56 protein-coding genes and 2 tRNA genes (1 of these 58 running past the window's edge) are annotated in these 54,870 nt (G+C 63.9%); 25 read left to right on the plus strand and 33 right to left on the minus strand.

Annotation, left to right across the window (positions count from 1 at the left end; translation table 11 throughout):
- Window positions 1–220 precede the first annotated feature (220 nt).
- Entirely contained in the window at window positions 221–814 is a 594-nt protein-coding gene (locus AC4D2W_RS05010) for a recombinase family protein (RefSeq protein ID WP_490925788.1), read from the plus strand.
- On the opposite strand, the gene AC4D2W_RS05015 is transcribed toward AC4D2W_RS05010, so the two are convergent.
- Window positions 804–1,679 (minus strand): oxidoreductase, encoded by an 876-nt coding sequence (locus AC4D2W_RS05015; protein WP_490925789.1) that lies wholly within the window; start codon window positions 1,677–1,679, stop codon window positions 804–806. The two genes, AC4D2W_RS05010 and AC4D2W_RS05015, sit on opposite strands and share 11 nt — an antisense overlap.
- Before the next feature lie 109 nt (window positions 1,680–1,788).
- Here AC4D2W_RS05015 and AC4D2W_RS05020 point away from each other — a divergent pair, with 109 nt between their 5' ends.
- The 7 genes from AC4D2W_RS05020 (at window position 1,789) to AC4D2W_RS05050 (ending at window position 7,649) form a co-directional block, all read left to right on the plus strand.
- Complete coding sequence (locus AC4D2W_RS05020; protein WP_490925790.1) at window positions 1,789–2,211, plus strand: winged helix-turn-helix transcriptional regulator; 423 nt, start codon at window positions 1,789–1,791, stop codon at window positions 2,209–2,211.
- 40 nt (window positions 2,212–2,251) lie between these two features.
- A complete protein-coding gene (locus AC4D2W_RS05025) occupies window positions 2,252–2,917 on the plus strand; it encodes an SDR family NAD(P)-dependent oxidoreductase (RefSeq protein WP_490925791.1) in 666 nt (221 codons plus the stop codon).
- Window positions 2,918–2,993: 76 nt separating this feature from the next.
- On the plus strand, window positions 2,994–3,821 hold the full coding sequence (locus AC4D2W_RS05030) for an SDR family oxidoreductase (RefSeq protein WP_490925792.1): 828 nt from the start codon (window positions 2,994–2,996) through the stop codon (window positions 3,819–3,821).
- Window positions 3,821–4,423: a 6-phospho-3-hexuloisomerase gene (hxlB, locus tag AC4D2W_RS05035; RefSeq protein WP_490925793.1), complete on the plus strand. Its 603-nt coding sequence runs from the start codon at window positions 3,821–3,823 to the stop codon at window positions 4,421–4,423. The genes AC4D2W_RS05030 and hxlB overlap by 1 nt, the downstream gene beginning before the upstream one ends.
- A 47-nt stretch (window positions 4,424–4,470) precedes the next feature.
- Window positions 4,471–5,094: a 3-hexulose-6-phosphate synthase gene (hxlA, locus tag AC4D2W_RS05040; RefSeq protein ID WP_490925794.1), complete on the plus strand. Its 624-nt coding sequence runs from the start codon at window positions 4,471–4,473 to the stop codon at window positions 5,092–5,094.
- Between the two features lie 168 nt (window positions 5,095–5,262).
- Window positions 5,263–6,693, plus strand: a complete 1,431-nt coding sequence (locus AC4D2W_RS05045; protein ID WP_490925795.1) for a lipase maturation factor family protein — start codon at window positions 5,263–5,265, stop codon at window positions 6,691–6,693.
- An 89-nt stretch (window positions 6,694–6,782) separates the two neighbouring features.
- Complete coding sequence (locus AC4D2W_RS05050) at window positions 6,783–7,649, plus strand: alpha/beta hydrolase (RefSeq protein ID WP_490925796.1); 867 nt, start codon at window positions 6,783–6,785, stop codon at window positions 7,647–7,649.
- On the opposite strand, the gene AC4D2W_RS05055 is transcribed toward AC4D2W_RS05050, so the two are convergent.
- The 4 genes from AC4D2W_RS05055 to otsB form a co-directional block, all read right to left on the minus strand.
- A complete protein-coding gene (locus AC4D2W_RS05055) occupies window positions 7,646–8,440 on the minus strand; it encodes a pullulanase X25 domain-containing protein (protein ID WP_490925797.1) in 795 nt (264 codons plus the stop codon). The genes AC4D2W_RS05050 and AC4D2W_RS05055 overlap by 4 nt on opposite strands.
- Window positions 8,441–8,503: 63 nt before the next feature.
- Window positions 8,504–9,301, minus strand: coding sequence for a lipoate--protein ligase family protein (locus AC4D2W_RS05060; protein WP_490925798.1), 798 nt, complete (start codon window positions 9,299–9,301; stop codon window positions 8,504–8,506).
- A 9-nt stretch (window positions 9,302–9,310) separates the two neighbouring features.
- Window positions 9,311–10,099 (minus strand): thioesterase family protein, encoded by a 789-nt coding sequence (locus AC4D2W_RS05065; RefSeq protein ID WP_490925799.1) that lies wholly within the window; start codon window positions 10,097–10,099, stop codon window positions 9,311–9,313.
- A gap of 107 nt (window positions 10,100–10,206) precedes the next feature.
- Window positions 10,207–10,983 (minus strand): trehalose-phosphatase, encoded by a 777-nt coding sequence (gene otsB / locus AC4D2W_RS05070; protein WP_490925800.1) that lies wholly within the window; start codon window positions 10,981–10,983, stop codon window positions 10,207–10,209.
- Between the two features lie 710 nt (window positions 10,984–11,693).
- Here otsB and AC4D2W_RS05075 point away from each other — a divergent pair.
- A complete protein-coding gene (locus AC4D2W_RS05075; RefSeq protein ID WP_490925801.1) occupies window positions 11,694–13,298 on the plus strand; it encodes an S-layer homology domain-containing protein in 1,605 nt (534 codons plus the stop codon).
- Window positions 13,299–13,778: 480 nt separating this feature from the next.
- Here AC4D2W_RS05075 and AC4D2W_RS05080 read toward each other — a convergent pair whose 3' ends face one another.
- Together AC4D2W_RS05080 and AC4D2W_RS05085 are read right to left on the minus strand one after the other, a co-directional pair.
- Window positions 13,779–13,943 carry a hypothetical protein gene (locus tag AC4D2W_RS05080; RefSeq protein WP_181034562.1) on the minus strand — a complete coding sequence of 55 codons (165 nt, stop codon included), beginning with the start codon at window positions 13,941–13,943 and terminating at the stop codon, window positions 13,779–13,781.
- 212 nt (window positions 13,944–14,155) lie between these two features.
- Window positions 14,156–14,716 (minus strand): TetR/AcrR family transcriptional regulator, encoded by a 561-nt coding sequence (locus AC4D2W_RS05085; protein WP_490926028.1) that lies wholly within the window; start codon window positions 14,714–14,716, stop codon window positions 14,156–14,158.
- A gap of 112 nt (window positions 14,717–14,828) precedes the next feature.
- Between AC4D2W_RS05085 and AC4D2W_RS05090 the strand changes: the two genes are divergently transcribed.
- Together AC4D2W_RS05090 and AC4D2W_RS05095 are read left to right on the plus strand one after the other, a co-directional pair.
- Window positions 14,829–15,722, plus strand: coding sequence for an NmrA family NAD(P)-binding protein (locus AC4D2W_RS05090; protein WP_490925802.1), 894 nt, complete (start codon window positions 14,829–14,831; stop codon window positions 15,720–15,722).
- Between the two features lie 232 nt (window positions 15,723–15,954).
- Window positions 15,955–16,587, plus strand: a complete 633-nt coding sequence (locus AC4D2W_RS05095; protein WP_490925803.1) for a Type 1 glutamine amidotransferase-like domain-containing protein — start codon at window positions 15,955–15,957, stop codon at window positions 16,585–16,587.
- A gap of 53 nt (window positions 16,588–16,640) precedes the next feature.
- Here AC4D2W_RS05095 and AC4D2W_RS05100 read toward each other — a convergent pair whose 3' ends face one another.
- The 3 genes from AC4D2W_RS05100 to AC4D2W_RS05110 all read right to left on the minus strand — a co-directional run bounded on the left by AC4D2W_RS05100 (window position 16,641) and on the right by AC4D2W_RS05110 (window position 19,133).
- On the minus strand, window positions 16,641–17,348 hold the full coding sequence (locus AC4D2W_RS05100) for a GNAT family N-acetyltransferase (RefSeq protein ID WP_490925804.1): 708 nt from the start codon (window positions 17,346–17,348) through the stop codon (window positions 16,641–16,643).
- A gap of 241 nt (window positions 17,349–17,589) precedes the next feature.
- Window positions 17,590–18,006 (minus strand): hypothetical protein, encoded by a 417-nt coding sequence (locus AC4D2W_RS05105; RefSeq protein WP_490925805.1) that lies wholly within the window; start codon window positions 18,004–18,006, stop codon window positions 17,590–17,592.
- A gap of 290 nt (window positions 18,007–18,296) precedes the next feature.
- On the minus strand, window positions 18,297–19,133 hold the full coding sequence (locus AC4D2W_RS05110; protein ID WP_490925806.1) for an aldo/keto reductase: 837 nt from the start codon (window positions 19,131–19,133) through the stop codon (window positions 18,297–18,299).
- A 152-nt stretch (window positions 19,134–19,285) separates the two neighbouring features.
- Between AC4D2W_RS05110 and AC4D2W_RS05115 the strand changes: the two genes are divergently transcribed.
- Window positions 19,286–20,254 (plus strand): aldo/keto reductase, encoded by a 969-nt coding sequence (locus AC4D2W_RS05115; RefSeq protein ID WP_400929506.1) that lies wholly within the window; start codon window positions 19,286–19,288, stop codon window positions 20,252–20,254.
- A gap of 10 nt (window positions 20,255–20,264) precedes the next feature.
- Here the strand turns inward: AC4D2W_RS05115 and AC4D2W_RS05120 are convergent, their stop codons facing one another.
- Window positions 20,265–21,032 carry an SOS response-associated peptidase gene (locus AC4D2W_RS05120; RefSeq protein ID WP_490925807.1) on the minus strand — a complete coding sequence of 256 codons (768 nt, stop codon included), beginning with the start codon at window positions 21,030–21,032 and terminating at the stop codon, window positions 20,265–20,267.
- 73 nt (window positions 21,033–21,105) lie between these two features.
- Between AC4D2W_RS05120 and AC4D2W_RS05125 the strand changes: the two genes are divergently transcribed.
- Together AC4D2W_RS05125 and AC4D2W_RS05130 are read left to right on the plus strand one after the other, a co-directional pair.
- Window positions 21,106–21,444, plus strand: a complete 339-nt coding sequence (locus AC4D2W_RS05125; protein ID WP_490925808.1) for a hypothetical protein — start codon at window positions 21,106–21,108, stop codon at window positions 21,442–21,444.
- Between the two features lie 114 nt (window positions 21,445–21,558).
- A complete protein-coding gene (locus tag AC4D2W_RS05130; protein WP_490925809.1) occupies window positions 21,559–22,539 on the plus strand; it encodes an NAD-dependent epimerase/dehydratase family protein in 981 nt (326 codons plus the stop codon).
- 68 nt (window positions 22,540–22,607) lie between these two features.
- On the opposite strand, the gene AC4D2W_RS05135 is transcribed toward AC4D2W_RS05130, so the two are convergent.
- Both AC4D2W_RS05135 and AC4D2W_RS05140 read right to left on the minus strand, forming a co-directional pair.
- Entirely contained in the window at window positions 22,608–23,957 is a 1,350-nt protein-coding gene (locus AC4D2W_RS05135) for a CAP and S-layer homology domain-containing protein (protein WP_490925810.1), read from the minus strand.
- A gap of 164 nt (window positions 23,958–24,121) precedes the next feature.
- Window positions 24,122–25,690 carry a GH25 family lysozyme gene (locus tag AC4D2W_RS05140; RefSeq protein ID WP_490925811.1) on the minus strand — a complete coding sequence of 523 codons (1,569 nt, stop codon included), beginning with the start codon at window positions 25,688–25,690 and terminating at the stop codon, window positions 24,122–24,124.
- Window positions 25,691–26,315: 625 nt separating this feature from the next.
- Here AC4D2W_RS05140 and AC4D2W_RS05145 point away from each other — a divergent pair.
- On the plus strand, window positions 26,316–27,149 hold the full coding sequence (locus tag AC4D2W_RS05145; RefSeq protein ID WP_490925812.1) for an SDR family oxidoreductase: 834 nt from the start codon (window positions 26,316–26,318) through the stop codon (window positions 27,147–27,149).
- A gap of 32 nt (window positions 27,150–27,181) precedes the next feature.
- Here the strand turns inward: AC4D2W_RS05145 and AC4D2W_RS05150 are convergent, their stop codons facing one another.
- Together AC4D2W_RS05150 and AC4D2W_RS05155 are read right to left on the minus strand one after the other, a co-directional pair.
- Window positions 27,182–28,552 carry a CoA transferase gene (locus tag AC4D2W_RS05150; RefSeq protein WP_490925813.1) on the minus strand — a complete coding sequence of 457 codons (1,371 nt, stop codon included), beginning with the start codon at window positions 28,550–28,552 and terminating at the stop codon, window positions 27,182–27,184.
- Window positions 28,553–28,621: 69 nt separating this feature from the next.
- The gene (locus tag AC4D2W_RS05155) at window positions 28,622–29,605 is read right to left on the minus strand and encodes a hypothetical protein (protein ID WP_490925814.1); all 984 of its coding nucleotides are present in this window, start codon (window positions 29,603–29,605) and stop codon (window positions 28,622–28,624) included.
- 251 nt (window positions 29,606–29,856) lie between these two features.
- Between AC4D2W_RS05155 and AC4D2W_RS05160 the strand changes: the two genes are divergently transcribed.
- Complete coding sequence (locus AC4D2W_RS05160; protein WP_490925815.1) at window positions 29,857–30,303, plus strand: MarR family winged helix-turn-helix transcriptional regulator; 447 nt, start codon at window positions 29,857–29,859, stop codon at window positions 30,301–30,303.
- A gap of 60 nt (window positions 30,304–30,363) precedes the next feature.
- Here AC4D2W_RS05160 and AC4D2W_RS05165 read toward each other — a convergent pair whose 3' ends face one another.
- Window positions 30,364–31,110, minus strand: a complete 747-nt coding sequence (locus tag AC4D2W_RS05165) for a M15 family metallopeptidase (RefSeq protein WP_490925816.1) — start codon at window positions 31,108–31,110, stop codon at window positions 30,364–30,366.
- 63 nt (window positions 31,111–31,173) lie between these two features.
- On the opposite strand from AC4D2W_RS05165, the gene AC4D2W_RS05170 reads away from it, so the two are divergent.
- The 3 genes from AC4D2W_RS05170 to AC4D2W_RS05180 all read left to right on the plus strand — a co-directional run bounded on the left by AC4D2W_RS05170 (window position 31,174) and on the right by AC4D2W_RS05180 (window position 32,595).
- A complete protein-coding gene (locus AC4D2W_RS05170; RefSeq protein ID WP_490925817.1) occupies window positions 31,174–31,419 on the plus strand; it encodes a hypothetical protein in 246 nt (81 codons plus the stop codon).
- Between the two features lies 1 nt (window position 31,420).
- Window positions 31,421–31,966: a DUF1697 domain-containing protein gene (locus AC4D2W_RS05175; RefSeq protein WP_490925818.1), complete on the plus strand. Its 546-nt coding sequence runs from the start codon at window positions 31,421–31,423 to the stop codon at window positions 31,964–31,966.
- A gap of 62 nt (window positions 31,967–32,028) precedes the next feature.
- Window positions 32,029–32,595, plus strand: a complete 567-nt coding sequence (locus AC4D2W_RS05180; protein WP_490926029.1) for an MOSC domain-containing protein — start codon at window positions 32,029–32,031, stop codon at window positions 32,593–32,595.
- Window positions 32,596–33,472: 877 nt separating this feature from the next.
- Here the strand turns inward: AC4D2W_RS05180 and nrdF are convergent.
- From nrdF to nrdH, 5 genes are all read right to left on the minus strand, one after another.
- The gene (gene nrdF / locus AC4D2W_RS05185; RefSeq protein ID WP_490925819.1) at window positions 33,473–34,447 is read right to left on the minus strand and encodes a class 1b ribonucleoside-diphosphate reductase subunit beta; all 975 of its coding nucleotides are present in this window, start codon (window positions 34,445–34,447) and stop codon (window positions 33,473–33,475) included.
- Window positions 34,444–35,235, minus strand: a complete 792-nt coding sequence (locus AC4D2W_RS05190) for an NUMOD3 domain-containing DNA-binding protein (protein ID WP_490925820.1) — start codon at window positions 35,233–35,235, stop codon at window positions 34,444–34,446. The genes nrdF and AC4D2W_RS05190 overlap by 4 nt, the downstream gene beginning before the upstream one ends.
- Window positions 35,236–35,251: 16 nt before the next feature.
- The gene (gene nrdE / locus AC4D2W_RS05195; protein ID WP_490925821.1) at window positions 35,252–37,390 is read right to left on the minus strand and encodes a class 1b ribonucleoside-diphosphate reductase subunit alpha; all 2,139 of its coding nucleotides are present in this window, start codon (window positions 37,388–37,390) and stop codon (window positions 35,252–35,254) included.
- A complete protein-coding gene (nrdI, locus tag AC4D2W_RS05200; RefSeq protein ID WP_490925822.1) occupies window positions 37,387–37,896 on the minus strand; it encodes a class Ib ribonucleoside-diphosphate reductase assembly flavoprotein NrdI in 510 nt (169 codons plus the stop codon). The genes nrdE and nrdI overlap by 4 nt, the downstream gene beginning before the upstream one ends.
- A gap of 61 nt (window positions 37,897–37,957) precedes the next feature.
- Entirely contained in the window at window positions 37,958–38,203 is a 246-nt protein-coding gene (nrdH, locus tag AC4D2W_RS05205; RefSeq protein WP_490925823.1) for a glutaredoxin-like protein NrdH, read from the minus strand.
- Window positions 38,204–38,596: 393 nt separating this feature from the next.
- Between nrdH and AC4D2W_RS05210 the strand changes: the two genes are divergently transcribed.
- Together AC4D2W_RS05210 and AC4D2W_RS05215 are read left to right on the plus strand one after the other, a co-directional pair.
- On the plus strand, window positions 38,597–39,529 hold the full coding sequence (locus AC4D2W_RS05210; protein WP_400928209.1) for a LysR family transcriptional regulator: 933 nt from the start codon (window positions 38,597–38,599) through the stop codon (window positions 39,527–39,529).
- Between the two features lie 132 nt (window positions 39,530–39,661).
- The gene (locus AC4D2W_RS05215) at window positions 39,662–40,738 is read left to right on the plus strand and encodes an FUSC family protein (protein WP_490925825.1); all 1,077 of its coding nucleotides are present in this window, start codon (window positions 39,662–39,664) and stop codon (window positions 40,736–40,738) included.
- Window positions 40,739–40,768: 30 nt separating this feature from the next.
- Here AC4D2W_RS05215 and AC4D2W_RS05220 read toward each other — a convergent pair whose 3' ends face one another.
- Window positions 40,769–41,875, minus strand: a complete 1,107-nt coding sequence (locus tag AC4D2W_RS05220) for an App1 family protein phosphatidate phosphatase (RefSeq protein WP_490925826.1) — start codon at window positions 41,873–41,875, stop codon at window positions 40,769–40,771.
- Window positions 41,876–41,978: 103 nt separating this feature from the next.
- Window positions 41,979–43,061 (minus strand): fatty acid desaturase family protein, encoded by a 1,083-nt coding sequence (locus AC4D2W_RS05225; protein WP_490925827.1) that lies wholly within the window; start codon window positions 43,059–43,061, stop codon window positions 41,979–41,981.
- Window positions 43,062–43,285: 224 nt separating this feature from the next.
- Here AC4D2W_RS05225 and AC4D2W_RS05230 point away from each other — a divergent pair, with 224 nt between their 5' ends.
- The 3 genes from AC4D2W_RS05230 to AC4D2W_RS05240 all read left to right on the plus strand — a co-directional run bounded on the left by AC4D2W_RS05230 (window position 43,286) and on the right by AC4D2W_RS05240 (window position 46,689).
- Window positions 43,286–44,563: an alanine racemase gene (locus tag AC4D2W_RS05230; protein WP_490925828.1), complete on the plus strand. Its 1,278-nt coding sequence runs from the start codon at window positions 43,286–43,288 to the stop codon at window positions 44,561–44,563.
- The gene (locus AC4D2W_RS05235; protein WP_490925829.1) at window positions 44,560–45,867 is read left to right on the plus strand and encodes a D-arabinono-1,4-lactone oxidase; all 1,308 of its coding nucleotides are present in this window, start codon (window positions 44,560–44,562) and stop codon (window positions 45,865–45,867) included. Before AC4D2W_RS05230 ends, AC4D2W_RS05235 begins: the two co-directional genes overlap by 4 nt.
- An 87-nt stretch (window positions 45,868–45,954) precedes the next feature.
- On the plus strand, window positions 45,955–46,689 hold the full coding sequence (locus tag AC4D2W_RS05240; protein ID WP_490925830.1) for a lysoplasmalogenase: 735 nt from the start codon (window positions 45,955–45,957) through the stop codon (window positions 46,687–46,689).
- 71 nt (window positions 46,690–46,760) lie between these two features.
- Here AC4D2W_RS05240 and AC4D2W_RS05245 read toward each other — a convergent pair whose 3' ends face one another.
- Complete coding sequence (locus AC4D2W_RS05245) at window positions 46,761–47,489, minus strand: NUDIX domain-containing protein (RefSeq protein ID WP_490925831.1); 729 nt, start codon at window positions 47,487–47,489, stop codon at window positions 46,761–46,763.
- 388 nt (window positions 47,490–47,877) lie between these two features.
- On the opposite strand from AC4D2W_RS05245, the gene AC4D2W_RS05250 reads away from it, so the two are divergent.
- Entirely contained in the window at window positions 47,878–48,477 is a 600-nt protein-coding gene (locus AC4D2W_RS05250; RefSeq protein ID WP_490925832.1) for a DUF1349 domain-containing protein, read from the plus strand.
- A 37-nt stretch (window positions 48,478–48,514) separates the two neighbouring features.
- Here the strand turns inward: AC4D2W_RS05250 and nhaA are convergent, their stop codons facing one another.
- The 9 genes from nhaA to AC4D2W_RS05295 form a co-directional block, all read right to left on the minus strand.
- Window positions 48,515–50,281 (minus strand): Na+/H+ antiporter NhaA, encoded by a 1,767-nt coding sequence (gene nhaA, locus AC4D2W_RS05255; protein WP_490925833.1) that lies wholly within the window; start codon window positions 50,279–50,281, stop codon window positions 48,515–48,517.
- Window positions 50,282–50,469: 188 nt separating this feature from the next.
- Window positions 50,470–50,545: transfer RNA gene (locus tag AC4D2W_RS05260), tRNA-Ala, on the minus strand.
- Window positions 50,546–50,614: 69 nt separating this feature from the next.
- Window positions 50,615–50,690, minus strand: a tRNA-Ala gene (locus AC4D2W_RS05265).
- Window positions 50,691–50,855: 165 nt separating this feature from the next.
- Complete coding sequence (locus tag AC4D2W_RS05270) at window positions 50,856–51,539, minus strand: histidine phosphatase family protein (RefSeq protein ID WP_490925834.1); 684 nt, start codon at window positions 51,537–51,539, stop codon at window positions 50,856–50,858.
- Between the two features lie 13 nt (window positions 51,540–51,552).
- Complete coding sequence (gene rsfS / locus AC4D2W_RS05275) at window positions 51,553–51,951, minus strand: ribosome silencing factor (RefSeq protein ID WP_400928177.1); 399 nt, start codon at window positions 51,949–51,951, stop codon at window positions 51,553–51,555.
- Window positions 51,952–51,972: 21 nt separating this feature from the next.
- Complete coding sequence (locus AC4D2W_RS05280; RefSeq protein ID WP_490925835.1) at window positions 51,973–52,725, minus strand: hypothetical protein; 753 nt, start codon at window positions 52,723–52,725, stop codon at window positions 51,973–51,975.
- A gap of 23 nt (window positions 52,726–52,748) precedes the next feature.
- Window positions 52,749–53,468 (minus strand): nicotinate-nucleotide adenylyltransferase, encoded by a 720-nt coding sequence (gene nadD / locus AC4D2W_RS05285; protein ID WP_490925836.1) that lies wholly within the window; start codon window positions 53,466–53,468, stop codon window positions 52,749–52,751.
- Entirely contained in the window at window positions 53,440–53,679 is a 240-nt protein-coding gene (locus AC4D2W_RS05290; protein ID WP_490925837.1) for a hypothetical protein, read from the minus strand. Before AC4D2W_RS05290 ends, nadD begins: the two co-directional genes overlap by 29 nt.
- A gap of 144 nt (window positions 53,680–53,823) precedes the next feature.
- Window positions 53,824–54,870, minus strand: the 3' portion of a protein-coding gene (locus AC4D2W_RS05295; RefSeq protein WP_490925838.1) for a glutamate-5-semialdehyde dehydrogenase. Its footprint extends 327 nt past the window's final position; the window shows 1,047 of its 1,374 coding nt (coding positions 328–1,374); its start codon lies beyond the right edge, outside the window; the stop codon is at window positions 53,824–53,826.

Genomic DNA, 54,870 nt, shown 5'->3' on the forward strand with positions numbered 1-54,870 from the left:
GCTGGCCTTCAGCGTTGCAGCCCCCAGCAGTAAATGCCATGGTTTTTGCAGCGTGTTGTGGCTGACCTCCTAGTCCCGCACGCCGGTCCCCCACCATGACGCGTCCAACCGAACTTTACCTACCCTGGAATGTCCATATACCTGCGTGACATGGTGGTTCGCGTATACCCCGCCCGGGCATATGCCCGGTGAAGGTGGCCCAACCGCTACATTCAGAACCATGAGTGCCCACATCGTCGGTTACGCCCGCGTCTCCACCAACGAGCAGGACCTCACGGTTCAGCAGAACCAACTCGCGGCTCTCGGTGTCCCCGGGGACCTGATTTATACCGACCACGGGCTGACCGGCACCAACCGTGACCGGCCAGGCCTGCGTCAGGCCATGGCAGCAGTCCGTGACGGGGACACCTTCGTCATCACCAAACTCGACCGCCTCGCCCGCTCCCTGCCCGACGCCCGCGACATCCTCGAAGAACTCACGAAGAAAAACGTGAAGCTGAGTATCGGCGGATCCATCCACGATCCGTCGGACCCCGTTGGTCGGCTGCTGTTCAATGTCCTCGCCATGGTTGCCGAGTTTGAATCCGACCTTATACGGGCCCGCACCCGGGAAGGCATGCAGCTCGCCAAGGCCAAGGGCCGGCTTCGGGGCAAGCAACCCAAGCTCTCCAAAGCGCAGGAAGCACACGTGGTCTCCCTGTATCAAGCCGGAGAACACACCACCACAGAGATCGCCGAACTCTTCAAGGTCGCCCGCAGCACGGTCTACCGCATCGTCCAACGAACGCCCCCCCCGCGCCAAGCTAAACGGTGATCCGTTCAAGTTCCCTGAGGTCGGCATCGGAAAGGGTAAGGGCAGCCCCGGCGATGTTTTCGCGCAGATGCGACACGGAGGACGTGCCCGGAATCAACAGGATGTTCGGGGAACGCTGCAGCAGCCAGGCCAGGGCAACCGACATTGGGCTCGCGTAGAGACGCTCAGCAACGGCGGAAAGAGCGTCTGATTGCAGCGGAGTGAAGCCACCCAGCGGAAAGAAGGGAATGTAGGCGATCCCTTCCGCGGCCAGGCGGTCTACGAGGTTGTCGTCCCACCGGTTGGCAAGGTTGTACATGTTCTGCACTGACACGATCGGTGCGATTGACTGAGCCTCCTCAACCTGTTCGGCGGTGGCGTTGCTGACGCCGAGGTGCCTGATGATGCCCTGCTGCTGCAGGTCAACGAGTGTCTCAAACGCTTCACCTATGTCTTCCGGGGCCGGCCCGTTGGCGTCGCCGAGACGAAGGTGCACGAGGTCCAGGACGTCGGCCCCAAGGGTTTCAAGGTTGTCATCGATCTGTGCCCGCAGTTCATCGGGCCTGCGGGCGGGCGGCCAGCCGCCGTCGGCGTCGCGGCGTCCCCCAACCTTCGTCGCGATGAACAGATCCTTGGCGTACGGGTGCAGTGCCTCCCGGATCAGTTCGTTGACAACACGGGGGCCGTAGGTTTCCGCGGTGTCTATGTGGGTGATCCCGCTGTCCACTGCGGAACGGACGACGGCGAGTGCCTCCTCGCGATTCCTCGGCGGCCCGAACGCCCCCGGACCCGAGAGCTGCATGGCCCCGTATCCGAAGCGGGACACGGTGGTGTCGCCGAGGGTCCAGGTGCCGCCCGGCAGGGCAGGAATGGTGCTGTTCATCATGGAGCCTTTCAGTGCTTGTGGAACTGCGTGATGTCCACCATCCTGAAGGAGCTGCTACCCATCGGGAAGTAGTTACTTTAAAGTGCGTTGCTACCCAAGGTGAGGTCCCATGGCGACGATGACGGCGGCACAGAAGAAAGCGGAAGCGAAAACGCGGTACAACGCGTTCCTCGCCGCGTGCCCCAGCCAGCAGTTGCTGGCTCAGGTTTCCGGCAAATGGGTGACCCTGGTGCTTTCTGCGCTGGGCAGCGGGCCGGACTGTGACGGGGAGCCGCGGCCGATGCGCTACTCCGAGCTGGCGCGGGTCCTCGCGGGCGTGAGTCCCAAGATGCTGACGCAGACGCTGAGAACCCTCGAACGTGACGGGCTGATCTCCCGGACGGCAACCGCAACTGTTCCCGTCACAGTGACCTACGACCTCACCGCCCTCGGATTATCACTGCATCAAACGGTCCGGCAGCTCAAGCTCTGGTCCGAGACTCACCGGGATGAGGTCTCAGCGCATCAGGCGCAGTTCGACGACGCGCGCTGACATCCGGAATTATTTGGCGGCCGCACCAGTTCCATCCACCATGACAACAATCGCGATCATTGGAGCAGGACGGGGCCTCGGAGCCGCCGTCGCACGACGATTCGGTGCGGAGGGGTTCTCCGTGGCCTTGATCTCCCGGAACCAGGCCAAGGTGGACGCACTCGCCGAAGACCTCGGCAAGGCCGGCATCCAGGCCCGCGGCTTCGCTGCGGACGTCCGCAAGCCGGAATCGATTGCCGCAGCCCTGGAGGCCGCCGCCGAGAGCCTCGGTCCGGTCGAGGTCCTGCAATACAGCCCGCTGCCGCAGAAGGACTTCATGCGGCCCGTCCTCGAGACCACTCCGGCGGACCTGGTGGGACCTGTCGAATTCTCCATTTACGGCCCGGTTGCCGCAGTCCACCAGGTACTTCCCGGCATGCGCTTCCTCGGCGAAAACCGAGGCACCATCCTTTTCGTCAACGGAGGCTCTGCCGTCAAGCCCGGGCGCAACGTCACCGGAACCTCAGTGGCGTTCGCCGGCCAGGCCGCCTATGCCCAGCTGCTTAACGAGGTCCTCGGCGAGGAAGGCATCCACGTGTCGCAGCTGATCATCGGCGGCCGCATCATCGAGGGCGATCCCGAAAAGGATCCCGACGTCCTCGCCGGCGTGCTGTGGGATCTGCATCGCGGCCGCGACACGTTCCGCCGCCAGATCAGCGCGGACTGACCCCAACCGGCAGACGCGGACACCACCGATTTCGATCCGCCACGGATTCGATCCAACACTTAGCAGGGAGCACAGCATGAGCAAGGTCTGGTTCATTACCGGAACATCGCGCGGTTTCGGCCGCGAATGGGCGGAAGCCGCCCTGGAACGCGGCGACTCCGTTGCCGCCACCGCCCGCAGCACGGACAGCCTGACGGCACTGGTGGACACCTACGGTGACCGGGTGCTGCCGCTGTCCCTCGATGTCACAGACCGCGACGCGGTCTTCGCCGCCGTCCGGCAGGCGCATGAGCACTTCGGACGCCTCGACGTCGTTATCAACAACGCCGGTTACGGTCAGTTCGGCATGGTCGAGGAGCTTTCGGAAGCCGAGGCGCGCGACCAGATCGAGACGAACCTTTTCGGGGCCCTCTGGGTCACCCAGGCGGCCCTGCCGTTCCTGCGCGCGCAGGGCAGCGGCCACATCATCCAGGTTTCCTCCATCGGCGGCATCTCCGCTTTCCCGTCCGTGGGCATTTATCACGCCTCCAAGTGGGCGCTTGAAGGACTCAGCCAGTCGCTGGCGCAGGAGGTTGCCGGCTTCGGCATCCACGTCACCCTGATCGAACCCGGCGGATTCTCCACCGACTGGAGCGGCAGCTCCGCCAAGCACGCCACGGCTATTCCCGCGTACGACGGCGTCCGGGAGCAGGCGGCGAACCGGCCGAGCCGCAGGGGCACGCCCGGGGACCCGCATGCCACCCGCGGACCGATCCTGCAGATCGTCGACTCCGAGAACCCGCCGCTGCGGGCATTCTTCGGCGAAGCCCCGCTCGCCATTGCCAAAGCGGACTACGAGTCCCGGCTGGCGTCCTGGGAGCAGTGGCAGCCGGTGGCCGTCGAAGCCCACGGCGGCAGCAACTGATGCCTCCGGAAAGCACCGCCCGAACGGCCGCTGAGACCTCAGCGGAGCCCGCCGTCCGGGACAGCCTGCGGCTCATCCTGGACGAACTTTCCGCTGCGGCGGACGGCCTCCAGGAGGACCAGCTGGCAGCCCTGGCCGCCGAAATCCGGCAGGCTGATCGCGTCTTTGTTGCCGGCGGCGGCCGCAGCGGGCTCGCTCTGCGGATGCACGCCATGCGCCTGATGCACCTCGGACTGACCGTGTATGTGGTGGGCGAAACGACGACGCCGGCCATCGGGTCCGGTGACCTGCTGGTTGTCGCCTCCGGGTCCGGGACCACGGCCGGTGCCGTTGCTGCCGCGCAGACCGCCGTCTCGGCCGGCGCCCGGGTGGTTGCGCTGACCACCGACGGCGGTTCCACGCTGGCGGAAACCGCGCACCGCGTGGTGGTTATCCCCGCCGCGCAGAAGACCGACCACAGCGGCACTGCCTCCCGGCAGTACTCCGGCAGCCTCTTCGAGCAGGCCCTGCTCCTGGTGCTGGACGGCGTCTTCGCCGCCCTCTGGAAGTCCGACGGCACCCCCGCCGAGGACCTCTGGCCCCGGCACGCGAACCTCGAATAACGCGTGCCCCCAAAAAAACTTCACTTCCCAGCTATCAAAGGAACACCATGAAACTGCAACTCGCCATGGACGTACTGACCGTCGAAGATGCCCTCGAGCTCTCCGGGAAGGTCGCCGAGTACGTCGACATCATTGAACTGGGCACCCCGCTGGTCAAGAACGCCGGGCTCTCCGCCGTGACGGCCATCAAGGAAGCCCACCCGGACAAGATCGTCTTTGCCGACCTCAAGACCATGGACGCCGGAGAACTCGAAGCCGACATCGCCTTCAAGGCCGGCGCCGACCTCGTGACGGTGCTCGGCGTCGCGGACGATTCCACCATCGCCGGAGCCATCAAGGCCGGCAAGGCCCACGGCAAGGGCGTTGTCGTGGACCTCATCGGCGTCGAGGACAAGGCAGCCCGCGCCAAGGAGGTCACGGACCTTGGCGCCGAATTCGTGGAGTTCCACGCCGGACTCGATGAGCAGGCCCAGGACGGTTACGACCTCAACACCCTGCTGACCGCAGGCAAGGCAGCCGGCGTGGCCTTCTCCGTCGCCGGCGGCGTGAAGCTGGACACCCTCGCCGATGTGCAGGCCTCGGGTGCGGAGGTCGCCGTCGTCGGCGGCGGCATCTACAGCGCCGAGGACCCCGCCCAGGCTGCGAAGGAACTGCGCGCCGCCATCAAGTAAACATGTGAATTTCCGGCCGCTGCCCGGCTGGAGGAACCACGGAAGGCCGGCCCTTTGGGGCCGGCCTTCCGCCGTTTCCGGGGCTCTTGTGCCGGCCCGGTCAACATGCTGTTCCGGTTCTGACGCACTCCGGCCAAACTCCTGTCCCCGGCATTACCGTTGGTAAGCATGGAGCTCTTCAGCGCCGAGGGATATGAGTTTGCGCGGCAGGTGCTGCAGCGCGGAATAGCCGCCGTGTACCTGATCGCCTTCATCTCCGCCGTCAACCAGTTCCCGGCACTGCTGGGTGAAAACGGCCTGCTGCCGGCACCGCGGTATCTGGCCCGGACCGCCGGACGCGGGATTCCCACCCTGTTCCGCTGGCACTACTCGGACCGGTTCCTGCTCGCCGTGGCCTGGACCGGAGCCGCCGTGGCCGCCCTGCTGGTTGCCGGACTGCCGCAGCACGGCCCGCCGTGGCTGCCCATGGCCGCCTTCGGGCTGCTGTTCGGGCTGTACCTGTCCATCGTGAACATCGGCCAAACGTTCTACGGCTTCGGCTGGGAGTCACTGCTGCTCGAGGCCGGTTTCCTGGCCGCGTTCCTGGGGTCCAACGAGGTGGCTCCCCCGGTGACGGTGCTGTTCCTGTTCCGCTGGCTGGTGTTTCGGCTGGAGTTCGGCGCCGGGCTGATCAAGATGCGCGGGGACCGGGTATGGCGGGACCTGACAGCGCTGTACTACCACCATGAGACCCAGCCCATGCCCAACCCGGCCAGCTGGTACTTCCACCATCTGCCCAGGCCGCTGCACAAGGCCGAAGTCCTCGGCAACCACTTTGCGCAGCTGGTGGTGCCCTTTTTCCTGTTTTTTCCGCAGCCCGTCGCCGGCATTGCGGCGCTCATCGTCATCATCACCCAGCTGTGGCTCATCCTGTCCGGCAACTTCGCCTGGCTGAACGCGCTGACCGTCCTGCTGGCCTTCAGCGCAGTCGCCGATTCGAACCTTCACGCACTGCTGCCCGGAGCTGCCTTCAGCACCCCGGATCCGGAGGCAACCCCGGTCTGGTTTGCCGCCGTCGTGCTGGCAGTGACGGCACTGATGATCTACTGGGCGTGGGAGCCGCTGCGGAACCTGTTCAGCCGGAATCAGCTGATGAACGCGAGCTTCAACCGCTGGCACCTGTCCAATGCCTACGGCGCGTTCGGCTCCATCACGCGGACCCGGAACGAGGTGGTCATCGAGGGGACCAATGATGAGCCCGGCCCGGACGCCCGCTGGCTGGAGTACGAGTTCAAGGGAAAACCCGGGGACCCGTCCCGGATGCCGCGCCAGTTTGCCCCGTACCACCTGCGCCTGGACTGGCTGATGTGGTTCCTGGCCCTGGGCGCCTCGGGCGGTTCCTGGTTTCCGGTGCTGCTGCAGAAACTGCTCGACGGCGACCGCCGCACGCTGGCCCTGCTGCGCACCGATCCCTTCGCCGGCGCACCTCCGCGCTGGGTGCGCGCCAGGGTGTACCGCTATCGCTTTTCCACGGCGGCAGAACGCCGGGCCGACGGCGTGTGGTGGGTCCGCGAGCCCGCGGGCTTCCTCACCGATCCGGTCCGGCGAATCGAAGGCTGACACCTACCGCCGGGCAGGCAGGGAATGGCAGACTTGCCGGCAAAGTCCAGTCTGCAGCCCGGATCACTGCCGATGCGAGGAGCATAACCATGACCCCTGTCGGAAGCCTGCTGACTCCCCTGGCCACGCTGGACCCGGACCAGATGCAGTCCGAGGACCGCGCCCCCGTGGTATTCATTCACGGACTGTGGATGCACTCCACCAGCTGGGACCCCTGGGTGGAGCTCTTTGAGGAGCGGGGTTACGCCGCGTTTGCGCCCGGCTGGCCCGGGGAACCGGACAGCCTGCCGGCGGCCAACGCTTTCCCGGGGTCCATGGCCGGCACCGGAGTGCGGGAAGCTCTGGAACACTACGAAAAATTCATCAGCAGCCTGCCTCAGCCTCCGGTGCTGGTGGGCCATTCCTTCGGCGGCCTGCTGGCCCAGCAGCTCCTGGCCCGGGGAATGGCCGCCGGGGCGGCGGCCATTGCACCCACACAGTTCCGCGGTGTGCTGCGGCTGCCTCCGGCACAGCTCAGGTCCATCCTGCCGGTGCTGCGCAACCCGCTGAACATCCGCCGAATCACCCGCCAGACACCGCAGCATTTCCGCCGGACTTTTGCCAACGAGGTCAGCGAACGCGAGTCCCATGACCTGCATGCCACCTGCGTGATGCCCGCCCCGGGGCGGCCGCTGTTTCAGGCCGCGGCGGCGAACCTGGCTCCGCGCACCCCGGTGCGCGTGGATACGTCAGTAAACCGGGGGCCGCTGCTTTTGCTGGCGGCCGGCCGGGACCGTGTGGTCCCGGCCTCGGTGGTCCGGGCAGCCGCTCGCCGGTACCGGTCCTCGGCGTCGACCACCGAATACGTGGAGATCGACGGCACCGGACATTCCCTGGCGATTGACCACAACTGGCGGATTGTCGCGGACACGGTGCTTGGCTTCCTGGCCCGCCACGGCCTGTTTGCGGAAGGTTAGGCGTTGACGTCCGGCTTGGTGACCACGGTGTGGGTGGCGTGGTCGTACAGGAACGTCAGCGAACCGCCGTCGTGCGCCATGTCCAGGTTGCCGCCGTCCCGGTGACCGTACAGGCCGTAGTTTTCATCCCACGAACCGTTCAGCGCCACTTTGTATTCATAGTGTCCGGCGGGCAGGTCAGCCGTGAGCTTCCACAGTTCATCGCTGCGGTCGAAGGTGAGCTGGAGGCCGGCGGCAGTCGGGTCCCAGTCTGCGGCACCCAGCGCGCTGCCCAGGTTTCCGGCAATAACGACGGCGTCCGGCTGCGGGAAGGAGGGCCCGGAGAATTCCGATTCCTGGTGTGCGCCGTGGCGTTCCAGCGGAACCTCCGGAACACTCACCGCTTCCTGCAGTGCCTCTTCAACTATTTCTTCCACTTCCTCGGCAGCAGGCGACACAGCTGATGCGGCCGGTGCCTTGCCGTTCATTGCAGCCAGCAGGTCTGCCGTTTCCGGGAATTCCTGCAGCGCCTGGCGGCCGGAGGCGGTGATGCTCCAGCCTGCCCGCCCCTCCTTGGTAATCCAGCCGGCCTTAACGAGTTTGCTGCTGGCGTTGGACAAGGTGCGTTCGCCGCGCACAACACCGGTGGGCAGAACCTCGGCCTCGCTGCCGGTCAGCGGCACCTTGGACACGGCGGCAGCAAGGACCTCTCCCCGGCTGATCCGGCGTTCGGCAGCCGGATCTTCAGCGGCCAGCACCTCCAGGACAGCCTTCAGTCTCAGTGCGGTGTTTTCGACGGTGTTCTTGGCCAATGTCCTACCCTTTCAAAACGGTTTGTTCAAATCCTTCTCCAAGCTTACTGACCATCGGGCAGGTTACCGGACCGACGCCCCGTGCGGCACCGCGGCATCACCCGGGCGGACGGCATCCGCCAACGCGCCGAATTCCCCGTGGGCCAGCGGTGCGTAAGTGCTGTAAGCCTTGATCAGAGCCGCTTCGACCGTATCAAGGTCAACGTTCCCGGCGTCCTCCGCAGCACCGGCCGTTGCCGGATTCCAGTCCAGGCCGAGAGCGGCGTAACAGCTCGTCAGGACGCGCCGCAGGGGCGCAGCGTCCTGCACCACCAGCACCGAGGAGAACAGCCAGGCACCGGACACCACCCGCTGCGCGGTGCCCACCAGCTTGATTTTGCGGCCGGTTCCGGTGGTGCCGTGGACGGTGAACTCCCCCGGGCAGTATTCGCCGGGTATCTCCCCCACTGCTGCGTCCACGCCGGCGTCCTGCAGGGCCGAGGCATACAGCTCGCCGAAGGCCGAGAACCTGCCCCGGGAACCCGCCACCGCCTCCGTCCCCGGCTCCACATGATCGAGGATGAGGCAGCCCTGATGATAGGCGGCAGCACGCCCTCCGGCCTTGCGGACCAGCGGCTCAAACCCCTGGTCCCGGCAGGCCGAAGCAGCGGATTCACACCCGGGAAGGCGGGCATCGCGCTGCCCCAGCGCCACGGTGGGCAGCGGCCGGTACACGCGCAGCGTAGGTCCCAGCCCTCCGGTCCGGGCGGCGGAGAGCATGGACAGCGCAAAGTCCAGATCCGCTGCAGCGCCCAGCGGATGATCCTGCCGCACCACGGTCAGGAGCTCCGGACGGGAGCTCACGGGCTGGTCCTGCGGCACGCGGGTCTCCTAGGCCTGCGCGCCGAGCCGGCGCACCGTCAGGATCTGTTCGCTGCGGCCAAAAGGACCGTCTGCGTCATGCAGCACGGAAGACGTCAGCCCAATGCCGTCGGTTCCAAAGGTGACCCTTGTATCCAGGCCCAGCCATTCGCCCCGGGGTGGGCGGTGAAGGTGGATCTGCAGGTCAACATTGGGGAACATGTAGCTGTCCGCGCCCGGCGGAACACGGGCCGCAATGCCGTTGGCTGTATCCACGAGCCCCACCATCCGCACCAGGTCCGACGTCGTTTCCCCCTCCAGCATGGCGTAGGGGGTGCGCACCCACACCTGGCCCCTGCCGGGCCGCAGTCCCGGGACGGCACGGAAATCCAGTGAGCCGATGAAGTCCCCCGGCCATTCGGTCATCCCGTGTGCTTCCTCCAGGCCGTCGGGTCCGGGCATTGGGGCGTCCTCCAGGCCGGCCACCTCCGCGGTGGATCCCAGCGCCAGCCGCCAGGCGGTGGCCCGGACAGCAGTCCGGCCGCCGGCAATCAGCTCCGCTTCCAACAGCTCAATGGTGCGGCCGGGCCGCAGGACCTTGGTCCGCACGTCGAACGTGCCGCCGGGAATGACGCCCAGGATGTCATAGCTGATCCGGGCAATGCGCATGTCCGGGCGGGGGCTGCAGGTCTCCAGTGCGTGGGCCAGGAGGCCGGATACCGGTGCCATATGCTGCTCATGCTCATTCCAGGCGCCCTGGGTGTGGACGGTGGATTCAAAGGTTTCCTCGCCCAGGGCGCGGTAATACGACTCGGCCACGGATGTGCCCTCCTTGCGGTTCGGATTTGGATCTCAGGCTACATGAGCAGTTGGACACTCCGCGCCGGAACCGTTTCGGACCTCCTTGTGCGAGCGGATACCCCTCGCTATTGCATTGCGGCGCTGAGTTGCTGCAGCCAGGCCTGAAACTGTTCCGGGCTGTCGAAGTGGGCTCCAGCTATCTTGCGTACGTCCGGAGCGATGTCAGGGGCATCAACGACCAGCGCATGCCCTCCAGCTGCGGTTGCCGCTTCGAATGCCGGCAAGTCTCCTCGATCATCACCTGCGTATGCAACCGTCTGGATTTTCCCAGTACTGATGATCCTTTGAAGGGCAGTGCCTTTGTCCTGTTTCAGGGGTATTCGGAGTTCCGCGACGAACTTGCCCGGTTCGTGGCGCAGCCCATGAGTCCTGATCATTTCCTGAACGAGCGGGGCGATTAGTTTCGCTGCGCTGTCACGGTCTGGTGCACGCCGCCAGTGGACGGCGACTGCGAGGGACTTGTCTTCAACGTATATGCCCTCAATATCGTCTAATTCTCGATGCAACGCCTGAGTGGCTGCTCTCACAGCTGTCATCCACTGTTGGGCTTCGGGATCAATCTCGATGCCGTTTTCGGTGACGTGTTCAAGACCGTAGGAACCATAGAGTTCTACGCCTGGGATAGTTGCCCGCGCCGAGAGGAAGCCGGCCGGCCGTCCGGAGAGGAGAGCGACGACCGAAAGTCTGGTCGCTAAGCTTGCGAGGATTTCCTTCGTGCCCGGCAACAACTCGCTGGCCTCGGGATCCTCGGTTATTCGAGAGAGAACGCCGTCGAAATCCATGACCAACCCAGCGTCCTTATTGGCCGTCAGAGCTTGCATCGCCGTGGTCGCTGCATCCATACACCCACACTAACCGAGAGCACGCAGCGTTACTCGACCGACATCAGGAGCCCGAAAGATGATCCCCCCATGGGAAGCGGGGCATTGTCTACAGCATTCGGCCCCGGTTTTTACGCAAGTGACGCCCAATGCGGACCGTGCCGACAAACATCAAACTACATAACACTGCAAGAGCTACGACGAGGACCACTGCGTTCTTCCATCCAACCGGCACCGGCAGCGGCCCACCACTGACGAGGAGAGCCGTGATGACCGCAGAAAGGTAGGCAATTCCACCTGACATCACGCAAACAAGAGCAATGAGTAGGAGCTGAATTATCTGTCCGCGCCAGTCCCACGGTTGCCGACGTCGCGTGTGCTTCTGCATCACCTGATCCTAACGAGACAGGGCACAAAAAGGCGTACCAGCATCTGGGGCTTCGAAGACTAATGAGCTAGGCACCGAGCGCCTCAAGAGGGCAGGCTCAGGGATCCTCAGCGCATCAGGACACCGCTGGCTGTATTCGTACTACGGTTTCCCGGAGGCCGCCCATCGTTGCATGCCACCTAGGAGATGGAATGGCGTGAGCATGAATTTCGGCCGCACACGGTACCCTGCAGTTATTGCGGTCTAAATTCTTCGCCGCAGGGCAAACTGATGCGATTCAGTTTGCGCGGATCTGAGAACCGGGGGCCGTACGTTGATCCGTTCAACTGCGCAAAAAATGGCTGTGCTTGCGAGCACAGTGGCACTGTCTTTCACCTTTACTGCCGTTCCAGCGCAGGCGAACGATGAAACTGCATCTCCTCCTCCGACCACCGTGACGGGCTGTGGCGCACTCGGCGCGTCGCCGCTCCTGGAAGCCCCGGTGACCGGAGGAGGGCCGGAAGCGGTAACCGTCAGTCCGGACGGTTCCCGTCTGTACGTGTCACTGACAAAAACCGAGGAACTTGGCAGCGGCTTCGTGTCGGTTCTCGATGCTGCGACGCTGCAGCAGGTGGCGGAAATGCGGGTACCGGGACACTATCCCTACGCCGGAAAGGTATACGTGAATGCCGCCGGAACCAAAGGATATCTAGGGACAAATTCAGGAACTGTGCAGGTCTTTGATGCCCTCACCAACACGATGACGGCTTCAGTCCCGATCTTCGATTCCAAGGCAATCGCTTTTAGTCCTGACGGAGCGAAGGTCTATGTCGCCGGTTACAACCGCGTCATTACCGTTATCGATGCAAAGACGGACACCGTCGTCGACACGTGGAACTTTGATCTTGCCTATGGCACATTCGTTGACATCGAAATCGACCCGACGGGGTCATTTGCTTACGTGGGCGGCCTGAGCAGGAATGTCGTGCATGTCATTGATCTACGCTCAGGTGCTGTGGTTCAGACCATTGAGGTGGGAGGCCCTCCAGGGCAGTTGGCCCTCACTTCAGACGGTAAGACGCTCTACGTGACCGACGGGTTCAACGGGAAGCTGCTTGTCGTGGATACAGCGACCCGATCCGTTCGGAACAGCTTCTCCTCGCGGCAGGGTCGGCAGCTGCTGCTGAGCGGTTCTGAGGACCGTGCCTTCCTCTTGTCAGGGCTCCACTCCCGGATTGATGTTGTCGACCTGACCACGGATGCAGTGATCTGCGCTCATTCGCTGCTGCCGGATTACCGGCACGGCCTTATGGACTTTGCCCTCAGCCCCGACGGGCGACGAATGTTTGTGGCGAGTATCGCGCACAACAACAATAAGATCTCCGTCCTGCCGATTCCCGGGGAGAAAAACACGCTGTTTCGCGATGTCTCGGGCGTAGATCAGTTTGAGCGTGAAATCCGCTGGATGGCGAACGCCGGCATTGCGACCGGCTACGAGGATGGCTCCTATCGTCCGCTGGAACCTGTCCGCAGGGACGCCATGGCGGCTTTCCTCTATCGGTTCCACGGCTCCCCGGAATTTGCAGCACCGCCGGTATCTCCGTTCACGGACCTGAACACGACCGACAAGTTCTACAAGGAGATCACCTGGCTGGCAAGTATGGGGATAGCGACCGGATGGCCGGACGGCACCTATCGTCCCCTTGAGCCGGTCCAGCGGGACGCCATGGTGGCCTTTATGTACCGTTCAGTCAAGAACACGCACTTTAGTGCGCCGGAGACCAGCCCGTACAGGGACGTTAAAACCACCGACCAGTTTTATCTGGAGATGGCATTCATGTCCGCGAATGGCGTCACGACCGGATGGCCCGACGGAACCTTCCGACCCCTCCAGCCGGTCAACCGCGATGCCATGGCGGCCTTCATGTACCGGCTCAATCCGTTGGGGCCATCAAATCTTCTCCGGTGATTCCGTGATGCCATGATGCCATGGCTCGACCACGACAATCCGGCTGGGTGTGAAGGCCTTCAGGACCTGGGTGCCGATAGTTGATCTGAATGAATTCCTCGGCCGCCTTGCGGGGATTCTCCGAACCCAGCTGCTTTATGGAGTCTTCGACCATCGGCGTCCAGATGGCGTCCTGAGAATACACCTACTGATGCCGAAGACACGGTAGCTGCCCTTTCTGCGGAGCTTTGAAGTGATGATTCTTCCGGCGCTTCCTCTTGAAATCTCTGAATTCTCAGGAAGAATTCGCGTGAATCACCTCAACGCGCGTAAGGCTTGAAACATCGGACAGTTGGATCATTCCGGACGCTATGTGATAAACACTTACCCTGCCAACGCAAACGCAAGGCAACACAGCGAGAATTCAGCTCTATCCCTCACGCGATGAAGTGTGCGTCGAGAGGCACGCCCGTGGGGGTGAACGGCTTGTATTCGAAATACCTACGTGGCAGGAGGCGTGCTCTGGTTCTTGTCGGAATCGTAAGACCGCAGCCCGTGCTTCACCCCGAGGCGGACGATCAGGTACAGGATAAAGCCAACGACCGCCGGTACCACGACCCACATGATGAAGAGGACGATGAAGAAACCGAATCCATCTACACGCATAACTACCCCCCCACGATTCATAAGCGATTAGTCCCTCGAGCGTAATGCTACGGACCGCACGCCCGTGTGAAGCCGCAGACAACGACCGGATCCTCGGGGTCTCGTTCAGCACAACGATGATCCGAAGGCGCCTGACGCATGAGGCGATCCTCCAGCGCAACATCTTCGAGTGCGGTCCAGGCAAGAAACCTCAGGCGTACGAGGGGGCGGTCTCACCGCAACTGTAGCCCTTCTAGAAGTAAGGCGAGGTGGCGGCGCCAGTTGGCGTTATGACCTGGCCGGAAGTACATGGTGGACATGATTCCGCAGGTCATCATGGGGAAGTCGGCGTAGGTGAGGTCAGATCGCACAGCGCCAGCATCCACGGCGCGGGCGATGATGCGGGTGACTACTGCAGCGAATTCGTCTTTCTCGGTCTTGATGCCGTCCCAATCAACAGCATCGGAGCCGAGCAACACCCACTGGAATGCCTTGTCCGCCTCGGCAGCTTCGAGATATTGGACGAGAACCGATTCGAAAGCATCCCCGGGGTCGCTGAGCTTCTCGGCGGAAAGGGCCAACTTCACCATGTCTTGAAATCGGTGCTGAACGATCGAGGTCAGGAGCGCCCGCTTATTGGGAAAATGGCGGTAGAGGGAGCCGATGCCGAGCTCCGCATGCGCGGCAATCTCGCCCATCTGAACGTCATGACCGCGTTCGGCAAAAAGATGACTGGCCGAGCCCAGAATGGCGGCCCGATTGCGTCGAGCATCAGCTCGCAGTTGATCGTCGATGGTTCCTCCTTGACAAACGGAATCCTACTTCCGTATGTTGGCCCTCGCAAGCGGAAGCGCGATTCCTATTCACGCTGACCCAGTCCGCGTCGCGCTTCCCACTGGAGGATTCATGATTGTCGTTACCACCCCAACCGGCCAGATAGGCCACCACGTTGTCCGGGATCTGCTGGCGGCAGGTGAGTCGGTCCGCGTCATCGTTAGAGACCCCAGCCGCCTGCCGCACGAGGTTCGCACTCGGGTGGAAGTGATGCAGGGCAACCACAATGACCTGGGTATCACCATGACGGCATTCGATGGGGCCGACGCGGTGTTTTATGTGGTTCCGCCGGATGCCGCGACGGACGATGTGAGCGCCCACTATCGGGCCTTCGCTGAGGCTGCGGCTCCAGCAATCAGCTCACACGGCGTTCGACGGGTGGTCGCCGTGTCTACGCTCGGCCGCGGCTACACCAAGGAAGCCGGCCACCTGTCCGCAGCACTCGAAGCGGAGTCGGTCCTCGAGGGCACGGGCGTGGACTACAGGTCGCTCGGTATGCCGTTCTTCATGGACAACCTCTTGAATCAGATGACCTCGTTGAAGGAGCACGGCATGATCTTTATGCCGAACTCAGCCGACCAGGAACTGCTGACCGTCGCCACGCAGGACATTGCCGGCGTCGCGGTCCGTCTGCTGACGGACAGGACATGGACCGGTCAGGAAGTCGTCCCAGTGGTGAGCCCGGACCACCTCACTCCGACGCAGATGGCCCAGGTACTTTCCGAGGTGCTTGGCACGTCGATCCGTTACCAGCAGATCTCGACCGAGGACTACGCCGCTACTTTGTTGCAGTACGGGATGAGCCGCGCTTGGGTGCAGGGCCTTGCAGACATGGCCACGGCGCAAAACGACGGCATCTACAGCTATCAGCACCGAGAGCCAAAGTCGGTCACGCCGACCACCTTCCGTGCCTGGTGCGAAAGTGTGCTTAAGCCTGCGTTTGAAAACCCGACACCACAGTGGTGATCATCGGCTTGCTGGCTGCGTGGCCACAGTGAGCAGCAACGGACGCGAGATAGGGGCTCGATACTCTCTCAAGGCCAGAGTTCGCGCACAACCAGGTTTCAACGCAGAAAGCCTGAGCTTGTAGCAGCGGTGGTTGCCTAGCCGCTGACCCTTAGGTGCAGCAGTCAGGGGATCCCGTACCGAAGGAACGAGTCCGGCCGACCTCCGCGCCCGAAAGCCGGGATAATGCCTCATGCGTCTTTATCTGTCGTCGTATCAGCTTGGCGACCACCCTGAAGTGTTCACCAGAATGGTCGGCGGGAGCAAATGTGGGTGGGTCATCATGAATGCCTTTGATGGGGCTGGTCCTGAGATACGGCGGCTAGAGACTGAACGTCAGGTTAAGAATCTCGCGGGCGTTGGGCTGGCAGCGCGTGAGCTTGACCTTCGGGGGCACGACCCAGAGAGTCTGGCTGCCAAGATTGGCCAACCGGACTTCCTTTGGGTCCGGGGCGGCAATGTCTTCACGCTCCGGGCGGCTCTGGCGCAATCGGGGGCCGACGCTCTCATTACGGATCGCCTCGAGGCAGACGCCCTGGTCTATGCCGGCTTCAGTGCCGGGGGCTGCGTCCTCGCCCCAACCCTGTTGGGCCTCGAAGAGTGCGACTCGACAGAGGATGCCTTATCCATGTACGGAGCCATCCAATTTGAAGGACTCGACATCCTGGATCGGCCCTTCGTGCCTCACCTCGGTTCTCCGGAACATCCCGAGAGTGAAGTCCTAACCCGGGTGGCTGCTGCTTACGCCCGGGAGGGCAAGCCCTACTGGGGTCTACGCGACGGTCAGGCGTTAGTGGTCGACGGCAGCAGTGTTGCTTTTCGGTAAGAGGGATAGGGAACGACATCCTATAAGCCGATCCATAAGCGGTCATCCGGAGTCTAGGCGTTTAGGAGCACAGTCGTCTGGGTTCCAGCATGAATGAAACCCGCACGGAGGGCCGTGTGGACGGAAGCGGTATTGTCCGTCCTAGCACGCCACTGCGGGACGAGTCCCGACTTCATGGCCTGAACCATGGCAACCGAAACGGCCCTGGCAGCATATCCCTGCTGCCGTTGACTAGATGCGGTGAGGACACCCATATGCGCCAGGCTGGACCCCCAGGTGTCGTATCCACATCCTGCCAACGGAAGCAGCGCAGGGCCGTCGTTGTCCAACAGAACGAACGTATTCTTCATCTCGCTCAGGCCGACTTCTGCCACGTCGTCCTGAGAGCAGGCACGCTCTAACGCGAAAGCATGTTCCGGATTGCTGCTCACGGTCGGAACGGGGTTTGGGACGGAAGGCACGGTGTCACAAAAATAGAGTCCTGCCTCGCCCAATGGCCGTCCACCATAAGGAGCGCTGATTTCCAGAAGTTTTGTATGACTTGCGAGTTCTTGGTCGGGAAGGTCGCGAGCTATTTCAGCGGCCCACTTTGGTCCCGTTACAACGCCTATCCCAAACAACGAAACAAACATGAGCACGGAACTATCGCTTGTCTCGCGGTAAATCCTCGTGTCGTTGCCTGCCAAGGATTCTTGGGGTAGTCCGAGGATCTGCGCCCAAGTCGCTTGAACTCTCAGGACGGTGGTGGAACTCAGCTGCATGCGGCCAATCTATCGGAGCCAACTGCCGTCGCATGTTAGTTTCCTGCGACGATTGGACGAAAGATCGTAATCGGCTGGGATCTGACCACTCGCTCCGTAAGCCGTGCCCCCCGCCGCGACACCCCGGCACTACTCTCTTGGCAAGCAATATGAGTCACACCGGCAAAATGGTTTCGACTGCGAGTCTCAGCAGGAAATGACTTCTTTTTTGCGGCACTTTGTGTCCCTCTCTCGCCGCCGATCAGACCATCCGGGTTTCATGAAATCTCCGGTAACGCCATACGAAGTAGCCGGCTGAAAGCGCCAAGGCAACCAGGGCTCCGCCAACGACCACCATGGCAATCGTTCCAGCAGGCAACCCCCTGAAGGCTAGCGATGAGCAAAGGATAGTGAACGCCGCGATCAGCACGCACTCTATAATCGAACGCCAGAAGAACGAGGAGCTGCGCAAGAGGAGATAATCCAGCTTCCAAATACCCAAACCCACAAGGAGACCGGCAAGCACTCCCGGACCTGCCCCGATCATCGCTGCGATAGCCGCCAACCCAGCGGAGCGTGTATCCGGACCGGAATAGGACGCATCCCCGACATCAAATGCAATGGCTAGCGCTCCGATGACAGCACCGACAACAGCACCTGCGATGACGGCAGCGAACACGGCAGTTCCTGGCAATGACCTGTCTCCGGACCTGACAGCCATGGGAGCCTCTCGATAGCGTGCTCAAAGAACCATAAGCACAGGTGTTAGAAAACCTGCTTGCTGCTCTACCGCCCGAGATATCAGCAGTTGGATTGACACCTCCTGGTGGGGGCCCACGTTTACGGTCCAGTGCTTATGCCATAGCTAATTGGTCTTCTTGTGACCATGTTTCCCAGTACCGCTTCGGCGTCATGCCTTTCAGGGACACTCCGCGCCGGAACCGTTTCGGACAGGGATCCTTCGGCGGATCAGTACTGGCTGAAGGACGCCGTGGCGGGGTCCGCTCCCAGTCTCCTGCCGGCGTCGAGCTCATTGATCTGTTCCATGTCCCGGGGCGAGAGTTCCACGCTCAGTGCACCCAGGTTCTCCCGCATCCGCTCCGGGGTTGCCGTCTTGGGGATGACAATGTTGCCCGAAGCCAAATGCCAGGCCAGCACCACCTGAGCCGGGGTTGCCCCGTGCCGCTGGGAGATCTGCGCAACAGCAGCGTTTTCCAGGTCCTCGCCCTGACCCAGCGGGCTGTAGGCCTCAACGGCCATGCCGTGGCGGCGGGACGTATCCGCGAGCGCCTGCTGCTGGAAGGTGGGATGCAATTCAATCTGGTTCACGGCGGGAGGGACGGTGGCTTCCCCCATGAGCGCTTCCAGATGATCCGGCAGGAAGTTGGAGACTCCGATGGCCCGGACCAGCCCGTCGGAGTAGATCTGTTCCATTTCCCGCCATGCCTGCAGGTACAGACCCTGCGACGGCACCGGCCAGTGGATCAGGTACAGGTCAATCTGTTCCAGGCCCAGGGCCGAGCGGCTGTCCTCGAAGGCTTCACGGGCCCGCCCCTGGTCGCCGTTGCGCAGCTTGGTGGTGATGAACAGGTCTTCCCGGGCCAGGCCGGACGCGGCGACGGCGGCGCCCACGGCTGCTTCATTGCGGTAGGCCGCGGCAGTATCGATGTGGCGGTAACCGGCTTCCAGGGCGCTTTCCACTGCCTGCTGGGTGTGCTCCGCCGGAATCTGGAAAACCCCGTACCCCAGTTGGGGGATGCGGACCCCGTTGTTCAGGTCAAGTCCGGGAATGTGTTCGTACGTCATTGGCTGCCTTTCGTCGCGTTGCCTCCACCCTATTTCCCGCAGGAAGTGTCCGGTACCCCTAGGCGGGGGCTGCCTGGACGCGCAGAATGGGTCCTGCCGCCGAACCCGGCCGCGTACCACCGTTGCCTATCCGCAAATGAGGAATGACTTTCATGCAGTACACCCATCTGGGCCGTTCCGGCCTGAGCGTTTCCCGCCTGTGCCTGGGCACCATGAACTTTGGACCGAAGACCGAGGAGGCGGATGCCCACGCGATCATGGACTCCGCCCGGGAGGCAGGCATCAATTTCTTTGATACCGCCAACGTCTACGGCTGGGACAAAAAGGGCTGGACCGAGGAAATCGTGGGCCGCTGGTTCGCCAAGGGCGGCGGACGGCGCGAGGACACGGTGATCGCCACCAAGCTGTACGGCTCCATGAGCGAGCGCCCCAATGACACGTTCCTGTCCGCGCTGAACATCCGCCAGGCACTGGATGCCAGCCTGACCCGGCTGCAGACCGACCACATCGATCTGTACCAGTTCCACCACATCGACCGGAACACGCCGTGGGAAGAGATCTGGCAGGCCATGGAGGTGGCGGTGCAGCAGGGCAAGATCATCTACAACGGCAGCTCCAACTTTGCCGGCTGGCACATTGCCCGTGCCCAGGAAGCTGCGCAGCGGCGGAACTTCAACGGGCTGGTCAGCGAACAGTCCATTTACAACCTCATCAACCGCGCCGTTGAGCTGGAAGTCATTCCGGCAGCACAGCAGTACGGGCTGGGTTTGCTGCCGTGGTCGCCGCTTCAGGGCGGGCTGTTGGGCGGGGTCCTCAAGAAGACCGAACAGGGCGGCCGCAGCACGGAGGGCCGGGCCAAGGAGGAGCTGGAAACCCACCGCGACGCACTGGTGCAGTATGAGGACTATGCGGACGAAATCGGTATCGCTCCGGGCATCCTGGGCCTGGCCTGGCTGCTGCACCAGCCGGCCGTCACCGCGCCGATTGTGGGCCCCCGGATCCAGGCTCAGCTCGACGACGCGCTGAAGGCCCTGGATACGGAGCTGGACGCGGAGATGCTGGCCAAGCTCGACACCATTTTCCCCGGCCACCGCACGGCTCCGGAAGATTACGCCTGGTAAAGGGCGGCTTTCACCCGTCCGAGGGGCCCTGCGCAGTGCTGCCGGCCGCCTCGTCCGCCGGACGGATCAGCTGCGGCCCGTTGTTGCGCACCGAGTTGACCTCGCTGGAAACCACCCGCGGGGTCAGCACCGGTTCGGGGATGGCATCCAGCAGCTGCTGGACGCCATGTGCTTCGGTCAGCTGCGGGTCCAGCCAGTCCGCATACAAGTCCGGCGGAACAATCAGCGGCGTGCGGTCATGAATATGACCCAGGGCATCGCTGGCCTCGGTGGTGATAATCGTGAAGCTCAGCAGCCACTTGTGTTCATGGTCTTCGGGAAGGGACGGATCAGGCCAGAATTCATACAGCCCGGCAAAGGCCAGCGGATCCTCCGTAGGTGAATACAGGTAGGTGGGGATCTTGGTGCCGCCGGACTTTTCCCACTCGTAGTAACCGTCCGCAGGGACCAGCGCCCGGCGCTTGACGGCAGCCTTGCGGAACGCCGGTTTCTCCAGGACCGTTTCCCGGCGGGCATTGATCATGCGCGATCCGATTTTGGGGTCCTTGGCCCACACCGGCACCAGCCCCCATTTGGCCGTGCTCACGCGCCGCACCGCCGCCGCCCGGCCGCCGCCGTCGTCGTTCTCCGCGCGGCGGGCGCGCTCGGTGACAATAGGCACATCGTCAGTGGGAGCCACGTTCCATGAGGGAGCGGTTTCCTCCCCCACCGCCTGGTCCGCGGCGAACGCCGCCACCAGGTCAGACGTTGCCTTGGCCATCACGTATCGTCCGCACATAGTCCCATTGTGCCTGCCGCAGCGGAGAACTCCAGAGGTCCCCGCTATTCGAATATGTGTTCTACTTTTAAGCATGGACCAGGACGCGGCAGCACGGATCGCCGCCCGCTATGCCCGGCGGGCGGAGCCCCTTGAGCTCACTCCCGAGGAGCTGGACTTTGAGCATCACCCGGCCACCACCTCGCTGCCGGGCATCCCGGTGTGGGCCTGGATCCGGTTTCCCAGCTCGGCTGAACGGGTCAGGGGCGAGGCCTGCACCTGGAACGCCATGGCGGTGCAGGTGCTGTGGACTGACGCGGGCGTTAGGCGGGCCACCTGGGTATGGGCTTCGGCCGTCACCCGGCGCACCAGCGGGGGCCGGAAAAGCGGCCTCGGCGAGCGCACCGCGGGCGGAACCCAGGAAACTCCATAACCCGCGGGAGCAGTGCGGGACAGAACCCCGCGCGTCCTGCAGAATAGGCCCGGCGGAACAAACTCCGTGCGGCCGGCACCATCTGCAGCCGTTTCATCCACTCAGGGAGCGCACATGGACATTCTTCTCATCGGGGGAACCGGAGTCATCAGTTCCGCCGTCGCCGAGCACGCAGCGGGGCTGGGCCACCGGGTCACCCTGCTGAACCGGGGCGCCTCTGCCACGCGGCCGGCGCCCGCCGGGACCGAGGTCCTGCACGCGGACATCCGCGATGCCGCCGCCGCGTCGGAGGTCCTGAAGGGCCGCGAGTTCGCCGCCGTTGCGGACTTCATTTCCTTTGTCCCGGATCAGCTCAGGGCGAGCATGGACCTGTTCCGCGGCCGGACCGGTCAGTACGTGTTCATCAGCTCGGCCTCCGCCTACCAAAAGCCTCCGGCCAGGCTCCCCATCCTGGAATCCACTCCCCTGCGCAATCCGTACTGGCAGTACTCCCGGGACAAGATTGCCTGCGAAGAACTGCTCACCGCCGCGTACCGGGACGAGGGGTTTCCCGGAACCGTGGTCCGCCCGTCCCACACCTACGACCAGACGATGATCCCGCTCACCGGCGGATGGACGGACCTGCACCGGATGCGGGAGGGGCTGCCGGTGCTGGTGCACGGGGACGGAACCTCCCTGTGGACGCTGACGCACAGCCGGGACTTTGCTCAGGCCTTCACCGGTCTGCTGGGCCGGCCCGCTGCGGTGGGCGATGCCTACACCATCACCTCGGACGAGTTTCTGCCCTGGAACGAGATTTACCGGATCATGGCCGCCGCTGCCGGGGTCCCGGAACCGGAGCTGGTGCATGTCTCCTCGGAGACCATCGCCGTCCATGATCCCGACCGCGGGCCCGGCCTGCTGGGAGACAAGTCCCATTCGGTCATTTTCGACAACACAAAGATCAAGTCCCTGGTGCCGGATTATCAGGCCCGGATTCCCTTTGCGGACGGTGCCGCTGAAATTCTCCGGTGGTACGACGCCCATCCGGCGGAGCAGAAAGTGGACCAGGGCTTCATGGCCCTTTCCGACAAACTGACGGCTGCCGCCGGTTAGAAGCGGTTAAACAGCACCGGGCGCCGCGGCCACAGCAGGCCGCGACGCCCGGAACACATCGGCTGGGCCTAGGAAGCCCACCGCTTCATGAACGCCGCCATGGCATCACGGGCGATTGTGGAGCCCGGCCGGTAGTCGGACGCTCCGGCGCTGGCCGGCCAGCCGCCGGCCACACCGCGGTCCTCAAGCCAGGAGATCTCCTTGTAGAACTGGTTGGACTTGGAAACGTCCCGAAAAGGGGACGTCTTCGGAGCCGTGTAGTTCGGGGAGCCCTTCAGCCGGTACAGGAAGGCTGCCATTGCGTCCCGGTTGACGTCCGCCGAGGGGCGGAACACTTTGGTTCCGTTTTTCTGGACCCAGCCCGTGGAAATGCCCTTGGCCGCAAGCCAGGATATTTCCTTGTAATACGCGTGGGAGGTCGGGACGTCGGCGAACGGGGACTTCTTCGGCGGGGTGAATTGGGGCGAACCGGAAAGCCGGTACATGAATGCCGCCATGGCCTCGCGGGAGACCGACTGCAAAGGCCGGTACGTCTTGGTCCCGTTGCGCTCTGTCCAACCTGTGGAAATGCCCTTGGCATGCATCCAGTTCATCTCCGCCAGGAACTGCTGCCCGCTCACCAGGTCAGCAAAGGGTGACGCGGGGGCGAGGGGTGCGGCCTTGGGATAGCCGGCCAGGTTGGATACCACCAGGTGCCAGCCCCGGTAGGGTCCGCTGGTGGGCACCACATAGCCGACGCCGGTGTGCGTCTCCCGCGGATCCAGCATTGCTGCCCGGTGCGCCGGGGAATTCATCCACCAGTTCACTATCGACTCGGGGGTGAAGTTGAAGGCAATGATCTCCCCGTACCAATTGGCGCCGGCCGGAATAATCGACAGGCCGGCGTCGGCCCGGTGGATGCCGGCCCAATCAAAGTTCGGATCAGCGGTGGCCGTTAACAGATGGTTTGCCCAGCCCTGGGAGCCATTGGCAATCTGCTGGTTCCAGATGAGGGGGGCTACCCCGACCTTCCGGCGCTCGGCATTCATCAGGTCGAACACCCGTCCGGCGTAGGCATCGCTGCGGACCGACTGCACGGATCCGTCGGGTATGGCGGCACTGGAACCGGGCAGCTGGGTGCCGGCCTCTGCATCGACGGCGGCCTGGGCCTGCTCCGGTGACAGGAGGGCGGGATCCGGCCTGGGTGTATCGGGCATCACCGGTGCCACATCGGAAACTTCCGTTTCAGCGGGGAGAGCCGCCCCGTCAACAACTTCCGGCTCAGCGGGGAGTGGCGCCCCGTCAACGGCCGGCACCGCCACTGCCGGCACGGTGTGGACCGTTGCGGCGGCAGCGCTGCCCGGAATGGCAACAGAGGCGAGGATCAGGGCACAGGAGACACGGACGCCAAAGGTCCGGAATGCGGGCTTCATTTTCATGATTGTCATTTTCTTAACTGCACTTCCGTTACATCCGTTCATCAAGCCACACTGCAGAAATGATGTACCGGTAATAAGGGGCGGTGCTTCAGTGAATTCGGACAGGAAACTGCAGCACCCGGCGGAACGGCAAGCCGTCCACGCCAGGGTGCTGCGGGCAGGGACTAGAACTTCGCGTCGTAGCGGTAAAGGAAAGCCGCCATGGCGTCGCGCTTAATCGGCTCGTACGGACGGAATGTTCCATCGGTCCAGCCGGTGGAAATCCCGGTGGAATTCAACCAGCTGATCTCCTTGTAATACTGGTTGGTCACTGCAACGTCCCTAAAGGGTGAGACCTTCGGTGCGCTGTAGGCGGGCTTTCCGGCCAAGCGGTAGAGGAAAGCGGCCATAGCGTCACGGTTGATGTCCAGTTTGGGGCCGAAAGTGTTTCCGTTCCAGCCGGTAGCCACTCCCTTGGCGGCGAGCCAGTTGATTTCCTTGTAGAACTCGCTTCCGCCAATATCCCTAAACTTGGAGGCGGCCGGCGGCGCATAGGAGGGGCTGCCCTTAATCCGGTAGAGGAAAGCGGCCATAGCCTCACGGCTGACAGAATCCAGGGGCCGGAAGGTCCCGTCCGCATACCCGGTGGTGATCTTTGCATTCTTGAGCCAGGTGATTTCCTTGGCAAAGGCCCTGCCCGCGGGAACATCCCGGAACGGACCCTGAGGTACGGCCGGTGCGGCTGCGGGTGTGTCCCGGGCAAAAGCGGTCAGTCCTGCTGCGTTACCGTTCCAGACGTTCGAGTCGCCCACAAACGGTCCGGTGCTGCTGTACTGCCAGAGGCTGTAGAAACTCCAGCTGGCCGGGAGGGGGCCTGCGCCAACTTCGTTGTAGCTGGCAATGTGCAGCGGGTTTTCGCTGAATGCGGCACTGTTGCCGGTGCAGTAGGACCACCAGTCCGTGGTGGTGTAAATCATCGGTGCCCGGCCCGTCCGGGCCTTGACCTGGTTGGAGAATGCCTTGATCCAGTTGACCATCTGGGTCTGGCTCATGTCGTAGCAGGTGTTGCCCAGGGAAGCGTAGGGGTTGTATTCAATATCCAGGAGCGGGGGAAGTGTTTTGCCGTCCGCTGACCAGCCCCCTCCGTTGTTGACAAAGTAATTTGCCTGCTCAACGGCCGAGGAAACGTTCGGGAGCGCGAAGTGGTAGGCACCGCGAACCATGCCCACGTTATAAGAACCGGCGTACTGCTGGCCGAAGTTCGGGTTCTTGTATCCGGTGCCCTCGGTGGCCTTCGCATAGGCAAACCTGGATCCCTGTGACCAGGCACGGTTCCAATCGACATTGCCCTGGTGGCTGGAGACATCCATGCCCTGGATGCCGGCGGGCCGCCAGTTTCCCCCCAGTTCTTCGGCTGCCTCAGGATCAACGGCCTCAGGATCAACCGCCTGCGCCTTTGCCGCACTGGAATCGAGGCCCTGCTGCGGAGCTTCGGCGGCGGGGGCAGAGCCAGCCTCGTTCGGAGCCGGCACCTGCGCGTCTCCGGAGATGTTGAGCCGCTGCATGCCCTGGCCCATGCTCGCGCCGTTCTCTCCGATGATCCGGGCCTGCTCGGCCTCGCTGAGTCCGCTACTCGGCGTATCAGCGGTGACGGCGGGCACTGCAGCGCCGGCCGGGCCGGCCAGGGCTGAAACCGCCAAGATGGCAGCGAGGGCTACTGATGTCAGTCCCGTTGAAAGAGTTGTTTTTTTCATTATGTCCTGGATGAGAAGTGGATGAATTTCCCGCGTTGTCCGCAGATGTGAAAAACCCCCCACGGTTCTTCTTTAACGCTCTGCAATGCTGCGAAGTTGTACCTAAGCCCGCGACGAAGCCCCGGCACTAATGGAGGCACCGGACCGCTTGAACCGCTTTCAGTACCGTGGCAATAGATGCCGCGGGCTACTTATACCGTAGGGCACGATATTTCTGTGCATCAGACCGGCATAGGCGAAATGAGTATTTTGCAGGTAAATCGTTACATACCCGCATTTTGTTCGTCTAGAGCCGCAGGACGAAAATCCCGCTGAACTCCCGAGAAAGACAAGCCCGATACCGGGAATCGTGAATTCCCTTCTCTTCAGACGGTCCCGCGGATGCCTTTAGGGCGGTTCCTGCATTTCGGAGGGCATCCGGATTGTTACGGAGCGGGGCGGACCCGTTCGCCGGACGGGACATTGACCCTAAATGCGCTGCAGCTGGCTCCGCTAATACATCAGAGCCGGTGCCTCTTTCCGGGAAACCGGGTCAAAGAAATGCCTGCCCGGCCGGCTCCGCCAAGCGGTAGGCTCAGAACCGCGGACAGGTACCCCTGACCGGACCTGTGAGGATTGGAGCATCATGGCAGCCGAAGTACTGGTAATTGTTGGAATGGGCGGCATGGGGCAGGCCGTTCTGCGCCGCTCGGGCGCCGGACGCAAAGTGCTGCTGGCCGATTTCGACGAATCACTCCTGGAGGCTGCCGTAGCCACCGCGCTCGGGGACGGATACGACGTCGTTTCCCAGCGTGTGGACGTGTCCTCCCGCACTTCCGTGGCTGCGCTGGCGGCAACTGCTGCGGAGCTCGGGACTGTCACCGGCGTCGTGCATACCGCGGGGCTCTCCCCCGTCCAGGCACCCGTGGATGCCATTTGGAAGGTGGATCTGTTCGGTACTGCCGTGGTCCTGGATGAGTTCCAGAAGGTTATTGCTCCGGGAGGGTCCGGGGTCTTCATCTCCAGCATGTCCGCCTACATGGTGGGCAGCCGGATTCCCGACGACGCACTGGCCAGCCTTGCCGCAGTACCGACAGACGACCTGCTCCTCGTCCCGTTCCTCGCCGGCATTGACAACCCCGGATATGCCTACGGCATCGCCAAGCGCGCCAATCAGGTACGGGTTCAGGCCGCGAGCCTTGCCTGGGGTGCCCGCGGGGCGCGCGTCAACAGCATCAGCCCCGGCGTTATTTCCACGCCCATGGGCCAGCAGGAACTGGCCGGCGAATCGGGCGCGCAGATGCGGGCCATGATTGAGGGCTCCGGCACCAAGCGCGTGGGCACACCGGGCGACATTGCCAACGCCGCAGCCTTCCTCCTGGGCCCGGACGCCAGTTTCATCACCGGAATGGACATGCTGGTGGACGGCGGCGTGGTGGCCGCCGTCGACACCTCGCAGCGCGCCCGCGTGGCCGGCTAAACGAACCCGCCACGGACGGCGCAGTCCACCTGCTATGCCGTCCGCCAGGTTAGTTCGGAGCTGCCGTAGCGCGGCGGAGGCCAGCTGTACTCCAGCTGTGTTCCGTTGGTCAGCAGCGGCGGCGGCGCATAGACCAGATCGCCGTAGCTGCTTCGGCAGCTGCGCAGCGCCGGCTCGAACACCACCGCCTCGGTGCCGGGCGGCGGGACAGGCAGGCTCATCAGTTCCAGAGCCGTCCGGGCCAAGGACAAATGAGCGGATCCGGTCACTCCGCTGAAAGGTGCTGCCGCCAGGGCGACGGCGGCAGCTGCCATGCCCAGCCCGGTGGCGTAGTCCAGGATCTGCACCGGAAGGGCGCCCGGCCGCCACTGGCCGTCCTCCCCCGTGCTCCCGTAGAGGTGGGAGATACCCACCGCGGCCTGCACGATGCTGTCAAAACCCCGCCGCCCGCTCCACCCGCCCTGATCTCCCCAGGCATCGAGGGAGACCACGGCCAGCCCGGGATGGTCAGCACGCAGCGACGCCGCATCCAGCCCGAAGCGGGACATCGACCCGCCGCGGTAGGCGGTCAGGACGACGTCGGCCCCCTCCAGCAGCAGGTGCAGCTTCCGGAAGGCTTCCGGGTCATTGAAGTCCGCCACCGCACTGCGTTTGGAGAACCCGGTATCCACGTACTGGTCTTCCAATTCCGGAACGGCCGGCGGGTCCACGCGGAGCACGTCGGCCCCCAGGGCGCCGAGGATCCGGCTGCCTGAGGGACCGGCGATGACCCGGGTCAGGTCCAGGACGCGCAGGCCGGCCAAAATACCGCGGCCGCCCTTTGGCAGGGGCGGAGGCCCGGCAGCTTCTTCGATATCCAGCCGCAGCCACGGTTCCTGACGCACAGCGCGTCCGGGCTCGGAAGCCGCCCATTCTTCAGGGCTTCGCACCGTGGAGGCCAGACCGCCGTGGTCCGTGACTGCGTTTTCGACTTCTGCCGAAGTGAGCCGGCGCACGGCACGGTCCACTTCCTCGGGCCCGCGGATTTCCAGGGCTTCCAGCAGGGCCCGTTCATGATGCGGATAATTGGCATGCAGCCGCACCCAGCCGTCGGCGCTGCGCCGAAAACCGGACAGCGGGGCAAATCCCACCACCGGCTTTCCCTTGATGCGCAGGTGGGTGAACGAGGCAAAGGACGCCGCCGCGCCGTCGAAGGCAAAGCTGACCTGGTCCCGGCGCCCGCCCGGACCATAGGCAGCGACGGCGGTTGCCAGCGTCTGCAGGGCTCCCAGCCCGAGGCCTTCGATGTCGAGCGGGCCCGCCCACCACCACCGCGGTCCCAAGCAGCCAGCCGCTTCAACGCCTTCGGGCAACAGCGGTTCCAGGCTGCGCCAGAGCTCCGGCAGAGGTGTCTGATCCGTCATAGACGAAGTATGCATGGGAAAAGCACCGGTTTGCACCGGTGCTTTTCACGGGTCCTGCCTGTGGAAACCCTAGGCAGCCACGATTGTTTCCTCTTCCCTGACCCGGGCGAGCTCGTCGGACAGCCGGGTCCGGCGGACGCTCCACAGGTGGGTCAGGACCAGCAGTGCTGCCGCCACAACCAGCCACAGCGCCAGCTTGAGTCCGTCAGTGCCGAAGGACTGCCCCGGGAAGTACACCATGCTCTGTGCTGCGTGCAGCCAGGCTGCGCCGTTCCAGAACGTTCCCAGCGCCGCAAAGAACGGCGGCAGGGTTTCGGACGTGAAGATGCCGCCGGAGCTGGTGAAGTTCAGCATGACAAACAGCATGGTGAGGGTGGGAGTGGTCCACTTCCGCAGCAACGGATGCAGGGCGACGCCCAGCAGGGCAATGGTGGTGACGTAGAGCCAGGACAACAGCCACAGGCCCCAGAGTCCGTGTTCCAGGATGCCGTAGATGGGTCCGGCGATGATCACGCCGATCGCCGCAACCACTGCGGAACTGCCGACGACGACGGCGGCCCGCCACGGAACGGAGACCCGTCCGGCCACCGCCGAGATCGCCACCGCGCTGGAGTAGGCGCCCACGCTCAGTCCCACGAGCAGGAAAAAGAGCCCCTGCGAGGTGGGGTCATGCTCGTTCGTGGGAACCACGTCCACAACGTCCAGCGGCAGGTGCTGGTCAAAGGCCAGGGGCTGGAAGATTTTCTTCGCCACCTCCGCTGTTGTCGCGGATGCCGCCGAGGCAACATACAGCGTGGCCTGATCCGCGCCGGGTTCATAGGCGGCGGAAATTTCGCGGTCCTCCATAAGCTGGCGGGCCGTGCCGGCGTCGGCGACCACACGGGCCTGCAGGCGTCCGGGCTCGGCGTCGTTGAGCTGCTGGGCGAAGACAGCGGCGGGGGCGCCGGAGCCGACAACAGCCAGGGACAGATGGTTGGGCTCGGGTTCGTGGAAGGCACCCAGGTAGGCCAGCCCCATTCCCGCGGCCAGGAAGAACGGAATCAGAAGATGCATTCCCAGCGACTTCCAGAAAGAAGCTGCTGGGATGGAAGCCGCACGTCCCGGCCGGGTTGGCCGGTTTGTCCGCGCCGGGCGGAGGGGCTCAGGTGACAGTACGGAAGTGGACGGGTCAGGCATGGGACCTCTCTGGATACGGCGCGGAAAACTCCGACGTAAGTTGCACTATGCAACACTCTATTGTTGCATAGTGCAACATCACCTTCTTACCGCGGCCCCGTTTCCTCTGAAGAAGGTAAGTTGGAGGGGTGGCACAACAGGACAGGTCCAGGGACACAGCAGTGGGAAGCGTCTACGATCAGATTGACGCGATCTACCGGCGGGCCGTTGCCCGCTCGCGGCGGATCAATGCTCCTCTCACGCAGGTCGAGCAGTCTCTCCTGGCCTTCATCGGCAGCAACCCCGGGTGCCGTGCCACGGACATTGCTTCCGCCTTCTCACTGAACCGCTCCACGGTTTCCCGCCAGGTCCACGCCTTGGCGGAGCTTGGCCTGGTGGTGGAGGACGACGACGGCGACAACCAGCCGCGCCGCGGCCGCGCCCTGTCAGTGACTGATGAGGGGGCAGACCGCCTCCGGCGCTCCCTGGCCATTCACCGCGAAGCTGTCCGCCACCGCCTGGACGGCTGGAGCGAATCCGAGCTGACGGAGTTCGCCGCCGCTTTGGAGCGTTTCAACGCTGCCAAGGACGCCTAGGGGTTCAGCAGGCCCACATCCCGCCCCGCCAAAGCGTCTCACTGTTTTCACGGCCCAGCCTCACTGTCCGTAATCCGGCGCGGCAGGGAGGCCCGCAAACTCTTCCAAGGTGGTTCCGGCGTCGTGGATGGAAAGGGACTGCTCCGCCCCGACATACCGAAGGTGCCACGGTTCGTGGGCGTACCCGGTGATGTGTTCGGCGCCTGCCGGATAACGGACGATGAAACCATAGTAATGGGCGTTGGCTGCAGCCCAGGACCCCGCCAGACTTTCAACAAAACAGGCTTCCAGGGCGCAGCTTCCGTCCGGGTTGGCAATGTCGATGGCCAGCCCGGTCTGGTGTTCGCTGTAACCGGGGCGGGCGGAAATGGAGTCCGCCGTTTCCGGACCGAAGTTCTCCGTGTAGGAAACGTACAGCTGGTCCTGCTCGGCTCCGGTCCGGAAACCGCTCACGGCAGAAATGGGCACTCCGGCGGCGGCCGCTTCCGCAGCCATCTGCAGGTAGGCCTCCGCCGCCTCGACCCGCAGGGGAACGCCGTCGGCGTCAGCAAGATCCTGCGGAACGTAATCCAACGGCAGCGGACGCTGCTTGTTGACCACCACCAAAGTGCTGTCCGGGGAATCGGAATCCACCGCATCGGGCTGCGCCGGCAGTTCCGGGAGTTCTGCGGCCTGGGCTTCGACCGGGAGTTGCGCCGACTGAGCCGGAACCTCTTTGGAACCGGGCCCGGAAAAGTACACCAGCAGCAGGCACAGACAGACACCGGCAAGGACAGCGATGGAATTCCGAACGAACTGACGCGGCATATTTACCTCCTCCCCCAGACTGTTCCATACCGGTTCTGCGGTGCACAGGAGCGACGCGAAACCATGTTCTCCACGTGGCTGCCGGTGTTAGGGTCCTCCCATGCCCCAGCAGCTCCCGCCGGACAACACTTTCGATCACCGCGTTCCCTGGACGGCGAACACGTGGGCTACATCCACATGACCAACGCCGGCACCAACATTCCGTTTGATCTGCTGTACCGCCGGCGGGCGAAGCCTCTGGAACGGGAGGAGGCGGAGAGGATCCTGGACGACCTCGGGCTGGCGATGTTCACGGCGAAGGAGCACTGACATGAATCCGTATCTGATCCTCCTACGCGGCATCAACGTGGGCGGCAGGAACAAGATCCTTATGAAGGCGCTGCGGGAACATCTGGAAGAGCTGGGGTACCGGCAGGTGTCCACGTACATAGCCAGCGGCAACGTCCTCCTCACCGCGTCCGCTTCGCCCGAAGAGGTGGGCGAGGAGATCGAAGCGGCACTGGTGGAGAAATTCGACCTCGACGACGAACTCATCAAGGTGCTGGTGCTCACTCCCGAACAGCTGCACAGCGTGATCGGCCACAAGCCGGAGGGGTTCGGGGAGCAGCCGGAGAAGTACCACTCCGATGCGATCTTCCTGATGGACATCGACGCCGAAACGGCCATGACGGCGTTCCGGCCGCGGGAAGGTGTGGATGAGGTCTGGGCCGGGGACGGCGTCGTTTATTCACAGCGGCTCAGCTCGGAACTCACGCGAAGCCGGTTGAGTGCGATTGTGGCCTCACCGCTGTACAAGTCCATGACCATCCGCAGCTGGAACACCACCATGAAGCTGTCGGAGCGCTTTCAGCTGTAGCGGAGATTTCCGGCTTTCCCCGGCGGGGAGTTGCCGCCGCGGGAAGCGCTAGCGTGGAAGGCATGGACTACAAGTACGACGTCGAGATCCTCCACCTGCTCGTCTCAGGCAGCCACGCCTATTTCGGACGTGCCCGGGACGGTGCAGCCGACGTCCCCACCACCGATGCCGAGCGGGTGGAGGTGGTGGCCGGGAAGGGGATCGTCGGGGACCGGTTCTTCGGCAAGGCGGCCCACATGGACGCTGCCGTCACCCTCTTCGCCGTCGAGTCCCTGGAGGCAATCGCTGCGGAACTTGAGGCGGAGCCCTTCGATCCGCTGCTGCCCCGGCGCAATGTGGTGCTCCGCGGTGCGGAACTTGTGCCGCTCATCGGGCAGGACTTCACCCTTGAAACAGCTGCAGGCAGCGTAATCTTCCACGGCGGCCGGCACGCGCATCCGTGTGCCTGGATGGATACTGTCCTGGCTCCCGGGGCGCATAAGGCGATGCGGGGCCGGGGCGGGCTGCGCTGCAGGCCGCTGACCAGCGGCATCCTCCAGCGCGGTCCGGCGGTGCTCATCAGTCCGGTGCCGCTGGATCCTGCCGGGGCCGGCAGGGCCTCCCTGCCTCGTCCCGGGCGGTTGCCCTAACGCCGCACCCTACGATCTCGGGTCAGGACATTAAGAGGGGCGCTGGACAGCACTAGGCGGCATGGCAATACCAACACCAGTTTCGCCTTCGGGGAGTCTGTGCAACATCTTTCCATTGCCCCCCGCATGGTGGCGACGCTCAAGCCAGAGTGCCCCAGCTCGGAAGACCAGAGCGGGGGCGAAAAACAGGATGAACATGACGAATCCGGATGCGACCACCGATAAGGGGCTTGGCACTGTGCCATCAGCGGTTTCGTAGCCCGAAGTCATAAAGGCCAGGGTGAGTAGGACGCTTAGCACTAGAAAGAACCAGTATCCCCAACGCAATGCTCGAGCGCCAGGCCTGGCCAGCGGAACAAGGATAGCCCGTTTCAAGACCCTGGTCCCAGGTGAGCGGGCTACCTCCCCGGAACGACGCTGGAGGGAGTGCGAGAGGCGACTGTGTGAACTGACAAGGTCCCGGCACACGCCCTCTCGAGCGTTGGTTACGTCGTCAGATATCGTACCGGGGATCATGTCGTAGGTCTTCAACCACGAACGAAGGTAACGGACACGAGTCAATTCCTCCGTCAGTGACTTGCGGCGTTGTTGAACCTCATCCCTGTCCTTATGGCGTTCGGAAAACCATAGCCCGAGAGTCGTGATTCCCGCCGCGACCAAAGGCGGCAGGAACGCTATAGCCATTTCCCAGAGAGCGTTGTCCACGGTTTTGCTCCTTCCCACGAGGGGCTGGACACACAATCAGAATGAGCTGCTGATGTGTATGGGTCAACACCGTAGCGAGAACAGTTTTTGCTCTTTTGTAGCGACACAGAAAGCCGTCCCGCCGGGACCAATGGGTCCAGCGGGACGGCAGAAAATCTGTGTTGCTGCGGAACTAGAAGTCCCAGTCGTCGTCTTCCGTGTTCACGGCCTTGCCGATCACGTAGGAGGAACCGGACCCGGAGAAGAAGTCGTGGTTCTCGTCGGCGTTCGGGGACAGAGCCGACAGGATCGCCGGGTTCACGTCCGTCACGGAGGACGGGAACATGGCTTCGTAGCCCAGGTTCATCAGCGCCTTGTTGGCGTTGTAGTGCAGGAACTTCTTCACGTCTTCGGCTAGGCCGACGCCGTCATACAGGTCGTGCGTGTACTGGACTTCGTTTTCGTACAGCTCAAAGAGCAGCTCGAACGTGTAGTCCTTGATCTCAGCCTTGCGCTCTTCCGAGGCGCCTTCCAGGCCCTTCTGGAACTTGTAGCCGATGTAGTAGCCGTGCACGGCCTCATCACGGATGATCAGGCGGATCAGGTCAGCCGTGTTTGTCAGCTTGGCCCGCGAGGACCAGTACATCGGCAGGTAGAACCCGGAGTAGAAGAGGAAGGACTCCAGCAGGGTGGAGGCGACCTTGCGCTTCAGGGGGTCATCGCCGCGGTAGTAATCCGTGACGATGTGGGCTTTCTTCTGCAGGTTCTCGTTCTCGGTGGACCAGCGGAACGCCTCGTCGATCTCCTTCGTGGAGGCCAGCGTGGAGAAAATCGAAGAGTAGCTCTTGGCGTGCACGGACTCCATGAACGCAATGTTCGTGTAGACCGCTTCCTCGTGCGGGGTGATCGCATCGGGGATCAGCGAGACGGCGCCGACGGTGGCCTGCATGGTGTCCAGCAGGGTCAGGCCGGTGAACACGCGCATGGTCAGCTGCTGCTCTTCCGGAGTGAGCGTGTTCCACGACTGGACGTCGTTGGACAGCGGCACCTTCTCCGGCAGCCAGAAGTTGTTGACCAGACGGTTCCAGACTTCCACGTCCTTATCGTCCTGGATGCGGTTCCAGTTGATCGCCTGGACGCTGTCGATCAGCTTGATTTTCTCTGTCATGACTCCGATTCGCTTTCTGAAGAGAGACCTTGTGTGGCTGAGTTCTCGACGCAATACCTGCAGTCGGCCGTCTCAATACCTTTATTGGTGTGATGTCTGGTGTGGGCGCTACGGCGACTTGAGGGCATGGGACGGCCCAATCGAGCCGCAGACATTTTTGCCCTGGTTTCCGTGCTGGCCTGCTTACCAAAGTTCGGGTTGCCTGCACCTGTTCTAGATTCCGACAGTTCCTGCCGGGCTGCCGCCGTCATGGAATGTCCGAATCCGGGATGCTCGGCGCCGAACTTGCCGAAGTTTGGATTCTCCTGACCAGCGTACTGGCCCTTCCGCTCCTCCGCCCATTTAAGGCGTTGCTCCGGAGTGTGCGACCGCCCGTAGAACGGGTTTGCTTCGCCGAAGCGGCTGAGCCCTTTTCGTCCTGTGGACCTAAGCCGAGCAGCTTCACGCTGCTCGGCCGTCCATAGGACTCCTGCGGGGCCAAGACCACCCGCTGAAAGATTCAGAAGGCGGTGCCCATCCCTTTTCAAGTAGGCAATCCAATCGATCTCTGACTGGCCAAGGTCGGTCAGGTCCCATACTTCCTGCAGTTCATCCGCCAGTACGTTATTCCGCGCCTGTTTACGAAGCCAATCGTAAAACGGGGTCTTGCGGCCGTCCCTGGCAGCTTTGAGGTGCTGTGAAAAACGACGAGCGACGGTTTTCGTGGTCAAACCTACGTACCGGTATTCCCGCTCACCCCGGAGGCGGACCCCATAGACGTAGCCCGCCTCCGTCGTCGTCGTTTCCACAGCTCTCAGCCTGCCGCTACAGCATGCAGGAAACGCAATTTTCCACCTCAGTGCCCTCAAGCGCGAGCTGGCGCAGGCGGATGTAGTAGATGGTCTTGATGCCCTTGCGCCATGCGTAGATCTGGGCCTTGTTGATGTCACGCGTGGTGGCGGTGTCCTTGAAGAACAGCGTCAGGGACAGGCCCTGGTCCACGTGCTGCGTGGCAGCAGCGTAGGTGTCGATGATCTTCTCGTAGCCAATTTCGTACGCATCCTGGTAGTACTCCAGGTTGTCGTTCGTCAGGTACGGAGCCGGGTAGTAAACGCGGCCCAGCTTGCCTTCCTTGCGGATCTCGATCTTCGCAGCCACCGGGTGGATGGAGGAGGTCGAGTTGTTGATGTAGGAGATGGAGCCGGTCGGCGGCACCGCCTGCAGGTTCTGGTTGTAGATACCGTGCTCCATGACGGAGGCCTTCAGCGCGGCCCAGTCAGCCTGCGTGGGGATGTGGATGCCCTCGAAGAGTTCACGCACGCGCTGTGTCTTCGGGACCCATTCCTGGTTGACGTACTTGTCGAAGAACTCGCCCGTGGCGTACTTGGAGCGGTCGAAGCCGGCGAACTTGCGGCCGGTCTCGATCGAGAGCAGGTTCGAGGCGCGCACAGCGTGGTAAACCACGGAGTAGAAGTAGATGTTCGTGAAGTCGATGCCTTCTTCGGAGCCGTAGTACACCCGTTCCCGTGCCAGGTAGCCGTGCAGGTTCATCTGGCCCAGGCCGATGGCGTGCGAGGCGTCGTTACCCTTGGCGATGGACGGCACGGAACCGATGTGGCTCATGTCCGACACAGCAGTCAGCGCGCGGATGGACGTCTCGATGGTCTGGCCGAAGTCCGGGGAGTCCATCGTCTTGGCGATGTTCAGCGAACCAAGGTTGCAGGAGATGTCCTTGCCGGTCTCGGCGTAGGAGAGGTCATCGTTGTACGTGGTGGGCTCGGAGACCTGGAGGATCTCGGAGCACAGGTTGGACATGATGATCTTGCCCTCGATCGGGTTTTCCCGGTTCACCGTGTCCTCGAACATGATGTACGGGTAACCGGACTCGAACTGGATCTCGGCGAGGGTCTGGAAGAAGTCGCGGGCCCGGATCTTGGTCTTCTTGATCCGCGCGTCGTCCACCATCTCGTAGTATTTCTCGGTGACCGAGATGTCGGAGAACGGGACGCCGTAGACCTTTTCGACGTCGTACGGGGAGAACAGGTACATGTCCTCGTCGCGCTTGGCCAGTTCAAAGGTGATGTCGGGAACGACGACGCCGAGGGAGAGGGTCTTGATACGGATCTTCTCGTCGGCGTTTTCGCGCTTGGTGTCCAGGAACCGGTTGATGTCCGGGTGGTGGGCGTGCAGGTACACGGCACCGGCACCCTGGCGGGCACCGAGCTGGTTGGCGTAGGAGAAGCTGTCCTCGAGGAGCTTCATCACGGGGATGACGCCGGAGGACTGGTTCTCGATCTGCTTGATCGGCGCGCCGACCTCGCGGATGTTGGTCAGGGCGAAGGCCACGCCGCCGCCGCGCTTGGACAGCTGCAGGGCGGAGTTGATGGAACGGCCGATCGACTCCATGTTGTCTTCGATGCGCAGCAGGAAGCAGGAGACGAGCTCGCCGCGCTGGGCCTTGCCGGCGTTCAGGAACGTGGGAGTGGCGGGCTGGAAGCGGCCGCCGATGATTTCATCCACCATCTGCGTGGCAAGCTTCTCGTCGCCGCGGGCCAGGTGCAGGGCAACCATGCACACACGGTCTTCGTAGCGCTCCAGGTAACGCTTGCCGTCAAAGGTCTTCAGCGTGTACGAGGTGTAGAACTTGAACGCACCAAGGAAGGTTTCGAAGCGGAACTTCTTCTTGTAGGCGCGCTGGTACAGGTCCTTGATGAAGTCCATGGAGTACTGCTCGAGAGTTTCCTTCTCGTAGTACTCGTTCTTGACCAGGTATTCGAGCTTCTCCTCCAGGTCGTGGAAGAACACGGTGTTGTTGTTCACATGCTCAAGGAAGTACTGACGCGCAGCGGCGCGGTCGGCGTCGAACTGGATCTCGCCGTTCTTGCCGTACAGGTTCAGCATCGCGTTGAGCTCGTGATAGCCCAGATCCTTATAGGCCGCGGGGAGCTCCTTCGAGTCCGTCATGCCGGCTTCTGCGACTGATGCGTCCAAAACTCTTCCAATCCTTCGTTAACTTTGGCGACGTCGTCGGACGTGCCCATGAGTTCAAATCTATAGAGAACAGGGACCTTGCACTTTGCGGAGACGATGTCCGCCGCAAGGCAATAGGATTCCCCGAAGTTTGTGTTGCCGGCGCCGATGACTCCCCGGATCAGGGAGCGGTTGTGCTCATTGTTCAGGAATTTGATGACCTGTTTGGGAACGGCGCCGCGTGCTGCTGCCCCCGGCTGCGCAGCGGTGCCGCCGTAGGTGGGCAGCAGCAGGACATACGGCCGCTGGGCCAACAACGTGGGTTCTGAGGTGTGCAGCGGGATCTTTCCCGCCTGCGTATCCAGCTTGGCAACGAAGCGGCCGGTGTATCCGGACGCCGATGAAAAGAAAATCAGGGGCGCATCGGTGACTGGATGCTCATGTGCTGCGGATCCCGCTTCCGGGGAAATCCCGGTGCGGTCTGCTATCCGCAGTGTCATGGTCCTGCGCTCCTGACGGTGCGGGTGTTGCGGGTGTGGTGCGGGTGTTGCTGAAGCCGTCTTAGGCTACCGAGGAGACCGATGACTGGGTCAGTTCGGCAATCTTGTCCGGCCGGAAGCCGGACCAGGAATCCTGCTCGGTGACAACGACGGGAGCCTGCATGTAACCCAGTGCGCGGACCCGTTCCAGGGCCTCGGCATCCTGGGACATATCCACGATCTGGTACGTGATGCCCTTCTTGTCCAGCGCCCGGTAAGTAGCGTTGCACTGAACGCAGGAGGGCTTGGTGTAAACCGTAACGGTCATGGTTGGTCTCCCCTTGTGAAGCCTTGAAGTCTGTCCATTGATACTACATCCAGACACTACATCTAGTGCGCAGCCCCCGGGGTAACCCCAAGATGATGTATTACAAGTATGTCATTCCCCTGAGCCGTCGTCCACAGTTAATGCACAGGGCAGGCAGGAAAATTCCGTGGATTTCCGCAGGCCGGCCGCAGGTTCTCCACAGGCTGTGCAGACTGAGTGCACAGCCCGGGCTGCGTAGTGAAGACCACAAATTGAGCGCGTGTCGCGCTTCCGACGGCGTGTCGCCCCGCCACCCGCACGCGGGTGCCCGGCCGCCGGTGCCAACCGGCTAAAGTGGGCGACTGCGGTTCCAGCAGCAGGCCGGCCGCATCATGGCTCCGGAAGGCGGCAGCAGTGGTAAATCCGATTCACCTCAAGACGCTCCTTGAAGTCATCCGGGTAGGGTCCTTTGCCGCAGCCGCCCTCCGGCTTGGCTACACTGCTTCTGCCGTCTCCCAGCAGATGTCTGCCCTGGAACGCGCCACGGGCACCCACCTCTTTGTCCGTTCCGCCCGCACGGCGGCCCCCACGGAGGCAGCCCTTGTCATGGCCCGGCACGCAGCCAAGGTCCTCACGGACATGGATGCGCTCATGGCGGCTTCCGCCCGAGTGGAGGCCGGAACCACCCATGAGCTGCGGCTGGGGATCTTCCCGAGCCTGGCCACCTTCGCCCTGCCGAGGCTGGTGGGCTCCCCCGGCTGGCAGGATCTGGGCATCAACCTGAAGATCCACGTCGCCGAGCCCGGCCAAACCATCCAGGGCCTGCGCACGGGCGGGGAGCTCGACGTCGCACTCATCTACCAGGTGGGCCAGGGCGGGCTGGCCTGGCCCTCCACCATCAGCCGCCAGTGGCTCGGCGACGACGACTTCCGGGTGGTCCTCCCCCGGGCCTGGGGCATCCGTGAAGGATCACAGATCTCCGCCGAGCAGCTTTCGGACATGCCCTGGATCATGCATCACCCGGGAACCCCGGATGCCCTGGTCATTGAACGGCTCTTTGCCGGCTGCAACCTGCACCCCCGCGTGGCGGCCTACTGCGATGACTTCAACGCCAGCCTGGAGATGGCCGCGGCAGGGCTCGGCGCCGCTTTGGTTCCGGAGCTGGCCATGCTCAACCGGCACGACGGCGTCGTCGTCTTGGACGTACCGGAAATCCGACTCGCCCGCAGCATCTTCGCGCTGATTATCAACGAACGCGAAAATCCGCAGGTCCGGCTCTTCCTCGACCAGCTCGCCGAAGTCCTGCGGACCCACAGCATTGCACCCCGCGCCGCCGCCGGCGCCTGAAATGCACGGGGTCTAGATCCCTCCCGTCCACCGGGCCTGTGACCGTGGCTACAGAATGCCTCTCCCACCCGGGACCGTGACCATAATGTAACAATGCCTTCTACCGGAACTCTCTTTCGCCGAACAGGGAGCATGCTTCGCGGCACCACTCTCTCCGGCGTTTCCAGCCGTCTCAAGGGCATCCTGCGCTACACGCGCCTGCAGCTCTCCATCAAGGCAGCCCTTGCCGTGGCCGTTGCCTGGACCGTCGCTCCGCTGGTGCCCGGTGTCGCCGCGCAGTACCCGTACTACGCCCCGCTGGGTGCCCTGGTGAGCATGTACCCCACCGTCTCGGGTTCCGCGAAGGCCGGCATTCAAACCCTGATCGGACTCGTCACGGGCATTGCCCTGGCCCTGACCGGCCTGCTCTTCGGCAGCCCCACCACCTGGACCATCGCCCTCATTGTGGGCGTTGGAGTCCTGCTCGCCGGCATCCCCAAGCTGGGCGCCGGCCAGGACTACCTCCCCATGGCTGCCCTGTTTGTGCTGGTGGTCGGCGGTGACGATCCGGACGGCTACTCACTGGGCTACACCGTGCAGATGCTGGTGGGCGTAGCCGTGGGCCTGAGCATCAACGCCGTTGTCTTCCCGCCGCTGCATTTGAACGGCGCCGTGGACGGACTGGCTTCCCTGCGCCTGGCCCTGTCCCGCCAGCTCAAGGAAATGGGGACCGCCATTACGGAGTCCTGGCCGCCGAAACATGAGGACTGGTCCGGCCGCCGCAGCGAACTCATCTCCTTCAGCAAGGAAGTGCGTGAGTCCGTCCAGCTCGCGGAACGCAGCCGCTTCGGCAACCTGCGCAGCCGCCGCCACACCCGCGATCTCGACGGGGACTACCGGGCGCTGCGGGCCATGGAGCGGGTGACGCTGTATGTGGAGGACATGACCGAGGTCCTCGCCACCGCCATCTGGACCCTTCCAAAGGATATGCCGGTGCAGGATCAGCTCTCCGAACAGCTTTCCGAGGCGATGCTGGCCTGCGGCGAAGCGGTGGAGAAATGGGATGCGGATACCGAGGAATATGCCCGGGCGCGTGAGGCCGTCCACAAGCTCCAGATCGATATGAACTCCCAGGCATCCCCGGACAGCCCCGTGGACGTCACGGCCTCCCTGGCGATGAGCATGCGCCGGATCCTGCGCACCGTGAAAACCGAAAAAGACCAGCCCTAGCTGCTGCCCGGCCGGCAGCAGCCCCGGCGGTTAACCGGCCTCGGGCAGCAGCCCCAGTTCGCTCAGCTGCCGGGACATCCCTGCACCGTCCGGAGCGTAGATCCAGGGGATCTCGGACGGCCGCTCACCCGAACGCGACGGCGAGCGGCCGCCGGCCAGGACGGCCTCGCCGGCCGAAAGCTGACGGATGGCGATGGCCCGGACATTCTCCGGATGCCGCTTGGCGAATTCTGCATAGATCGCTTCGTCGTGCTGCCCGTTGTCACCAATCAGCAGCCACTTAATCTGCGGGAACTCCTTGGCCAGGCGTTCGAGCTGCGTCTTCTTGTGCTCCTGTCCGCTGCGGAACCAGCGGTCCCTCGTGGGTCCCCAGTCTGTCAGCAGCAGCGGTCCGGCCGGATACAGGTTGCGGGTGATGAATCGGGTCAGCGTCGCGGCCACGTTCCAGGCGCCGGTGGACAGGTACAGGACGGGGCCGCCGGGGGTCTCCCGGGACAGCCGGTCCATTGTCACGGCCATGCCCGGGGTAGGGGTGCGCGCGTGCTCATCAAGCACGAAGGTATTCCAGGCGGCAAGGAACGGACGCGGCAGCGCGGTGACCATGATGGTGTCATCTATATCCGAGACCACTCCCACCCGGGCGGACGGGTCCACGATGTACACGGGTGCGACGGCGGCTTCCGAATCTTCCGAGCGCAGCGTGACGGTGGTCCAGCCCGGTGCAAGCTTCACCGGAATGACGACGTCGATAACGCCGCCGCGGTCCGCGGTGACCGGGTACTGTTCGCCGTTGATTTCCACAGTGACGGCGGCCTTGTTGATCGGGGGGCTCATGAAGTTGCGCCAGCCGCGGATACCGTCACGGATGGCCTTGGCACCCGCCGAATTCTCATCGGGTGAGGCATATCCCGGCTTGGTGAGAATGACGCGCCCCAGCACCCGAACCCACTCCGTGCTGCCGTAGCCGGTGAAAGGCAGGACGGTTTGGACTTCACCCCGTTTGCGTGCCCGTCCTTCGCGGTAGTTGTGGAGGGCGTCTTCCAGGCGCATGCCGATGTGGCTGGCCTGCTCCTTGACTGAGGAGGAACCGTCGGAAGCGGAAGTGCTGGCGGAATGGTCTGTTGGTGTCGGAGACATGGCTCCAGTCTGTCAGATGCAGCCGCAGCAGCAGCAAAAAGCCGGCAGCACCGCCCATAGGCAATGCTGCCGGCTTTCCTGCTGCCGGTTTGTGAGCGGCGGATTACCGCCGGTACTGCGAAGTCAGGGGGCAGTCGAAGGGATCCCTCGCGGAGAGGCCCACCGTGTTCAGGTAACGGACAACGATTCCGTAGGACTGCGTCAGGGACGTCTCGGTGTAGGGAATCTTGTGCTCGGCGCAGTAGGCCTTGACGATTTCCGACGCGCGGGCCAGGTGCGGGCGGGGCATGTTCGGGAAGAGGTGGTGCTCAATCTGGTAGTTGAGCCCGCCCATCAGGGTGTTCATGCCCTTTCCCTTGATGTTGCGGGAGGTCAGGACCTGGCGGGAGAGGAAGTCCGCCTTGGAGTCCTTGGGCAGGATCGGCATGCCCTTGTGGTTGGGAGCAAAGGAAGCGCCCATGTACACGCCGAAGACAGCCAGCTGCACACCGAGGAAGGCAAATGCCATGCCCACCGGGAGGAAGAAGAAGACGGCGCCGATGTACAGTCCCAGGCGCAGGAACACCATGGTCAGCTCCGTGAAGCGGCCCTTGATCTGCTTGTTGGCGAAGAGGTGCTTGATGGAGGTGGCATGCAGGTTGATGCCCTCAAGCATCAGCAGCGGGAAGAAGAGCCATCCCTGGCGGCGGGCAAACCAGGCCATGAAGCCCTTTTGCCGTGCCGCCTGCTCCGGCAGGAAGGAAATGGTATCCATGTCGATATCCGGATCCTTGCCGATGGTATTCGGGTTCGCGTGGTGCCGGCTGTGCTTGTTCATCCACCACTGGTAGCTGATGCCGACGACGGCGTTGGCAACAAAGCGCCCCGCGCGGTCATTCGCGGGACCGGATTCAAAGACCTGCTTGTGGGCTGCCTCGTGGGCAATAAAGGCCAACTGCGTCAGCAGCACTCCCAGCGCAGCAGCGATCAGCAGCTGGAACCAGCTTTCACCGATCAGGAAGAACCCGGTGCCTGCGGCTACCAGGCCGGCGCACAGAAAAACGAATGTCGTGATGTAGAAAGAACGGCGGCGCTTCAGCAGCCCTTCCTCACGAACAGCCTTCAGCAACCCTGAATAGCTGCTGACGACGGAGTTGGTGCGGGTCTTCGGTACGGCTGTCTTTGCTGGTTGTGCAGTTGCGCTCATGCGAACCTCTGGAATCTTCGGCTTCCCGGCCGGCGGTAATCGAGCAAATCTGCTCTGCGGATACCCCAGCGTACCTGTATCGCAGTAACAAAGGTGTGATCCTTTGCATATGTTCGTCATTTGTGTCCGCGGCGCAGGTGTTCGTCCGCCGTTCCCGCCCCTCGGCAGCTAGTATCCGCAGCAGCCCCCAAAGACAGCAGTGCGTCCCGGATTGGACTGGCGACATGACGTTCCCGAAAACTCCCCGGCCCGGGTACGGCGCGCTGCGTCTTGGCGAGTCCGCGGATACCGGCGGGACTCGGCCGTGGCAAGATCCGGCAGCCTATTGGCCGGCCCTCAGCAAGGCTGTTGCCCATCTGGCCGCACCGGTCGCAACACTGGACGCCGGAGCCCTGCGTTTCAACGCTCAGGATCTGCTCCGGCGTGCCGGCGGCACTCCCCTTCGTGTCGCCAGCAAATCCATCCGGGTCCGCAGCGTTCTTGATGCCCTGTTGGAACTTCCCGGTTTCCGCGGCATTTTTGCCTTCACCCTCGCTGAAGCACTGTGGCTCGCCCAAACCTGTGACGACGTCGTCGTTGGTTATCCCAGCGCGGACCGCGCCGCCCTGGCCCGGCTCTTATCCGATGAGCGGCTTGCCTCTCGGGTGACGCTGATGATTGACGACGAGTCTCAGCTGGACCTGGTCGATTCCGTTGCGCCTGCCGGCCGCCGGCCCAGGGTGCGGGTGTGCCTGGACGCCGACGCGTCGTGGCGGGCGCCGGTCCTGGGGTTCATCGGCACGCGCCGTTCTCCTGTGCACACCGAGCCCGACGCCGTGAACCTCGCCCGCCGCATTGTTGCCCGGCCGGGATTCACCTTGGTAGGACTGATGATGTACGAGGGCCAGGTTGCCGGGGTCGGCGATGCTGCTGCCGGTTCGGCGGTGATGAATACCGTGATGCGCTGGGTACAGCCGCGTTCGATGAAGGAGCTCAGCGCCCGCCGCGGTGCCATTGCCCGCGGTCTGGCGGAACTCGCGGACCTGGAATTCGTGAACGGCGGCGGCACGGGATCCGTCGAGGCCACCGCCGCCGATCCGTCAGTCACCGAGATAACCGTAGGGTCGGGACTGTTCGCAGGCCATCTCTTCGACTCCTACCGTGCGTTTACTCCGGCACCGGCCGCCGCCGTCGCGCTTGATGTGGTGCGCCGCCCCGCCGCGGGCATCGCCACCGTCCTCGGCGGCGGGTGGATAGCTTCCGGGCCGCCCGGGACGTCCCGGGTCCCGCAGGTGGCCTGGCCGCCGGGGCTGGCGCTGCTGCCGCGCGAAGGGGCCGGCGAAGTACAGACTCCGCTGGCCGGACGGACGGCGTCGGGTCTTGCCGTGGGCGACCGCGTTTGGCTGCGCCATGCCAAGAGCGGTGAACTTTCGGAGCGAGTCAACGAATACGCGGTGGTGGACGGCGGAAGTGTTGTGGCTCTGCTGGCCACCTACCGCGGTGAAGGAAAGGCGTTCCTGTGAACGCCGGAAACCGGGTCTGGCGGAATTGGGGCCGCTCCGTCGCGGTAACTCCCCGGTCCGTTGAGCGCCCGGATTCCCTCGAAGCGCTGCAGCTGGCCGTCAAACGGGCGGCTGCGGCGGGCAGGCGGGTCAAGGCCGTGGGCGCCGGCCACAGCTTCACCGCCATTGCAGCCGCTCCGGACGTCCTGCTGCAGCTGGACAAGCTGCAGGGAATTATCGACGTCGACCGCGAGCGCCGGCGCGTAAGGTTCCGGGCCGGAACCCGCCTTTACCGTGTTCCGGGCCTGCTGTCCGGGCTCAACCTGGCCATGCCGAACCTGGGCGACATTGACCGGCAGTCGCTGGCCGGAGCGATCTCCACCGGAACCCACGGGACCGGCGCCGGATTTGGCGGACTCGCCACCCAGGTGGCGGGGCTGACCCTGGTCCAGCCCGACGCCGGCCTGCTCACCGTGGACGACGGCGATCCGCTGCTGCCGGCCGCCGCGCTTGGCCTGGGCGCCCTGGGAATCATTGCCGATGTCACGCTGCAATGTGTACCGGCCTTCGCGCTGCAGGCACAGGAGGAGTCCGAACTGCTGGCCGATACGCTGGCGGCTCTGGGCCGGCGGATTGGCTGCACCGACCACTTTGAGTTTTATTGGTTCCCGCACACGGACCGCGCAGCAACGAAATCCAATACCCGGCTGCCGGGGTCCGTCCCCCTTCACCCGCGCCCGCCGCTGAGCCGCTGGATTGATGAGTCGCTGTTATCCAACTCCCTGTTCCGGGCCACCTGCGCTGCCGGCACCGCCGTCCCGGCCCTCATACCGCCGGTGAACCGGGCAGCGGCCCGGCTTTTGGGCGGACACAGCTACACGGAAGCCCCGCACCGTGTCTTTACCCAGCGCCGAACTGTCCGCTTCCGGGAAATGGAGTACGGCCTTCCCGCCGACCATCTGCCGGCGGCTTTCGCTGCAGTGCGGCAGCTGGTTGAAGACCGGGCGTTGCGGATTTCCTTTCCGCTGGAGGTTCGCTGGGCTGCCGCAGATGATCGCTGGCTGTCCACGGCGTACGGCCGGGACACCGCCTACATTGCCGTGCACCGTTATTACCGTGAAGATCACCGGGAATACTTCACCGCAGTGGAGGAGATCCTGCTGGCCTTCGGCGGGCGGCCGCACTGGGGCAAGCTGCATTCCCTGGACGCCGCATCGCTGTCTCCCCGGTATCCCCGCTTCCATGACTTCCTGGCCGTGCGGAACCGGCTGGACCCGGACAGGCTCTTCGCCAACGACTATCTGGACCGGGTGCTGGGGCCCTGAAGCCCGGATTGCGCCGACCCGGCGGGCCCGCGCAGCGCGGCGCCCGATCCACCATAGGATGGGCTCCTGCCAACCCGAAGGAGTCCCGTGACCGCCGCCACCGCCCGGAGCCGAACCATTATGCAGCCCCGTTCACGGTGGTGGGGTTTCCTGCCCTTCGCCGCGGTTTCCGCGGTCCACGTCGGCGCCCGGTTTGCCGGCTCCGCGGACATTGCAGAGCCAACCAAGCTCACGCTGATGCCGCTGCTCGCCGTCGCCGCCCTGTGGGCAGCCCGCGGGAACAGCTCCGGGACCCGCCGCGGCATCGGCTCTGCTCCCGACCGCGCCCTGCCTTCGATCCTGTTGTTAGCGGCGCTCTTCTTCTCCTGGCTGGGTGACGGAGCGGCCGCCTTCTTCCCTTTCGCACCGGAGCTTCCGGTGATGCTGGCTTCCTTCGGCATAGCCCACCTTTGTTACATCTGGCTTTTGGCCCGCTATGTGGCCCGCCGGCCCTTCCCCCGGTGGGCACTGGTCTTTCCGCTGTGGTGGGTACTCATGCTCGTGGTGCTGTGGCCTGCCCTCGGCAGCCTGACGCTGGCCGTGGCCGCCTACGGGATCGTACTGGCCGGAACGGCAGCCACTGCCGCACGGTGCAGCCCAACGGTGGCGGCCGGCGGGGTGTTGTTCCTGGCTTCCGACACGATTCTGTCCCTCCGCATCTTTTTGCCCGACGCCATGCCGAACTGGACCAGCGCCGTGGTGATGCTGACCTACTGCGCCGGGCAGGGCCTGATTGTGGCCGGGGTACTCCGCACCCGCGCCGCGGGGCATCCGCTCCAGTAGTCCGGTTCAGTAGCCCGCTTCAGTAGCCCGCTTCAGCGGCCCGGCTCAGTAGTCCGCTTCAGCGACCCGGTTCAATAGCCCAGCAGCTCCCGCAGCCGGCCGGCGCCCACCACCGATGCTCCGATCGGGCGGCTGCGGTCGGTGAGCTCACGGTCGCTGGTGGCAACGGTGACCGTGAGCCCGGCGGAGGCCAGCTGCTCTGTCAGGGTGATAACGGCGTCGTCGCCGGAACCTGCGGCACGGACCAGCTTCACCGGCGGTGTCTGCAGCCCGGGCTGCTCCGGAGCGGGGACATCGCGGGCCCGTCCCTCAAGGACCACCGTGTATTCGGGAAACGCGGTGTCCCCGGGAAGCTCCAGGAAGGCGGAAGGGATTCCCCCGGCAGCCAGGGCCGATACTGCCGTGATGAGCCGCGATGCTGCCCCCGCGCGGTCCTTCCACCAGCCGTCCGGAACCGAGCCGACAACATTGGCCGCGTCCACGACAACTGCCGGCCGCACCTGCAGCAGCGGCCGCAGCCCCGGCCAGGAACTCCGGAACGCCGGATGCAGCGGAAGACCTTCCACCTCATCCGGGGGAACCCAGGCCAGCGCCAGGCTTTCCGGATCACTGATGACGGGATCAAACGGTTCCACAACATCACCAATCAAGGTGGCGTAACTCCAGACCCCCAGATCCAGCACGCTCATCAGCCGCGGCCTGATGGCTGCGGCCGGAACACCCGCTTCCTCTGCTGATTCCCGCAGTGCAGCGGCCGGCGCTGACTCCCCTTCATGCCGGGCGCCGCCGGCAGAGCCCAAGTGTCTCCGTGATGGCTCCACGACGCACGGTGCTGCAGCAGTATTCCGCGTCCCGGGTCGAACGCCAGCAGCCCCGCGGCACCGAACCGGCCCCAATACCGCTGGCCGTCCGGTGCGGTGACCCAGGCGTCACCGGGATTCCTCGGACCGGCGCGGCGGGGCGGCTTATCCGAAGCTTGGTGCTCAGTAATCATGTGCCCACCCTGCCACACGGGCTGAGTTGCAGCACGGCGCCGCCGGTGAACGTGGATCTGTTAGCCGGACCCGCCGCGACACGCCACCGGGCTTCCCGGCGCCGGAACCGGGGACTGGAATTATGGCCGTCATCAGCCCCGCCCCGCACGGGCCTGCGAACACTCTCCGGAGGACGAACTTGTCAGAGGTGAACTTGTCAGACGATGAACTTCGGCGCGGCCCGATCCCGTGGCCGGCCGGCCGGTGGACGCACCCGCCGGTACGCTCCGCGGAGGACGGAACCGATCTGCTGGCGGAGGCCACCGAGGGCTCCGATGCGTGGCGGACAACGGCCTACGGCTTTATCCATGAATCCGAGCATGCCCTTCTGTCGCCCTTCGATGCCGGCTCCGCCGTGGAAGTTGCTTTCACTGCAAATCTCCCCGCCCAGTTCGATCAGGCCGGCGTGTTTGTCCGCGTGGACGGCTCCACATGGATCAAAGCCGGACTCGAACGCTCAGACGGTTTGCTCCAAGTGGGCGCCGTGGTCACCTATGGTGCTTCGGACTGGTCGGTTGCCCCCGTCCAGGACTGGGACGGGCAGAAAGTCACCGTTCGGGTCAGCCGCACCGCCGATGCCCTCATTATCCGGGCCGGAATCGCGGAAGCGCCGCTGCAGTTTGTGCGGGTGGTCCCGTTCGCCGGGGATCGAAAGGCCGAGGCCGGCCCGTTCCTGTGTGCTCCGACCCGGGCCGGGCTCACCGTCCGGTTCCATTCCTGGGAGGTGACGGATGCCGATGTTTCGCTTCACTGATCCTGAGCGCCGCGATTCGAAACGCGCCACCCCGGAGTCAGCGCTGCGGCAGCGCGTCCAGCGCGCTGATGAGCGCGGCGGCGTCAAAGGGGCCGGTGTGCCGTGCTGAGCCCACGAAAAACGTGGGCGTGGAAGAAAGGTCCATGAACTCCGCGTCCAACGCATCATCCTCCACCCGGTTATTGACCGCGGCAGACTGCAGATCGTCCCGGAACTGCTCCATGTCCAGTCCCAGGTCCCCCGCATAGCCAATCAGGTCCTCGGCCTCCAGATGGTCCTGGTGCCGGAAGAGGAGCTGGGCGTATTCCCGGAAGGCCCCCTGCCGGTCTGCGGCTTCACTGGCCCGCGCGGCTTCCTCCGCGTGCGGATGGACCCTGGTCAGCGGCAGGTGCCGCCACACATAGACCAGCCGGGGACCGAAATGTTCCCGCACTTCGTCGATGGAACCGGTGGCCCGCGAGCAGAAGGGACATTCGAAGTCCCCGTATTCAATGAGCTGCAGGGGCGCCTGGGGATCACCGCGGAAATGGTCCCGTTCCGGATCGAAGGGCCGCACCAGGAAACGCCCGACGGACGACGGCGGCTGCACCCGGTCCACGACGCGGAACCAGGCCCAGCCCACCGCAAAGGCAATAACGGAAGCGGCAAGGATCCCCACCCGGGCCTGCGCCTGCAGCGCGGGATCCTCCACGGCAAGCCCCACAATGAACAGGGAAATGGTGAATCCGATTCCGCACAGCACCGCTCCCCCGCCCACGCGGGCCAGGGTCAGCCCGGGAGCCAGCTGCCCGATGCCCGTGACCCGCAGCAGCGCCGTGGCCCCGGTGATGCCCACGGCTTTTCCGATCACCAGCGCGATGATGATGCCCCAGGTGAGCCGGGACGTTGCCGCTGCTTCAAGGGTGGCACCGTCCAACCGGACCCCTGCATTGGCCAGCGCAAACAGGGGCAGAATCAGGAAGGACACGTAGGGGCCGTAGGACCGCTGGAGCCTTTCATTGATGGAGATGGATTCCTTCAGGCTCCGCGCCGTTGCGGCCGCATACTCGGGGTTGGGCGATTGCCGGAAGGCCTGTGCCAGTTCAGCTGTCCGTTCAACGTGTCCGCGCCGCGGAGGATAGACGGGAATCAGCAGCGCCACGGCCACCCCGGCGAGCGTCGGATGCACTCCTGACGCGTAGAGCGCCACCCACGCCGCCAGGCTGAGCAGGGCGTACGCGGGACCGCGGCCCAGGGGCAGGAATCTCACCAAACCCACCAGTATCAAGAGGAACACCGCCGCGAGCAGCGGAACCAGCTTCAGGCCCCCGGTGTAAAACACAGCAATCGCAGCCAGGGCACCGACGTCGTCCACCACAGCCAGCGTCAGCAGGAAAACCCGCAGCCGGCCCGGAAACTTAGGTCCTGCCACCGCCAGCGCCCCCACTAGGAATGCTGTGTCAGTGGAAATTACGGCGCCCCAGACCGCCGCATTTTCACCGGTCGGATTGAGAAGCAGGAAAATGCCGGCCGGAACCACGAGTCCGGCCAGGGCCGCGGCCACCGGAACCACGGCCCGTGCGGGTTCCGTCAGCTCGCCGATGGTGAATTCGCGCTTCACTTCCAGACCGACGGTAAAGAAGAAAAACGCCATCAAACCGTCATTTACCAGGTCATGCAAGGACATTTCCACGGAAGTTCCGCCGATTCGGAGGTCGACGGCGGTGGCCCAGAACTGCGCGTAGGAGTTCCCGAACGGAAGGTTGGCCCAGATCAGCGCCAGTGCGGTGAACGCCAGGAGCAGAGAAGCGGAAATCTTTTCCACGTCAGACCGCCCCGCGTGGGCGGCGTGGAAGTTCCAAGAGTGTACGCATCCAAGCATTCTGCGCCGCGACGGCCACCGGGACCAGCACCGGCGGCAGTCAATGCCCGGGACTTCGCTCTCGGTGAAGCCGGCGGAAGCAGATACAAAAAATGCCCCGCCGGTAGGCGGGGCATTTTCTTGATGCGTTTTGGTGGAGCTGAGGGGATTCGAACCCCTGACCCCCTGCATGCCATGCAGGTGCGCTACCAGCTGCGCCACAGCCCCAAAACAAGTGCTGTCCGATGCTTTCGCAATCGGATTTCCACCGCAAATCCTCCGGTTTCCCGAAAGTTTTGGTGGAGCTGAGGGGATTCGAACCCCTGACCCCCTGCATGCCATGCAGGTGCGCTACCAGCTGCGCCACAGCCCCAAAATCTATTTCAACTATGCCCGAACCGTTGGAATTTGTATCCCCCGGGCCGAAGCAACTCCTCTACTTTAGTACAGAAATAACAGAGTGCAAAATCGAACTACACCGGTGAAATTCGCGCCCCCGGACGGTCCTTTCAGCCTGCCGGAATGGCCTTCCGGCGAGCTACCCTTCCAGCGGTCCGCTGGGAAGGGAGTCCAGCCCCACGTTGTGCTGGGCCAGGTTCCAGCGGACGCCTCCGCCGGAGGTATCCCGCTCCTCGAGGACAGACCAGTGGCAGTTGGACACTCCGCTGATCACGGTCCAGGAATCGGTGGGCAAACCCAGCAGTGCGCAGATTCCGGCCCGGATGGCACCTCCGTGGCTTACCGCCACGAGTGTTCCTCCGGGCGCCAGTGCGTCGGCGGCTTCGGTAACGGCTTCCGCTACGCGCCGGCCCACATCCACACGGCTCTCTCCGCCGCCGGCACGCACGTCACCGCTGCCTGCGGCCCACCCCGCCTGTTCCTCGGGAAACTGTACGGCGATGTCCGCGAAGAGCATGCCTTCCCAGGCTCCGGCATAGGTTTCCCGCAGCCGCCGGTCCGTGCCCACCGGCTTTCCCGCGGCCTCCCCCAGCGCCTGGGCCGTGGCGAGTGCACGGCCCAGATCCGAGGAGATGACGACGTCGGGATGCAAATGCCTCAGCACCGCAGCCGCCTCTACGGCCTGGTGGGCGCCGGAGGGATCCAGGGCAATGTCCTGCTGGCCCTGGAACCTGCCGGCGCGGTTCCACTCCGTACGGCCGTGCCGCCAAAAGACAACACGTTTTCCCGTACGGGCGGGGTCCCAGGCGGCGGAGGAAGTCACTGGAAGTCCGGAACTACTCGGCGTCCGGGGCGGCGGGAGCCGAGACGGCTGCCCCTTCGATCTGCAGGTCGACGGCGGGGCAGTCCTTCCACAGGCGTTCCAGCGCGTAGAAGACACGGTCTTCCTCGTGCTGGACGTGGACAACAACGTTGGCGTAGTCCAGGAGGACCCAGCGGCCCTCGCTGCGGCCTTCACGGCGGACCGGCTTCAGGCCCTTCTTGGCAAGCTCTTCTTCAACACCGTCAACAATGGCGTTGACCTGGCGCTCGTTGGAAGCCGAGGCGATCAGGAAGATGTCCGTGATGGCAAGGCGGTCACTGACGTCGATGGCAACGATGTCGTTGGCCAGCTTCCCGGAGGCTGCCTGCGCGGCCACCCGTGCAATGTCAATGGATGATTCAGTGGCACTCAAAGTGTGTCTCCTTGTTTAACATCAGCTGCCAGAGCCGCCGACGATTATTACTACTGCGATGATCAGGGCCAGAATGCCCAAACCACCAATGCCCAGCGATACAAAACGCAGTCGCCGGGTGCGGCCGAGTCCAGCCGTCAACACGTCCAACGGGTCAAGCCCGAAAGCGCTTCTTGCACCGACGGGCTTTGCGCCGCCGGCAGAATCTATGGGTGCACTGTCATCTATGGGTGCACTGTCTCCGGAATCCGTCCGCGCCGCAGTACCGGCAGCCGCCTTGGCCGACTGCACGGGGATGGCGGAAGTGACAACGGGAACATGCGAGGTTGGCGGCCGCTTCATGACAGGCCGGTCCATTCCGGGGACGCGCACAAATTCCAGCGGTGTCACCATGGCCAGGTTATGCGCGGCTGCGGGGTCATTTACCGGAGCAATGGGCTCACTGCCCCCGGCGGGCCGTTCCGTGCCGGCCCCGGAAGCCTTGGCCTGGATGGCCTCCACGGCTGCGGCCTGGTTGCGGGCCTGTGCCTGCAGTCCCGCCCGCGCTTCCAGCTCCGCACGACGGCGGCGGTCCCGTCGCCCGCCCTCACGCACCGGGTTCAGTGCTGCCGGCGGAGCGTCGACGACGGTCGCAGCAGAGGTCTCTTCCGAGGCACCGGCGCGCTGCTGCTGGAGCCTCAGCTGGCGGCGGGTCGGCGGAGCGGTGTCCGCCGGTACGTCAGACGCACCGCTGCTGCGCGGCGGTGCGCCGGCGGACTTTGGACCCTTAGTCATTTCCTGCCCATCGGTTTTGTTGTTCAAGCTACTGGTTCGGAGGTGGCTGGAGACTGCTCGGCCGGCTGGGGTTCAGCGGCATACAGTCCGTGTTTGGCGATGTACTGCACCACTCCGTCGGGGACGAGGTACCAAACCGGTTCCCCGTCCGCCACCCGTTCCCGGCAGTCTGTTGAAGAGATGGCCATGGCCGGAACCTCCAGCAGGCTGACGTCGTCGCGGCCCATGTTTTCCAGCACGTGGCCCGGACGCGTGACGCCCACAAAGTGCGCCAGCGACCACAGTTCCTGGATGTCTTTCCAGGACAGAATCTGGGCCATGGCGTCTGCTCCGGTAATGAAGAACAGTTCTGCTTCCGGACGGGATTCACGCAGGTCCCGCAGGGTATCGATGGTGTAGGTCGGCCCCGGACGGTCAATGTCCACCCGGCTGACGGTAAACCTCGGATTGGACGCCGTGGCAATGACGGTCATCAGGTAGCGGTGCTCCGCCGGGCTGACTTCCCGCGATGATTTGTGCCAGGGCTCCCCCGTAGGCACGAATACCACTTCATCCAGGTCAAAGACGGACGCCACTTCGCTGGCTGCCACCAGGTGGCCGTGGTGGATCGGATCGAAGGTTCCACCCATCACCCCAAGGCGCACCCGCCGGTTCTCGGGATCCTGCTCCGGCGGTGCCGCCGAGAGGAACGTTCCCACTGATTCCACGGAGGAATCAGCCCTCGATGCCCTGGCCGTGGTCATGCTTGTTCGGGAACTGCCGCTGGGGATCGATGTGCTCGGCCGGTGCGTCGTGCCGGTTTCCCACGCTCGTGAAGGAGATGGTGGCAAACATCAGAACCAGCAGGATGCCCATGATGATGACGCCGTACATAACCGGGTCCATCGGAATGGACACGTGTTCTTCGGCCGTTTCACTGGCAGCAAGTACAGCGCTGGAAAGCTGGATCAGCATGGAATTCCCCTCAGGAGCTTTGAATAATCAGATCACCCGCGTCAGCAGGCACAGTAATGGTTTCCTCCAAGTCTACGCGTAAGCGCAGGCACCCTGTACCCGCCGCGGCGGCATGACCGCCCTCCCCGGCCGGCCTGCGGCGGCTCAGGTCCGGATTTGTCCGTCGCCCTGGACAATCCATTTGGTGGTGGTCAGTTCCCGCAGCCCCATCGGCCCGCGGGCGTGCATCTTCTGGGTGGAGATGCCCACCTCCGCGCCAAGGCCGAATTCACCGCCGTCGGTAAACCGGGTGGACGCATTCACAATCACCGCGGCTGAATCAATCTCCGCGATAAAGCGTTCGGCATTGGCCAAATCATTGGTGATGATGGCTTCGGTATGGCCGGTGGTCCAGCGGCGGATGTGGGCAAGGGCCTCGTCCAGGTCATCAACCATGGCCACAGCGAGGTCCAGATCCATGTATTCACGCCCCCAGTCATCGTCGCCGGCCTCGCTGGCTGTTACTCCTGCGGGAAGGACGGCACGGATCCGCTCATCGGCGTGCAGGCGGACGCCGGCCGCCGCCAGCGCGGACAGGACGTCGCCGGCAGCGGCGGCATCGCGGTGGACCAAAAGGGTTTCAACGGTATTGCATACGCTGGGGCGCTGGGTCTTGGCGTTGAGCAGGATGTCCACGGCCATTTCCGCCGGCGCACTCTCGTCCAGGTAAATGTGGACGTTGCCTTCACCCGTTTCAATCACCGGAACGGAGGCGTTGGCCACCACTGTCTGGATCAGGTCGCGGCCGCCGCGGGGAATCAGGACGTCAACCTTTCCGCGGGCCCGCATCAGCACGTTGGCGCCGGCACGGCCGTACGCGTCCACGCTCTGCACGGCATCTGCCGGCAGGCCGACGGCGTCCAGCGAGTCCCGGATGATGTCCACGAGCACCGCGTTGGTGTTCTCTGCTGCACTTCCGCCGCGGAGGAGGACGGCGTTGCCGCTCTTCAGCGCCAGGCCGGCAATATCAACGGTGACATTGGGGCGGGCTTCGTAAATAGCCGCCACCACGCCCAGCGGCACGTGCACCTGCCGCAGCCGCAGTCCGTTGGGCAGCGTCTGTCCGCGGGCAACGGAGCCCACGGGATCGGGCAGTCCGGCCAGCATCTCCAGCGCTGCGGCCAACGCGTCAAGGCGGTCCGGGGTCAGTGT

This window comes from Arthrobacter sp. TJ-58 (assembly GCF_058269295.1).

What these genes read in the sequence shown, in the direction of transcription:
- AC4D2W_RS05010 (WP_490925788.1), top strand. Translation starts at nt 221, where the DNA reads ATGAGTGCCCACATCGTCGGTTACGCCCGCGTCTCCACCAACGAGCAG.
- AC4D2W_RS05015 (WP_490925789.1), bottom strand. Translation starts at nt 1,679, where the DNA reads ATGATGAACAGCACCATTCCTGCCCTGCCGGGCGGCACCTGGACCCTC.
- AC4D2W_RS05020 (WP_490925790.1), top strand. Translation starts at nt 1,789, where the DNA reads ATGGCGACGATGACGGCGGCACAGAAGAAAGCGGAAGCGAAAACGCGG.
- AC4D2W_RS05025 (WP_490925791.1), top strand. Translation starts at nt 2,252, where the DNA reads ATGACAACAATCGCGATCATTGGAGCAGGACGGGGCCTCGGAGCCGCC.
- AC4D2W_RS05030 (WP_490925792.1), top strand. Translation starts at nt 2,994, where the DNA reads ATGAGCAAGGTCTGGTTCATTACCGGAACATCGCGCGGTTTCGGCCGC.
- hxlB (WP_490925793.1), top strand. Translation starts at nt 3,821, where the DNA reads ATGCCTCCGGAAAGCACCGCCCGAACGGCCGCTGAGACCTCAGCGGAG.
- hxlA (WP_490925794.1), top strand. Translation starts at nt 4,471, where the DNA reads ATGAAACTGCAACTCGCCATGGACGTACTGACCGTCGAAGATGCCCTC.
- AC4D2W_RS05045 (WP_490925795.1), top strand. Translation starts at nt 5,263, where the DNA reads ATGGAGCTCTTCAGCGCCGAGGGATATGAGTTTGCGCGGCAGGTGCTG.
- AC4D2W_RS05050 (WP_490925796.1), top strand. Translation starts at nt 6,783, where the DNA reads ATGACCCCTGTCGGAAGCCTGCTGACTCCCCTGGCCACGCTGGACCCG.
- otsB (WP_490925800.1), bottom strand. Translation starts at nt 10,983, where the DNA reads ATGGATGCAGCGACCACGGCGATGCAAGCTCTGACGGCCAATAAGGAC.
- AC4D2W_RS05080 (WP_181034562.1), bottom strand. Translation starts at nt 13,943, where the DNA reads ATGCGTGTAGATGGATTCGGTTTCTTCATCGTCCTCTTCATCATGTGG.
- AC4D2W_RS05090 (WP_490925802.1), top strand. Translation starts at nt 14,829, where the DNA reads ATGATTGTCGTTACCACCCCAACCGGCCAGATAGGCCACCACGTTGTC.
- AC4D2W_RS05095 (WP_490925803.1), top strand. Translation starts at nt 15,955, where the DNA reads ATGCGTCTTTATCTGTCGTCGTATCAGCTTGGCGACCACCCTGAAGTG.
- AC4D2W_RS05100 (WP_490925804.1), bottom strand. Translation starts at nt 17,348, where the DNA reads ATGCAGCTGAGTTCCACCACCGTCCTGAGAGTTCAAGCGACTTGGGCG.
- AC4D2W_RS05110 (WP_490925806.1), bottom strand. Translation starts at nt 19,133, where the DNA reads ATGACGTACGAACACATTCCCGGACTTGACCTGAACAACGGGGTCCGC.
- AC4D2W_RS05115 (WP_400929506.1), top strand. Translation starts at nt 19,286, where the DNA reads ATGCAGTACACCCATCTGGGCCGTTCCGGCCTGAGCGTTTCCCGCCTG.
- AC4D2W_RS05120 (WP_490925807.1), bottom strand. Translation starts at nt 21,032, where the DNA reads ATGTGCGGACGATACGTGATGGCCAAGGCAACGTCTGACCTGGTGGCG.
- AC4D2W_RS05125 (WP_490925808.1), top strand. Translation starts at nt 21,106, where the DNA reads ATGGACCAGGACGCGGCAGCACGGATCGCCGCCCGCTATGCCCGGCGG.
- AC4D2W_RS05130 (WP_490925809.1), top strand. Translation starts at nt 21,559, where the DNA reads ATGGACATTCTTCTCATCGGGGGAACCGGAGTCATCAGTTCCGCCGTC.
- AC4D2W_RS05135 (WP_490925810.1), bottom strand. Translation starts at nt 23,957, where the DNA reads ATGAAAATGAAGCCCGCATTCCGGACCTTTGGCGTCCGTGTCTCCTGT.
- AC4D2W_RS05140 (WP_490925811.1), bottom strand. Translation starts at nt 25,690, where the DNA reads ATGAAAAAAACAACTCTTTCAACGGGACTGACATCAGTAGCCCTCGCT.
- AC4D2W_RS05145 (WP_490925812.1), top strand. Translation starts at nt 26,316, where the DNA reads ATGGCAGCCGAAGTACTGGTAATTGTTGGAATGGGCGGCATGGGGCAG.
- AC4D2W_RS05150 (WP_490925813.1), bottom strand. Translation starts at nt 28,552, where the DNA reads ATGACGGATCAGACACCTCTGCCGGAGCTCTGGCGCAGCCTGGAACCG.
- AC4D2W_RS05155 (WP_490925814.1), bottom strand. Translation starts at nt 29,605, where the DNA reads ATGCATCTTCTGATTCCGTTCTTCCTGGCCGCGGGAATGGGGCTGGCC.
- AC4D2W_RS05165 (WP_490925816.1), bottom strand. Translation starts at nt 31,110, where the DNA reads ATGCCGCGTCAGTTCGTTCGGAATTCCATCGCTGTCCTTGCCGGTGTC.
- AC4D2W_RS05170 (WP_490925817.1), top strand. Translation starts at nt 31,174, where the DNA reads ATGTTCTCCACGTGGCTGCCGGTGTTAGGGTCCTCCCATGCCCCAGCA.
- AC4D2W_RS05175 (WP_490925818.1), top strand. Translation starts at nt 31,421, where the DNA reads ATGAATCCGTATCTGATCCTCCTACGCGGCATCAACGTGGGCGGCAGG.
- AC4D2W_RS05180 (WP_490926029.1), top strand. Translation starts at nt 32,029, where the DNA reads ATGGACTACAAGTACGACGTCGAGATCCTCCACCTGCTCGTCTCAGGC.
- nrdF (WP_490925819.1), bottom strand. Translation starts at nt 34,447, where the DNA reads ATGACAGAGAAAATCAAGCTGATCGACAGCGTCCAGGCGATCAACTGG.
- nrdE (WP_490925821.1), bottom strand. Translation starts at nt 37,390, where the DNA reads ATGACGGACTCGAAGGAGCTCCCCGCGGCCTATAAGGATCTGGGCTAT.
- nrdI (WP_490925822.1), bottom strand. Translation starts at nt 37,896, where the DNA reads ATGACACTGCGGATAGCAGACCGCACCGGGATTTCCCCGGAAGCGGGA.
- nrdH (WP_490925823.1), bottom strand. Translation starts at nt 38,203, where the DNA reads ATGACCGTTACGGTTTACACCAAGCCCTCCTGCGTTCAGTGCAACGCT.
- AC4D2W_RS05215 (WP_490925825.1), top strand. Translation starts at nt 39,662, where the DNA reads ATGCTTCGCGGCACCACTCTCTCCGGCGTTTCCAGCCGTCTCAAGGGC.
- AC4D2W_RS05220 (WP_490925826.1), bottom strand. Translation starts at nt 41,875, where the DNA reads ATGTCTCCGACACCAACAGACCATTCCGCCAGCACTTCCGCTTCCGAC.
- AC4D2W_RS05225 (WP_490925827.1), bottom strand. Translation starts at nt 43,061, where the DNA reads ATGAGCGCAACTGCACAACCAGCAAAGACAGCCGTACCGAAGACCCGC.
- AC4D2W_RS05230 (WP_490925828.1), top strand. Translation starts at nt 43,286, where the DNA reads ATGACGTTCCCGAAAACTCCCCGGCCCGGGTACGGCGCGCTGCGTCTT.
- AC4D2W_RS05280 (WP_490925835.1), bottom strand. Translation starts at nt 52,725, where the DNA reads ATGACTAAGGGTCCAAAGTCCGCCGGCGCACCGCCGCGCAGCAGCGGT.
- nadD (WP_490925836.1), bottom strand. Translation starts at nt 53,468, where the DNA reads ATGACCACGGCCAGGGCATCGAGGGCTGATTCCTCCGTGGAATCAGTG.
- AC4D2W_RS05290 (WP_490925837.1), bottom strand. Translation starts at nt 53,679, where the DNA reads ATGCTGATCCAGCTTTCCAGCGCTGTACTTGCTGCCAGTGAAACGGCC.